Origin of the sequence: Nocardia sp. XZ_19_369 (genome assembly GCF_015355715.1) — a bacterium.
Taxonomy (GTDB): domain Bacteria; phylum Actinomycetota; class Actinomycetes; order Mycobacteriales; family Mycobacteriaceae; genus Nocardia.
This window is the reverse complement of record NZ_JACVED010000005.1, coordinates 459,557-514,711: the sequence shown is the minus strand read 5'-3', so window position 1 is coordinate 514,711 and position 55,155 is coordinate 459,557. Positions and strand designations below refer to the sequence as shown.

Annotated in this window: 58 protein-coding genes, 1 tRNA gene and 1 pseudogene (2 of these 60 only partly in view); 17 read left to right on the top strand and 43 right to left on the bottom strand. The window is 66.9% G+C overall.

Features of this window, described 5'->3' with window-relative positions:
• The 3 genes from IBX18_RS21305 to IBX18_RS21295 all read right to left on the bottom strand — a co-directional run.
• Positions 1-112: the 5' portion of a hypothetical protein gene (locus IBX18_RS21305; RefSeq protein WP_194835308.1), read on the bottom strand. It extends 44 nt beyond the left edge of the window; the window shows 112 of its 156 coding nt (coding positions 1-112); it begins with the start codon at positions 110-112; its stop codon lies beyond the left edge, outside the window.
• A gap of 12 nt (positions 113-124) precedes the next feature.
• Entirely contained in the window at positions 125-1,009 is an 885-nt protein-coding gene (locus IBX18_RS21300; protein WP_147141528.1) for an SPFH domain-containing protein, read from the bottom strand.
• 123 nt (positions 1,010-1,132) lie between these two features.
• Positions 1,133-2,494, bottom strand: a complete 1,362-nt coding sequence (locus tag IBX18_RS21295) for an FAD-binding oxidoreductase (protein ID WP_194835307.1) — start codon at positions 2,492-2,494, stop codon at positions 1,133-1,135.
• A 71-nt stretch (positions 2,495-2,565) separates the two neighbouring features.
• On the opposite strand from IBX18_RS21295, the gene IBX18_RS21290 reads away from it, so the two are divergent.
• The gene (locus tag IBX18_RS21290) at positions 2,566-3,486 is read left to right on the top strand and encodes a LysR family transcriptional regulator (protein WP_194835306.1); all 921 of its coding nucleotides are present in this window, start codon (positions 2,566-2,568) and stop codon (positions 3,484-3,486) included.
• 81 nt (positions 3,487-3,567) lie between these two features.
• Here the strand turns inward: IBX18_RS21290 and IBX18_RS21285 are convergent, their stop codons facing one another.
• The 4 genes from IBX18_RS21285 to IBX18_RS21270 form a co-directional block, all read right to left on the bottom strand.
• Entirely contained in the window at positions 3,568-4,320 is a 753-nt protein-coding gene (locus IBX18_RS21285; protein WP_135235999.1) for an amino acid ABC transporter ATP-binding protein, read from the bottom strand.
• A gap of 115 nt (positions 4,321-4,435) precedes the next feature.
• A complete protein-coding gene (locus tag IBX18_RS21280; protein ID WP_228541454.1) occupies positions 4,436-5,395 on the bottom strand; it encodes an amino acid ABC transporter permease in 960 nt (319 codons plus the stop codon).
• Positions 5,396-5,399: 4 nt separating this feature from the next.
• Complete coding sequence (locus IBX18_RS21275; RefSeq protein ID WP_306796346.1) at positions 5,400-6,305, bottom strand: ABC transporter substrate-binding protein; 906 nt, start codon at positions 6,303-6,305, stop codon at positions 5,400-5,402.
• 140 nt (positions 6,306-6,445) lie between these two features.
• Positions 6,446-7,510 (bottom strand): isocitrate/isopropylmalate dehydrogenase family protein, encoded by a 1,065-nt coding sequence (locus tag IBX18_RS21270; RefSeq protein WP_194835304.1) that lies wholly within the window; start codon positions 7,508-7,510, stop codon positions 6,446-6,448.
• A 210-nt stretch (positions 7,511-7,720) separates the two neighbouring features.
• Here IBX18_RS21270 and trxA point away from each other — a divergent pair, with 210 nt between their 5' ends.
• Positions 7,721-8,095, top strand: coding sequence for a thioredoxin (gene trxA / locus IBX18_RS21265; RefSeq protein WP_135235996.1), 375 nt, complete (start codon positions 7,721-7,723; stop codon positions 8,093-8,095).
• Positions 8,096-8,152: 57 nt separating this feature from the next.
• On the opposite strand, the gene IBX18_RS21260 is transcribed toward trxA, so the two are convergent.
• Both IBX18_RS21260 and IBX18_RS21255 read right to left on the bottom strand, forming a co-directional pair.
• Positions 8,153-8,587 carry a 2-keto-3-deoxygluconate kinase gene (locus IBX18_RS21260; RefSeq protein WP_107655279.1) on the bottom strand — a complete coding sequence of 145 codons (435 nt, stop codon included), beginning with the start codon at positions 8,585-8,587 and terminating at the stop codon, positions 8,153-8,155.
• Positions 8,588-9,087: 500 nt separating this feature from the next.
• Positions 9,088-9,582 (bottom strand): carbonic anhydrase, encoded by a 495-nt coding sequence (locus IBX18_RS21255; protein ID WP_194835303.1) that lies wholly within the window; start codon positions 9,580-9,582, stop codon positions 9,088-9,090.
• A gap of 624 nt (positions 9,583-10,206) precedes the next feature.
• Here IBX18_RS21255 and IBX18_RS21250 point away from each other — a divergent pair.
• Both IBX18_RS21250 and IBX18_RS21245 read left to right on the top strand, forming a co-directional pair.
• Positions 10,207-11,106 carry an alpha/beta fold hydrolase gene (locus tag IBX18_RS21250; RefSeq protein WP_194835302.1) on the top strand — a complete coding sequence of 300 codons (900 nt, stop codon included), beginning with the start codon at positions 10,207-10,209 and terminating at the stop codon, positions 11,104-11,106.
• A gap of 208 nt (positions 11,107-11,314) precedes the next feature.
• On the top strand, positions 11,315-12,052 hold the full coding sequence (locus IBX18_RS21245) for a MerR family transcriptional regulator (protein WP_194835301.1): 738 nt from the start codon (positions 11,315-11,317) through the stop codon (positions 12,050-12,052).
• Between the two features lie 319 nt (positions 12,053-12,371).
• On the opposite strand, the gene IBX18_RS21240 is transcribed toward IBX18_RS21245, so the two are convergent.
• The 3 genes from IBX18_RS21240 to IBX18_RS21230 all read right to left on the bottom strand — a co-directional run bounded on the left by IBX18_RS21240 (position 12,372) and on the right by IBX18_RS21230 (position 13,778).
• Positions 12,372-12,683: a hypothetical protein gene (locus IBX18_RS21240; RefSeq protein WP_194835300.1), complete on the bottom strand. Its 312-nt coding sequence runs from the start codon at positions 12,681-12,683 to the stop codon at positions 12,372-12,374.
• Positions 12,684-12,710: 27 nt separating this feature from the next.
• Positions 12,711-12,920 (bottom strand): hypothetical protein, encoded by a 210-nt coding sequence (locus tag IBX18_RS21235; protein ID WP_194835299.1) that lies wholly within the window; start codon positions 12,918-12,920, stop codon positions 12,711-12,713.
• A 231-nt stretch (positions 12,921-13,151) separates the two neighbouring features.
• Positions 13,152-13,778 carry a TetR/AcrR family transcriptional regulator gene (locus tag IBX18_RS21230; protein ID WP_194835298.1) on the bottom strand — a complete coding sequence of 209 codons (627 nt, stop codon included), beginning with the start codon at positions 13,776-13,778 and terminating at the stop codon, positions 13,152-13,154.
• Between the two features lie 127 nt (positions 13,779-13,905).
• Between IBX18_RS21230 and IBX18_RS21225 the strand changes: the two genes are divergently transcribed.
• Positions 13,906-14,301, top strand: a complete 396-nt coding sequence (locus IBX18_RS21225; RefSeq protein ID WP_194835297.1) for a nuclear transport factor 2 family protein — start codon at positions 13,906-13,908, stop codon at positions 14,299-14,301.
• Positions 14,302-14,916: 615 nt separating this feature from the next.
• On the opposite strand, the gene polA is transcribed toward IBX18_RS21225, so the two are convergent.
• From polA to IBX18_RS21185, 8 genes are all read right to left on the bottom strand, one after another.
• Positions 14,917-17,661: a DNA polymerase I gene (gene polA / locus IBX18_RS21220; protein WP_194835296.1), complete on the bottom strand. Its 2,745-nt coding sequence runs from the start codon at positions 17,659-17,661 to the stop codon at positions 14,917-14,919.
• A gap of 210 nt (positions 17,662-17,871) precedes the next feature.
• A complete protein-coding gene (locus IBX18_RS21215; RefSeq protein ID WP_228541453.1) occupies positions 17,872-19,548 on the bottom strand; it encodes a DUF885 family protein in 1,677 nt (558 codons plus the stop codon).
• 53 nt (positions 19,549-19,601) lie between these two features.
• Positions 19,602-20,297 (bottom strand): ABC transporter ATP-binding protein, encoded by a 696-nt coding sequence (locus IBX18_RS21210; RefSeq protein ID WP_194835490.1) that lies wholly within the window; start codon positions 20,295-20,297, stop codon positions 19,602-19,604.
• Between the two features lie 98 nt (positions 20,298-20,395).
• Positions 20,396-21,388, bottom strand: a complete 993-nt coding sequence (locus tag IBX18_RS21205; protein ID WP_194835294.1) for an ABC transporter ATP-binding protein — start codon at positions 21,386-21,388, stop codon at positions 20,396-20,398.
• Positions 21,385-22,812: a branched-chain amino acid ABC transporter permease gene (locus IBX18_RS21200; protein ID WP_228541452.1), complete on the bottom strand. Its 1,428-nt coding sequence runs from the start codon at positions 22,810-22,812 to the stop codon at positions 21,385-21,387. The genes IBX18_RS21205 and IBX18_RS21200 overlap by 4 nt, the downstream gene beginning before the upstream one ends.
• The gene (locus IBX18_RS21195; RefSeq protein WP_194835293.1) at positions 22,809-23,846 is read right to left on the bottom strand and encodes a branched-chain amino acid ABC transporter permease; all 1,038 of its coding nucleotides are present in this window, start codon (positions 23,844-23,846) and stop codon (positions 22,809-22,811) included. The genes IBX18_RS21200 and IBX18_RS21195 overlap by 4 nt, the downstream gene beginning before the upstream one ends.
• Positions 23,847-23,943: 97 nt before the next feature.
• Positions 23,944-25,143, bottom strand: coding sequence for a branched-chain amino acid ABC transporter substrate-binding protein (locus IBX18_RS21190; RefSeq protein ID WP_147141483.1), 1,200 nt, complete (start codon positions 25,141-25,143; stop codon positions 23,944-23,946).
• A 228-nt stretch (positions 25,144-25,371) separates the two neighbouring features.
• On the bottom strand, positions 25,372-25,989 hold the full coding sequence (locus tag IBX18_RS21185; protein ID WP_150406672.1) for an ANTAR domain-containing response regulator: 618 nt from the start codon (positions 25,987-25,989) through the stop codon (positions 25,372-25,374).
• Positions 25,990-26,213: 224 nt separating this feature from the next.
• Here IBX18_RS21185 and IBX18_RS21180 point away from each other — a divergent pair.
• A tRNA-Leu gene (locus tag IBX18_RS21180) sits at positions 26,214-26,297 on the top strand.
• 216 nt (positions 26,298-26,513) lie between these two features.
• Here IBX18_RS21180 and IBX18_RS43450 read toward each other — a convergent pair.
• Positions 26,514-26,606: pseudogene (locus tag IBX18_RS43450) on the bottom strand (site-specific integrase); the annotation flags it as partial.
• Between the two features lie 85 nt (positions 26,607-26,691).
• Between IBX18_RS43450 and IBX18_RS21175 the strand changes: the two are divergent.
• On the top strand, positions 26,692-27,018 hold the full coding sequence (locus IBX18_RS21175; protein WP_194835292.1) for a thyroglobulin type-1 repeat-containing protein: 327 nt from the start codon (positions 26,692-26,694) through the stop codon (positions 27,016-27,018).
• Positions 27,019-27,051: 33 nt separating this feature from the next.
• Here IBX18_RS21175 and IBX18_RS21170 read toward each other — a convergent pair whose 3' ends face one another.
• The gene (locus IBX18_RS21170; RefSeq protein ID WP_228541450.1) at positions 27,052-28,029 is read right to left on the bottom strand and encodes a PEP-utilizing enzyme; all 978 of its coding nucleotides are present in this window, start codon (positions 28,027-28,029) and stop codon (positions 27,052-27,054) included.
• A 93-nt stretch (positions 28,030-28,122) separates the two neighbouring features.
• Between IBX18_RS21170 and IBX18_RS21165 the strand changes: the two genes are divergently transcribed.
• The 5 genes from IBX18_RS21165 (at position 28,123) to IBX18_RS21145 (ending at position 33,642) form a co-directional block, all read left to right on the top strand.
• Positions 28,123-29,328, top strand: coding sequence for an FAD-dependent oxidoreductase (locus tag IBX18_RS21165; protein WP_194835291.1), 1,206 nt, complete (start codon positions 28,123-28,125; stop codon positions 29,326-29,328).
• Positions 29,329-30,796: 1,468 nt separating this feature from the next.
• On the top strand, positions 30,797-31,594 hold the full coding sequence (locus IBX18_RS21160; protein WP_194835290.1) for an SAM-dependent methyltransferase: 798 nt from the start codon (positions 30,797-30,799) through the stop codon (positions 31,592-31,594).
• A 129-nt stretch (positions 31,595-31,723) separates the two neighbouring features.
• Positions 31,724-32,236: a phenylacetaldoxime dehydratase family protein gene (locus tag IBX18_RS21155; protein WP_194835289.1), complete on the top strand. Its 513-nt coding sequence runs from the start codon at positions 31,724-31,726 to the stop codon at positions 32,234-32,236.
• A 232-nt stretch (positions 32,237-32,468) separates the two neighbouring features.
• On the top strand, positions 32,469-33,086 hold the full coding sequence (locus IBX18_RS21150; RefSeq protein WP_107655259.1) for a low molecular weight phosphatase family protein: 618 nt from the start codon (positions 32,469-32,471) through the stop codon (positions 33,084-33,086).
• Positions 33,087-33,222: 136 nt separating this feature from the next.
• Complete coding sequence (locus IBX18_RS21145) at positions 33,223-33,642, top strand: hypothetical protein (RefSeq protein WP_194835288.1); 420 nt, start codon at positions 33,223-33,225, stop codon at positions 33,640-33,642.
• Positions 33,643-33,723: 81 nt separating this feature from the next.
• Here the strand turns inward: IBX18_RS21145 and IBX18_RS21140 are convergent, their stop codons facing one another.
• From IBX18_RS21140 to IBX18_RS21090, 11 genes are all read right to left on the bottom strand, one after another.
• Positions 33,724-34,551, bottom strand: a complete 828-nt coding sequence (locus IBX18_RS21140; protein ID WP_228541562.1) for an acyl-CoA thioesterase II — start codon at positions 34,549-34,551, stop codon at positions 33,724-33,726.
• A gap of 95 nt (positions 34,552-34,646) precedes the next feature.
• Entirely contained in the window at positions 34,647-36,065 is a 1,419-nt protein-coding gene (gene pyk, locus IBX18_RS21135; RefSeq protein ID WP_194835286.1) for a pyruvate kinase, read from the bottom strand.
• A gap of 212 nt (positions 36,066-36,277) precedes the next feature.
• Positions 36,278-36,946: an amino acid ABC transporter permease gene (locus IBX18_RS21130; protein ID WP_147143462.1), complete on the bottom strand. Its 669-nt coding sequence runs from the start codon at positions 36,944-36,946 to the stop codon at positions 36,278-36,280.
• 12 nt (positions 36,947-36,958) lie between these two features.
• Complete coding sequence (locus tag IBX18_RS21125) at positions 36,959-37,687, bottom strand: transporter substrate-binding domain-containing protein (protein WP_228541560.1); 729 nt, start codon at positions 37,685-37,687, stop codon at positions 36,959-36,961.
• A 203-nt stretch (positions 37,688-37,890) separates the two neighbouring features.
• Positions 37,891-38,418: a TM2 domain-containing protein gene (locus IBX18_RS21120; RefSeq protein WP_194835284.1), complete on the bottom strand. Its 528-nt coding sequence runs from the start codon at positions 38,416-38,418 to the stop codon at positions 37,891-37,893.
• Between the two features lie 236 nt (positions 38,419-38,654).
• Positions 38,655-39,785, bottom strand: a complete 1,131-nt coding sequence (lgt, locus tag IBX18_RS21115; RefSeq protein ID WP_194835283.1) for a prolipoprotein diacylglyceryl transferase — start codon at positions 39,783-39,785, stop codon at positions 38,655-38,657.
• Positions 39,786-39,880: 95 nt separating this feature from the next.
• Positions 39,881-40,681, bottom strand: a complete 801-nt coding sequence (gene trpA, locus IBX18_RS21110; RefSeq protein ID WP_194835282.1) for a tryptophan synthase subunit alpha — start codon at positions 40,679-40,681, stop codon at positions 39,881-39,883.
• Between the two features lie 73 nt (positions 40,682-40,754).
• On the bottom strand, positions 40,755-42,017 hold the full coding sequence (trpB, locus tag IBX18_RS21105; protein WP_107655249.1) for a tryptophan synthase subunit beta: 1,263 nt from the start codon (positions 42,015-42,017) through the stop codon (positions 40,755-40,757).
• Positions 42,014-42,832 (bottom strand): indole-3-glycerol phosphate synthase TrpC, encoded by an 819-nt coding sequence (trpC, locus tag IBX18_RS21100; protein WP_107655248.1) that lies wholly within the window; start codon positions 42,830-42,832, stop codon positions 42,014-42,016. The genes trpB and trpC overlap by 4 nt, the downstream gene beginning before the upstream one ends.
• Positions 42,833-43,015: 183 nt before the next feature.
• Positions 43,016-43,828 (bottom strand): TIGR02234 family membrane protein, encoded by an 813-nt coding sequence (locus tag IBX18_RS21095; RefSeq protein ID WP_194835281.1) that lies wholly within the window; start codon positions 43,826-43,828, stop codon positions 43,016-43,018.
• The gene (locus IBX18_RS21090) at positions 43,825-45,372 is read right to left on the bottom strand and encodes an anthranilate synthase component I (RefSeq protein ID WP_194835280.1); all 1,548 of its coding nucleotides are present in this window, start codon (positions 45,370-45,372) and stop codon (positions 43,825-43,827) included. Before IBX18_RS21090 ends, IBX18_RS21095 begins: the two co-directional genes overlap by 4 nt.
• 238 nt (positions 45,373-45,610) lie before the next feature.
• Here IBX18_RS21090 and IBX18_RS21085 point away from each other — a divergent pair, with 238 nt between their 5' ends.
• From IBX18_RS21085 to IBX18_RS21070, 4 genes are all read left to right on the top strand, one after another.
• Positions 45,611-45,904, top strand: a complete 294-nt coding sequence (locus IBX18_RS21085; RefSeq protein ID WP_107655244.1) for a hypothetical protein — start codon at positions 45,611-45,613, stop codon at positions 45,902-45,904.
• A 118-nt stretch (positions 45,905-46,022) separates the two neighbouring features.
• Positions 46,023-46,484 (top strand): peroxiredoxin, encoded by a 462-nt coding sequence (locus tag IBX18_RS21080; RefSeq protein WP_194835279.1) that lies wholly within the window; start codon positions 46,023-46,025, stop codon positions 46,482-46,484.
• An 82-nt stretch (positions 46,485-46,566) separates the two neighbouring features.
• Positions 46,567-47,139 carry a permease gene (locus IBX18_RS21075; protein WP_194835278.1) on the top strand — a complete coding sequence of 191 codons (573 nt, stop codon included), beginning with the start codon at positions 46,567-46,569 and terminating at the stop codon, positions 47,137-47,139.
• Positions 47,140-47,340: 201 nt separating this feature from the next.
• Positions 47,341-47,778 carry a MarR family transcriptional regulator gene (locus tag IBX18_RS21070; RefSeq protein ID WP_228541557.1) on the top strand — a complete coding sequence of 146 codons (438 nt, stop codon included), beginning with the start codon at positions 47,341-47,343 and terminating at the stop codon, positions 47,776-47,778.
• On the opposite strand, the gene hisI is transcribed toward IBX18_RS21070, so the two are convergent.
• The 8 genes from hisI to IBX18_RS21030 all read right to left on the bottom strand — a co-directional run bounded on the left by hisI (position 47,779) and on the right by IBX18_RS21030 (position 53,567).
• Entirely contained in the window at positions 47,779-48,126 is a 348-nt protein-coding gene (gene hisI, locus IBX18_RS21065; RefSeq protein ID WP_147139064.1) for a phosphoribosyl-AMP cyclohydrolase, read from the bottom strand.
• A gap of 7 nt (positions 48,127-48,133) precedes the next feature.
• Complete coding sequence (locus IBX18_RS21060; protein ID WP_306796345.1) at positions 48,134-48,559, bottom strand: MarR family transcriptional regulator; 426 nt, start codon at positions 48,557-48,559, stop codon at positions 48,134-48,136.
• Between the two features lie 235 nt (positions 48,560-48,794).
• On the bottom strand, positions 48,795-49,739 hold the full coding sequence (locus tag IBX18_RS21055) for a TIGR03564 family F420-dependent LLM class oxidoreductase (protein WP_194835486.1): 945 nt from the start codon (positions 49,737-49,739) through the stop codon (positions 48,795-48,797).
• A 171-nt stretch (positions 49,740-49,910) separates the two neighbouring features.
• Positions 49,911-50,684 (bottom strand): imidazole glycerol phosphate synthase subunit HisF, encoded by a 774-nt coding sequence (hisF, locus tag IBX18_RS21050; protein ID WP_194835276.1) that lies wholly within the window; start codon positions 50,682-50,684, stop codon positions 49,911-49,913.
• 4 nt (positions 50,685-50,688) lie between these two features.
• Positions 50,689-51,504, bottom strand: a complete 816-nt coding sequence (locus IBX18_RS21045) for an inositol monophosphatase (RefSeq protein WP_194835275.1) — start codon at positions 51,502-51,504, stop codon at positions 50,689-50,691.
• The gene (priA, locus tag IBX18_RS21040; protein WP_107655235.1) at positions 51,501-52,232 is read right to left on the bottom strand and encodes a bifunctional 1-(5-phosphoribosyl)-5-((5-phosphoribosylamino)methylideneamino)imidazole-4-carboxamide isomerase/phosphoribosylanthranilate isomerase PriA; all 732 of its coding nucleotides are present in this window, start codon (positions 52,230-52,232) and stop codon (positions 51,501-51,503) included. Before priA ends, IBX18_RS21045 begins: the two co-directional genes overlap by 4 nt.
• Before the next feature lie 211 nt (positions 52,233-52,443).
• Positions 52,444-52,884, bottom strand: coding sequence for a MarR family winged helix-turn-helix transcriptional regulator (locus tag IBX18_RS21035; RefSeq protein WP_194835274.1), 441 nt, complete (start codon positions 52,882-52,884; stop codon positions 52,444-52,446).
• Positions 52,885-53,039: 155 nt separating this feature from the next.
• On the bottom strand, positions 53,040-53,567 hold the full coding sequence (locus IBX18_RS21030) for a hypothetical protein (RefSeq protein WP_194835273.1): 528 nt from the start codon (positions 53,565-53,567) through the stop codon (positions 53,040-53,042).
• A gap of 213 nt (positions 53,568-53,780) precedes the next feature.
• On the opposite strand from IBX18_RS21030, the gene IBX18_RS21025 reads away from it, so the two are divergent.
• On the top strand, positions 53,781-54,242 hold the full coding sequence (locus tag IBX18_RS21025; protein WP_194835272.1) for a hypothetical protein: 462 nt from the start codon (positions 53,781-53,783) through the stop codon (positions 54,240-54,242).
• Positions 54,243-54,244: 2 nt separating this feature from the next.
• Here IBX18_RS21025 and hisH read toward each other — a convergent pair whose 3' ends face one another.
• Positions 54,245-54,874 (bottom strand): imidazole glycerol phosphate synthase subunit HisH, encoded by a 630-nt coding sequence (gene hisH, locus IBX18_RS21020; RefSeq protein ID WP_194835271.1) that lies wholly within the window; start codon positions 54,872-54,874, stop codon positions 54,245-54,247.
• Positions 54,871-55,155, bottom strand: the 3' portion of a protein-coding gene (hisB, locus tag IBX18_RS21015; protein ID WP_107660219.1) for an imidazoleglycerol-phosphate dehydratase HisB. It continues 333 nt past the right edge of the window; 285 of the gene's 618 nt are visible here — the last part of the coding sequence; its start codon lies off the right edge, out of view — the gene reads right to left on this strand; it ends in the stop codon at positions 54,871-54,873. The genes hisH and hisB overlap by 4 nt, the downstream gene beginning before the upstream one ends.

Below are 55,155 nucleotides of genomic sequence, written 5' to 3'. Positions count from 1 at the left end.
GGGCGAATTCGATTTGGGCATTGATGCTGCGCAGGTCGTCGGCCGCCCACTTCGCGATCGCCTCGTGGACGGCCGGATCGAGCCGTAGCAGCAGCTTCTTGCGCTCAGCCATGGGCTTCGGCGCTCAGTTGTAGAGCGAGCCGGCGTTCACGACGGGCTGGGTGGCTCTGTCACCGCAGAGGACGACCAGCAGGTTCGAGACCATGGCGGCGCGGCGCTCCTCGTCCAGTTCCACCACACCCTGCTCGGTGAGCCGGTCGAGCGCGAGGCTGACCATTCCTACGGCCCCCTCGACGATCTGGGTGCGGGCGGCGACCACCTGGGAGGCCTGCTGACGAACCAGCATGGCCTGGGCGATCTCCGGGGCGTAGGCGAGGTGGGTGATGCGGGCTTCGAGTACCTCGATGCCGGCCAGCATGGTGCGGTCGCGCAGCTCCACGGTGAGCTCCTCGGCCACCTCGCTGCCGTCGCGCAGGCTGGTGCGGGTGTCGTCGTGCGAGTCGTAGGGGTGCGTGGTGGCCAGGTGCCGGACCGCGGCCTCGGACTGGGTCTGCACGTACTCCTCGTAGTCGTCCACGGCGAACGCGGCCTTGAAGCTGTCGACCACCTTGTAGACCACCACGGCCGCGATCTCGACCGGGTTGCCGTCGGCGTCGTTGACCTTCAGCTTCTGCGTCTCGAAGTTACGCACGCGCAACGAGATTCGCTTGCGGTCGGTCAGCGGCAGCACCGAATAGAAGCCCGGGTCGCTCACCGAACCGATGTAGCGGCCGAAGAATTGAACCACCTGCGCTTCGTTCGGGTTCACGATGATCAGGCCGGTCGCCGACAGCAGCAGCACGAGCACCAGGAAACTGGCGACGATCGCGCCGATGAGCGCGGGCAGGTTGCCGTTCTGCGCCGCCGCGACGTAGCCGAGCGCCGCCGCGCCGCCGAACAACAGGGTGAGCACCAGCCACGCCACCAGCACCAAGAAGCCGTTGACGTGTAGTGCGGGCCGAAGCTTCATGACATCCTCCAGGTATCAAAGTGATATCACGAAGATAGCAGACGATGGCGGTTGTTGGCACTACTGATTTCCGGGAGCCGAGCCCTGGGAATTCGAGGCAGAGATTCCCAGGGCGGCGGTGGATCAGCTCGCGGCGGGGCGGATGTTGCGGTTGAAGCGGAACATGTTGCGCGGGTCGTACTTTGCCTTCAGCTGCGCGAGGTGTGCGTAGGTGTCGGGGGCGTATCCGGCGCGGGTTTGGGCCTCGTCGGCCTCGGCGCCCGCACCGTAGAGGAAGTTGAGACTGTGGCCGATGGTCCACGGGGCCAGTGCGGTGCGGATCTTGTCCTTGGCCGCAGTCGTATCGTCGGGGGCGGTGATGATCCGGACGACGTAGGCAGCGTCGCGGTGGTCGACGACAGTGCCGTTCCCGCTCGGGCTGCTCAGCGCCCCGCCGAGGTGGCGGACGTCGACCACCGCGTCGGTGCCGGAGTCCGGCCCTGCGGCAGCGAGCAAGGCGGACAACGTCTCTGGGGTGAATTCGCCGAGCAGTGCGTTGGTGGCGGCGTAGGCGTGCGGGTGATCGGGGTCGCTGTGGATGGTGTGCGATTCGGTGTAGGGCATCGTGCGCAGGTCGTCCTTCAGGCGGTCGCCCACCGCGCGCAGCGGGGCCACCAGCCGTTCGCCTTCCGCGGCAGAACCGTTGAAGGCGACCCGGAACGAGGCCACGTAACGGCCGCGCAGCGGAGCGGGAACCTGCGGGATGTCGGGGAAGGTCAGGGTGGCGACGGTGGAGGTCAGCTCGTCGGGAACTGTTGCGGTCCACTGCCGCCAGACTCCGAGGGCCTGCTCGACCAGCGGGGTGTCGAACACGAGCTGACCGCCGTACACCTCGGTGACGGGCAGCAGCGCCAGCTCGAGCGCGGTGACCACGCCGAAGTTGCCGCCGCTGCCGAGGACCGCGCCGAACAGTTCGTCGCCGGGGACGAGCTTGCGCACGCGTCCGTCGGCGGTGACCAGCTCGATGGCGCGCACCTGCTCGGCGGCATAGCCGAATTCCCTTGCCAACAGGCCGATTCCGCCGCCGAGCAGATAGCCGACGACACCGACGGAAGGCGAGGAGCCGTTCAGCGGCGCGAGGCCGTGCGCCGCAGCCGCCTCGACCAGCGCACCGGCGCGCACGCCGGCGCCGACGCGGGCCGTCTTTGCCTCGGGGTCGATGTCGAGGCCGGTCATCCGGCGAGTGCTGATCAGCACTCCCCCGTCGGCCGCGACCGACAGGCCGTGCCCGGTCGCCTGCGCCGCGACCGGAAGATCCTGCCGCGCGGCATATTCCACCGCGGCGCGGACGTCTTCGGCGTGCACGGCACCGACGACCAGCGCGGGCCGGTGCGTGTACGCGGTCTGAAAGCCGGCGATCTCCTCGTCGTAGCCGGGGTCACCCGGGCGGAAGACCGGGCCGGTGAAGGTGTCGCTGTCGATGGTGTGCGCTTTGGCGTTTCCCATGCCTTCGACGATGCTCGCCTCGGAGCCAGAAGTACAACAGATAGTCCTTCTCGAAGCTAGAATCGACAGTTATGGAACTGCGTCAGCTCCGCTACTTCGTCACCGTGGTGGAGGAAGCCAATTTCACCCGCGCCGCCGCGCGCCTGCACCTGGCACAACCGGGGCTGAGCGCGCAGATCCGACAGCTCGAACGCGAGCTCGGCCAGCAACTACTCGACCGTGGCGGCCGTACGGTGACGCCGACCGAGATCGGCACCGCGGTGCTGAAGCACGCCCGCGCCGCGCTCGCCGCCACCGAACGCATCACCGAGACCGTGGACGAGTTCACCGGCCTGCTGCGCGGTCACGTCCGCGTCGGCCTGATCTCCGGTGCCGCCACCGAGGAGCTCGACGTCGCCGCCGTACTCGCGGACTTCCACGACGACCACCCCGAGGTCGGCATCAGCCTCACCGAGGACACCTCGGAACGCATGCTGGCCGCGCTGAGCCGCGGCGACCTGGACGTCGCGCTCGTCGGGTTGACCGGCGCGGCAATGGATTCCGGCATCGGCCTGGACGTGGTGCTGGAAACCGCCGTCGTCGCCGCGGTAGCCGCCGACGACCGAACCCACGGCGCCGACATCCCGCTCACCGACCTCCGCGATCACCCGCTGATCTGCCTGCCACCGGGCACCGGCATCCGCGGTGTCCTCGAACGCTCCTGCGCGGCAGTGGGGTTCGAGCCGAACATCGCCTTCGAAGCCGCCGCTCCCCCACTGCTGCTCCAGTTGGCCGCCCGCGGACTCGGCATCGCCGTGGTACCGCAGTTGACCGCCGCGGAAGCAAAAGCCTTCGGCGTACGCACGATCCGCATCATCGAACCCGAGCTACACGGCCGGCTGGCCCTGGCCTGGCGCACCGACCGGCCCGCCGCCCCCGCGGCAAAGGTCCTCATCGGCCAGCTACGCATCGCCCTGCGGCCATCGGAAGTGGTTGCGCCAGAACCAAAGTAAGCCGCACACCGTTTGCGTAACCCGCACACCCGGTACAGGCGGTGTGCGGCTCAGGCAAAGGGTGTGCGGCTCAGCGAGTGATCAGAGGAGACGGGACAGGAAGGCTTGGGTGCGTTCGTGTTTGGGGTTGGCCAGCAGCTCGCGGGGGGCGCCTGCTTCGACGATCACACCGGCGTCCATGAAGACCAGTTTGTCGGCTACCTCACGGGCGAAGCCCATTTCGTGGGTGACCACGACCATGGTCATGCCGGACTGGGCCAGTTCCCGCATCACCTGGAGTACCTCGCCGACGAGCTCCGGGTCCAAGGCCGAGGTGGGCTCGTCGAACAGCATCAGCTTGGGGTCCATGGCGAGGGCGCGGGCGATGGCCACGCGCTGCTGCTGGCCGCCGGACAGCTGGGCGGGGTAGGCATTCGCCTTCTCCGCCAAGCCGACTCGGTCGAGCAGCTCCTGCGCCTTGGCCATCGCATCGGCCTTGCGGACCTTCTTGACCTGGATCGGCGCCTCGATCACGTTCTCCAGCACGGTGCGGTGCGGGAACAGATTGAAATGCTGGAACACCATGCCGATTTCGCGGCGCTGCCGGGCCGCCTCGCGCGGATGCAGCTCGTAGAGCTTGCCGTTCTTCTCCTGGTAGCCGACGAGTTCACCGTCTACGTAGAGCCGACCGGCGTTGACCTGCTCGAGGTGGTTGATGCAGCGCAGGAAGGTGGACTTGCCCGAACCGGACGGCCCGATCACGCACAGCACCTCGCCGCGCCCGATCTCCAGCGAGACACCCTTGAGCACCTGCAGCGCACCGAAATTCTTGCAGACCCGGTCCGCGACAATCATCGGTTGAGCGTCTTTGACAACACTCATGACTCCGCCTCGCTGGCGCTCGGCTGCGTCATGTGCGTTGGCACGCTGCGTCTTGGGTTCGCTCGCTGACGCTCCCTCACATCCGCACTCATTTCGCCTTCACAATCGTCTGGGCGTCGGCCAGGTCCTGCAGCTGCTTACCGGTCAGCTGCCTGGACAGGCCGCGCGAGTAGTAGCGCTCCAGGTAGAACTGCCCGACCATCAGCACGCTGGTGATCGCGAGGTACCAGGTGGCGGTGACCAGCAGCAGCGGAATCGGCTGGAAGTTCACGCCGTAGATCTCGCGGGCCCGGCCGTAGAGGTCGGTGCTCAATGGCAAGGCGGTGACCAGCGAGGTGGTCTTCAGCATGCCGATGAGCTCGTTGCCGGTGGGCGGGATGATCACCCGCATCGCCTGAGGCAGCACCGTCCTGCGCATGGTCAGGCTCCAGGACATGCCGAGCGCGGTCGAAGCCTCGCGCTGCCCTTCACCGACGGAATTGATGCCGGCGCGCACGATTTCGGCCATGTAGGCCGCTTCGTTGAGCCCGAGGCCGATCACCGCGAAGGTGAACGCGGCCTGCATGTTCTGCACGTTCAGCTCGAACAGGTGCGGGCCCCACGGGACGCCGAGCACGATCTGCTTGTACAGCGACGGGAACAGGCCCCAGAACACCAACTGTACGAAAACCGGTGTGCCACGGAAGATCCAGAGATACACCCAGGCCGCCGAGCGCAGCACCGGGTTCGGCGACAGCCGCATCACCGCGAGCAGCGTGCCGAGTGAGACGGCGATCGCCATGGCGAGCACGGTCAGTTCGAGGGTGACCACCGCGCCGGCGAGAATCCGGCTGTCGAACAGGTACTTACGGTAGGTACCCCACTGGTATGCGTCATTGGTCGCGGCACCGTAGACGAACAGTCCGACGAGCACCAGGATGACCGCGGCGGCGATCCACCGACCGGGCCTACGCAGCGGAACCGCTTTGATCGGTTCCGGTTCGTTGGAATCCTCTGCCACACCGGGCCCGGGGTCACCGGGCTCCGGCTTGGTTTCCTTCGAGGTCATTCGATCAGCTCGCGGCGCCGTTGATGACCGACTTGGTGATGGCGCCTTCCTCGACGCCCCAGTTCTTGGCGATCTCCAGGTACTTGCCGTTGTCGACCAGGCTCTGCACGGCCTGCTGCAGCACGGCGGCCAGCGGCGAACCCTTGGCCACGGCCCAGCCGTAGAGCGCCGCACCGTAGGCCGCCGCGCTGGTCTTCTCGATCTTGCCTTCGCTCTTCTGGATCGCGTACACCGTCACCGGCAGGTCCGCGGCCATGGCGTCGACCTGGCCGAGCATCAGCGCGTTGGTCGCGGCGCTCTGCTCCTCGAAGGACTTGATGTCGATCGCGGGCTTGCCTTCGTCCTGGCACTTCTTGCTCTTGGCCGGCAGATCGTCGGTGTCCTGGATGGTGGTCGCCTGCACGGCGACCCGCTTGCCGCAGGCGTTGTCCGGGTCGACCGGCTTGCCCTTCTGCTGCGCCCACTGGGTGCGCACGTTGAAGTAGGTCGTGAAGTCGACCTGCTGCTCGCGCTCCTTGGTGTCGGTGATCGAGGACATACCGACGTCGTAGGTGCCTGCCTGGATGGTGGGGATGATCTTCTCGAAGGCGGACTCGAGGTACTCGGCCTTCACACCCAGGGTGGCGGCGACGGCATCCATCAGGTCGACGTCGTAACCGACGATCTTGCCGCTGGGATCCTTGTACTCATTGGGCTGGTACGGAATGTTCACGCCGACAACGAGCTTGCCGGACTGCTTGATCTTGTCGGGGAGCTGCGCCGCGATCGAGTCGTTCTTCTCGACCTTCACCTTCTCCACGGCGGGTCCGGAGTCTTCGGTGTTACTACAGCCCGTCAGGACAAGTGCGCCTCCGGCGAGTACGCACACCGCCTGCAGGGCGCGCCTGCCAAGAACCGATCGAACAGACACAGCAGCCCTCCACATTTCGGATTCAAGAAACCCGGGTGTCACCACCCGTTGGCAATCTAAGCGACCGAGACGCTTCGTGCTGGACAGTAACGGAACTTTCATCCGTTCCTTGTTGAACACTCCGAGCTACCACACTCTGACTACCGGCGGTGGACCCTAGCACAAACTTGTTCGGTGAACTCGCTGGTCGATGCCAGTCCGCCCAGGTCCGCCGTGGCGATGCCCGCCTCGAACGCTGCGGCGACACCCCGTTCGATGCGTTCGGCGGCGTGCTGGAGGTCGCCGCGCCGGTCCCGAGTCCCCAACCAGCGCAACAGCATTGCCGCCGACAGTTGCAGGGCGGCGGGGTTGGCGCGGTTGCGCCCCGCGATGGTCGGCGCCGCGCCGTGCACCGCCTGCGCCATCGCGTGCGTCGCCGAGCAGTTGAGCGAAGCCGCCAGCCCGAGCGAACCGCTCAGCTCCCCTGCCAGGTCGGAGAGGATGTCGCCGAACAGGTTCTCGGTGACCAGCACGTCGTAATCGGCGGCCGCGCGGACGAGATGGGCGGCCGTCGCGTCGACGTGTTCGTCGGTGACCTCGACCCCGGGATAGGCGTGGGCAATTTCATAGCACACGTCGCGGAACAGACCCATCGTCATCGGCAGCACATTGGCCTTGTGCACAATGGTCAGTCGCTTGCGGCGCGTCGTGGCGAGCCGCAGCGCCTCGTGCGCAATCCGCGCACAGGCCTGCCTGGTCACCACCCCGACCATCATCGCGACGTCCTCGGTCGGCCGGAACTCCCCCGACCCGGCGAACATATTGCGATCGGCGTAGAAACCTTCGCTGTTCTCCCGGACGATCACCAGATCGATCGTCGGCGCCGCCGCCCGCACACCGGCGAACGCGCGAGCCGGACGGATGTTGGCGTACAGCCCGAAGCGCTTGCGAATGGCGCCGCCCGGCGCGACCGTGGTGCGGTGCTCGGCCGGGTAGGAGGCGTTGTCGTGCGGGCCGAGGATCCAGGCGTCCACGTCGTCCAGTGCCTGCAAGGTCTGCTCCGGCAACGGGTCGCCGTGTTCTTCGATGGCCCGGTGCCCCATCAACAGCGGCACCCATTCGATCGGCGCGGCACCCGCCGCCGACACCGACTCGTCGACGACCTGCCGGGTGGCCCGCACCACTTCCGGTCCGATGCCGTCGCCGTCGATCAGTCCCAGTCGCACCACATCATCTTCGCGCCGCGCTGCGCCAACGGGCGCACCGACCCACCGACCGCTACCGTCCGGAGACCATCTGGTCAGGCGGGATTTCCCGGCGGCAAGCCTGGGTATACGGCCAGGGGACGGCGATCGGTGCCGCACGCGTCGATCGGCCGTGGATGATTTAGGCAATGGCCGGCGTTGTAGTCGGCATACCGAATACGAGAGGACGTCATGGCCACCCAGACGCTGACCCAGCAGAATTTTGACGAGGTAGTCACCGGAAACGACGTGGTACTCGTCGATTTCTGGGCTGAGTGGTGCGGCCCGTGCAAGAGCTTCGCGCCCACCTTCGAGGCCTCTTCGGAGAAGCACGCCGATGTCGTGTACGGCAAGGTCGACACCGAGTCCGAGCAGGGGCTCGCGGCCGCCGCCAACATCCGCTCCATCCCGACCATCATGGCCTTCCGGGAGGGTGTGCTGGTGTTCGCACAGCCCGGCGCGCTGCCCGCCGCCGCGCTGGAAGACCTGGTCACCCAGGTGAAGGAGCTGGACATGGACGAGGTGCGCAAGCAGCTCGCCGAGCAGCAGGCCGGCGCCGAGCAGTAGCTCGCTGAATCAGAAGGGCCGTTCGTCGCGCGCGCGACGATCGGCCCTTCTGCTGTGTCAGCTACCGAGCAGATTGACGCCGGCAATCATCGCGCGAACCGTAGATTCCGCGCTGTCGTCGGCCAGTGCGGCACCCCAGCCGCGCCGGCCGTTACACTCGCACTGCACGAAGGTCGCGGTGCCTTCGCCGGTGCGGCGCTGGTGGAACTGCAGAATTTCGACGTGGTAGCCCTCCTCGTAGAGGGCCGAGGTCATCGCCGCGACGAGGCTGCCGGAGGCGACCACCGTTCGCAGGTGGTCGGTGAACTCCAGCGTAACGGCGAAATCGGCGCTTCGGCTACCGGCGGGCGACCAGTCACCGAGCCGAATCGGCCCGGTGTGCTCGCAGTAGCGATCGTGGAACTGCGCCGGGGTGAGGTCGGCACTTTCGTGGCGCAGACCCTTGGGGGCGGCGGCATGGAACGCGTGGGTATCGAGAGTGAGGATTGTCATTGAAAGTAGGTCTTCCCGAGGAATGTCGTGGCTCAGTTGACAGAGGGGACCAGCACTAACAAGTCATTCAGCCCGCAGCGAGGGGGCCGGTCCGAATCAGACCCCGCTACGGCGGGTTACTACGAGGAGAAGTCGCCGCTGCGCCACCATCGCGGTAAGCGGAATTAGCGCGGCGCTGTCGCGGTCTGCGACGTTGAGCGCTGCGCTGTGGCGGTCGGCGGGATTCGGCACGCGCTTGAGGATAGGGACATCCCAGCGCAATAGCAACCATATTTGATGCCCGATTTGTCTACCGGCCGGTAGCCTTTGCCCAGCTCAGGGCCGCAGAGCGGCAATGCGGGCCGATCACGGCCGTTATGCGCGGCACATGTTCAGCTCGGCGTCATCTCCGTGACATCTGCACAAGCGTGTCGGGAGGGCGTGTCGCGTTGGTGAAACGACGCGATCCGGGCCCGAGGACCCGGATCCCGTGGCGTGGACCTCGCACTGAGTGCGGTGGATCAGTCGGCGACGACCTCGTTCAACTTGCCGGTGGCCACGTCGAAGATGAAGCCACGGATCGAATCCTTGTGCGGCACGAACGGACTCGCGACGATGCGGGCAATCGATTGGCGCACATCGGTCTCCAGATCGGTGAACGCCTCCGCCGCCCACTCCGGCTTGATGCCGACCTCCTGCTGGATCGACGACTTGAAGTCGTCGTCGGTGAAAGTGAGCATGCCGCAGTCGGTGTGGTGGATCAGGATGATCTCGCGGGTACCGAGCAGGCGCTGGCTGATCGCCAGCGAGCGGATCTCGTCGGCGGTGATCACGCCGCCCGCGTTCCGGATGACATGCGACTCCCCCTCCTGAATGCCAAGCGCCCCATAGACATTCAGCCTGGCGTCCATGCACGCGACCACCGCGACCTGCTTGGCGGGCGGCAGCGGCAGCGGTCCGGCGAAGCTGCTCGCGTAGGCAGTGTTGTTCTGCAGGTACTCATCGGTGACGGTCATGGGCGGTCCCCTGCGTTAGGTATGCGTGGCTGCTTATATGTGGCGTGGCCCACGATAAATACGCGCGGGCTCCAGCGGACCGGTCCTGCTCACCGTGATTCGTTTACTGGCGTGCCGACAGCGACACATGCTCACCTCACATTGCCGGGGGCGACCAGATGATTCACTGGCGCACAGCTGGACACGCGGCGTAGCCAGCCTACGGTCAGGTGGGCCGCAGCCGAACGTGCTGCGCAGCCTTCCCACGAGGTCCGGTGGCAGCTGCACGGGGCGGTGCAGCCAGCCCACGAGGCCAAGTGGGCAGCTGGCCGGTGACACAGCATTCCCGTGCGAGTTAGACGGCCCGCTGCTCTCGCGACCCGGCGTTACCGACAGGGATGCCCTGGCGACCGGAGCGCGCAAGAGTCGCGGGATCGCCGCACGCTGTCGGGGCGACCGCACACATTTCGACGTTCCGCACACTTTCTGATGTTCCGCAGAGGCAATCGCATGCGATTCCCGGTGCGGGACATCAAGAAGTGTGCGGCGATGGCGGGCGGCCGCCGAGTCGAAACGTCCCGCCGAGGAGGTTTGGCGGCGATGCGGCTTGACCCTGACGCTGCGTCAGGGTCGGAGGCTTTACGCATGATCAACAACACCACCTCCGCGGCTCGGCTCGCTCCCCCGATCGGCGGATTCCAGGAGATCGGAGGCCGCCGGATCTTCCTGCACCGGTCGGGTAGTGGCGGGCCCGCCGTCGTGTTCTTGCCGGGCGCCAGTGCCGTCGGTCTGGACTATTTGGGTGTCCAGCAACAGGTTTCACAGTTCACCACCGCGGTGCTGTACGACCGTGGCGGCACGGGCTACAGCGATCCGATCCCGTTGCCGCGCACCCTTACCGCCGTCGCTACGGAGCTGCACGAGTTGCTGCACGCCCAGCAGATCCCCGCCCCGTACGTGCTCGCGCCGCACTCACTCGGCGCCCTCTACGCGCACCGGTTCGCCCAGCTGTACCCGCAGGAAGTCGCCGGGCTGGCCTGGTTGGACGGTCTGCACCGCGACTGGGACGACTTCATGCCACCGGCGGCGTCCTTCGCCGAGTTCGAGCGGCAGGCACCCGGTCCTGAGCAGCTCGAACAGCTGCGGCCGACCCTGCGCGCGATGAACACCCAGTTGTTCGCGGACTACCCGGAGCCGGTGCGGCAGTCGCTGATCGAGGCCAAGGACAGTGCTGAATGGCGCGCGGTCGGCATCGGCGAGCGCGGCACGCTGGCCGCGCTCGCGGCCGAATTGCAGGCCGGGCCAAACATTCCGGACGTTCCGGTGGTCGCACTCAGCGTGCTGGGTGAGGACCCCACACAGGACGCGGCGACGTTGCGCGCGATGCAGGACGGGCGGGCGCGCATGGACGCGGCACTGGTGGGTTCGGTCTCGCACGGCGAGCAACGGATCCTCTCCGACACCATGCATCACCGGCTGTGCTTCGACCGCCCCGATGCAGTGGTCCAGGCGATTCGCGACGTGATCGCGCGGGCACACAACTGAGTGCACCCCCGACGCCGTAGCCGCGAGGCAATCCACGACGCGATCGACCCAAGCACACAGCCGAGTAGACCCACCTGACGCAGTAGCCGCGAGGCAATCCACGACGCGGTCGCCTGGACACGCGGCTGAGTGCACCCACTCCGGCGGGCCCGTCGGCGTACCGCCCTAGACTCGACGCGATTATCTTCGCGAAGATCCGAGGAGGACGGTGCTCACGATCGGCCGGTTGGCGGCGACCGCCGGCGTGACCGTGCGCACCGTCCGGCACTACCACCAGGTGGGGCTGCTACCCGAGCCCGAGCGCGATGCGTCGGGTTATCGCCGCTACAGCGCGCAGGCGGCGGTCGATCTCATCCGAATCCGGACGCTCGCCGATGCCGGTGTGCCGCTGGCCCGGATCGACGTATTGCTACATGCCGATCCGACCGAGTTCGCCGCCGCCATCACCGACATCGACGGCGCATTGCGACGCAAGATCGACGAGCTCAGCGAATACCGCCGCCGGATCGCTGAATTGGCGGGTGGCGAGAGCCTTGTCCTGCCCGCCGAGGTGGTCGCCATCCTGGACCGGATGCGCGATCTCGGGGTGAGCGAGCAACGGGTGCGCCTCGAGCGCGACGCGTGGATCCTGATGCAGGCACTCGAGCCACACGTCATGCCGCAGCGAATACGCGACAAGAACGCCGGTTTGGCCGACCCCGAAATGCTGCGCCTGTATCTCGCCTGCGATCAATCGGTCGAGTGGGATCCACAAGACCCACGTCTCGACCAACTCATCGATGACCTGGACGCCTGGGAGATCCGGCACGAACGCGACGGCAGTGCGTCCGGATACCTGAAGCTGGTCACTTCGCAGATCTCCGAGGCGTCACCGGCCTGGCAGCGCGTCCTCGAGGTGCTCGCGCACCGCGCCAAGCACCGCCGCACCGTTACATCCGGCAGCTGACCTCGATCCGCGGCACGCCAGCGATGCCAAGTGCCACAGCAACATTGCTTGCTGCACAAAGCGTCGAGATGCACCCGATTGCGCGCCGAGGCTCGCTGTTTCGAGCCGGACCGCCAGGCCGCCGCGTCGAGCCGGACCATCAAGCCGCCGCGTCGCGCCGAGCCGCCAAGCCGCCGCGTAGGGCCGGACCGCCAACCCGCCACGTCGAGCCGGGCCATCAAGCCGCCGCGTCGCGCCGAGCCGCCAAGCCGCCGCGTAGGGCCGCGCCGCAGCGCTGCGGCGCGGCCCTACGCGAGTTCGGTGGACTTGTTGGCGAATCTCAGCAAGCTACGGCTTGCCAGGTTCCATCGAGAAAGTTGGAAAACAAAGCAACTGTCTCCCCCGGAACAATCCACTTGCATGGCGTTTCTTGTCCGAGGGTGTACAGCTGAACCTTCACATGGATATTCGACGAGCAGTCGTTGCGCACGAAATAGGCCCATTGCGAGCCGGAATTGGATGGTCCCTGCACGGATACACCGCAGCGTCCGGGATCCGCTTGCGCAGTCGTCGTCGGCGACGCCAGGACGTAAATTCCGGCGATTGCCGTTGCCGCCGCGACCGACGCGGCGATGTTCTTCATGTTTGTCATATCAGTTCCTTTGGGATCGAACAGGTTTCAGCAGCTGAGCGGTTGCCATGTGCTGTCGCCCACTGGATCCCAGAAGGTCGCGGTGTCGTGTGCGCCGACCCACTGACAGGTCTGACCGTTCCCGGCCTGCGCGTCGCGGCCGAGGGTGTACTGGTAGACCCGGAAATTGGCACCCACCGAGCAGTCGTTGCGCATGAGATAGATGACGCTCGGTGCGGCGGCTTTGCCGGTATCCACACCGCTGGAGACGGTAACTCCGCACCGCCCTGGATCAGCGGTCACGGTGGCCGTCGGAAACCCCACGGTAATGGCCGAAGCCGCAATTACCGTGGCGGCCAGCGCCAGACGTCGAACTTGGATATGCATAATTCCCCTCCCATAGGCCGCGCTATGCAGTGGAAATCCCCAGATTCCGTCGCGGCAAATGGACTGTAACACAAGGCTTTTTATCCGTCACCCGCTACGGAACTACTTGGCAGGCCGCTGCTCCGGATCGATGGCGAGCCCCGAAATGAGCTGCTCGATCACCGAGCGGACAGCCTCAGTGTCCGCGATGATGTCTTCGCTGTGCGCGAGGTATTGCGCGGCTTCGTCCAACGCGCCGACGATGACCAGCGCCAGCGGCCGCACGGGTTGCGGTCTGACCCGCCCCGCGGCGATGGCCCCGGCCAACGCGTTCTCCACCCGACCGATCGTGTGCCGTAGTTCGATCTCCCGCCATCGGCGCCAGCCGAGCACCGCAGGGCCGTCCAGCAGCGCGATCCGTTGCACTTCCGGAGCGGTCGAGGCCTGCAACCACGCCAAGCAGCCCACGATCAGGTCGGCGAGCGGATCATCGGAATGCGACGCGGCGACCGCCGTGCCGATCACCTGGACCAGGCTGCGTTCGAGGTCTTCGAATACCGCCTCGAACAGCTCCCGCTTCTCACTGAACTGGTGGTAGAGCGCGCCACGACTCACCCCGGCCGCCTCGGCCACCGCGACCGTACTCACCGCGCCATATCCGTGCTGCCCGAACAGTTCTCGCGCGGCCCGGACCACCGCACCGCGGGTCGAGGCCGAACGTTCGGCTTGGGTTCGACGATCAGCGTTCATAGCGACGTCGAAGTCTATGGCAGTGCCGCACCCGGCTTCGATCCGAGCCAACGCACCCCTTGACCGGCGGTGCCGCCATCCGGGAACATACAGTCAGTCTGTTTGTATCTTGGAGAGATTCAGCATTATGTCTGCGAGCACCACCGAACTGTTCGAGCGCTATCACGCCTGCTGGGCCGACCGCGACCCCGACCGCATCGTCGAATTGCACACTCCCGACTCGATATTCCACCTGCACTCCGGGAGCGAGCCCGCGCGAGGCCGCGCCGAAATCCGCGCCGCCGCCGCGCAAACCTTCGCCCTGGTCCCCGATCTCACCTTCCACCTGGTCAACCTGCGGGTCGGCGACGACTTCTGGGTGGTTCAGTGGCGGCTGACCGGCACCTCGGTCACCGGCAACGCCGTCGATGTCGACATCGCGGACCTGGTCCTGGTCGAGAACGGCGCGGTGCGCGAAAAGCACACCTACGTAGACGGAGTGGCGATGCAAGCTGCACTGGCCGCACCCGCCGACATCGCCTGAGCCAGCGAATTATCCTCGGCCGCAAGGTGGTCAGCCGATCACGGCCGCACCGGTTCGAGCGGCCGAGGACGCACGACGCCGGCGATCCGGTCCGCCGACCGAACCGGATCCTCGGCGTCCCACCGGCGGCCTCCCCTCACACCGAACATCCGCCACCATGTCCCCTCGAAACGGCCCGTCAACGCCGAACGGGACGCCACGGCGGCATTCACCGAGTGAAGCCTCCGCCATATCCCGCTCGTGTACAGCGCCGTCAGCCGACGGGACATAGCGGCGGCAACCGCCGCGTTGACCCGCCGCGTCCCACAAGCCAGGGCCGTCCGCGCACCCAACGGGACATCGCAGCCGAAACGCCGCGCAGATTCGCCACCACGCCCCGCTGACGAGTGCGATCAATGCCCGACGGGACATGGCGGCGGCAACCGCCGCGTTGACCCGCCATGTCCCACCGGCCAGGGCCGTCAGCACCCAACGGGACATCGCAGCCGAAACGCCCGCGCAGATTTGCCACCACGTCCCGTTCACGAGTGCGATCAATGCCCGACGGGACATGGCGGCGGCAACCAGCGTGGCATCGGCGTCGACAGTGCTCGGTGCGCGCGGCAGCCACCACCGTCAGTGCGCGGCGTTGTCCCAACTACGACCGGTACCGACCGAGACGTCGAGGGGCACCGAGAGGTGGATCGCGGCGGCCATTTGTTCCTTGGCCAGCGCCTCCAGGGTTTCCCGTTCACCCTCGGCGACCTCGAACAGCAATTCGTCGTGGATCTGCAGCAGCATCCTGGAGCGCAGGCCTGCGGCCTCGATCGCCTTGTGCACGTTGATCATCGCGACCTTGATGATGTCGGCGGCGGTGCCCTGGATGGGGGCGTTGAGCGCCATCCGCTCGGCGGCTTCGCGGCGCTGCCGGTTGCTGGAGTCCAGGTCGGGCAGGTAGCGGCGGCGGCCGAACAGGGTCGAGGTGTAGCCGACCTTGCGGGCCTGCTCGACCACCTCGTACAGGTAGTCGCGGATGCCACCGAAGCGGTCGAAGTAGACGTCCATCTGCTCCTTGGCCTCGGTGGTGCTGATCTTCAGCTGGGCGGCCAGGCCGTAGGAGCTCAGGCCGTAGGCCAGGCCGTAGGACATCGCCTTGATCCGGCGGCGCAGCTCCGGGGTCACCTCGGCGATCGGGATGTCGAAGGCCTTGGACGCCACGAAGGTGTGCAGGTCTTCACCCGAGTTGAAGGCCTCGATCAGACCTTCGTCGGCGGACAGGTGCGCCATGATGCGCATCTCGATCTGGCTGTAGTCGGCGGTCATCAGCGACTGGTAGCCCGCGCCGACGACGAAGGTGTCGCGGATCTGCCTGCCGGTGTCGGTGCGGATCGGGATGTTCTGCAGGTTCGGCTCGGTGGAGGAGAGCCGGCCGGTGGCGGCGATGGTCTGGTTGAACGTGGTGTGGATGCGTCCGTCGTCGGCAACGCATTTCAGCAAACCGTCCACTGTCACCTTCAGTCGCGTCGCGTCGCGATGCTCGAGCAGGTGCTGCAGGAACGGGTGCTCGGTCTTCTCGAACAGCGACTCCAGCGCGTCGGCGTCGGTGGTGTAACCCGTCTTGGTGCGCTTGGTCTTCGGCATGTCGAGCTCGTCGAACAGCACCACCTGCAGCTGCTTGGGTGAGCCGAGGTTGATCTGCTTGCCGATCACCTCGTAGGCCGCGTTGGCCGCCTCGGTCACCTTGTCGGCGAACTGGCGTTGCAGCGTCTCCAGCTGGTCGGTGTCGACCGCGATGCCGGCGTCTTCGAGGTTGGCCAGCACGCTGAGCAGCGGCAGTTCCATGTCCTCGAGCAGCGGGACGGATTCGATCTGCTGCAGTTCGGTGTCGAGCGCGTCGGCGAGGTCGGCGACGGCCCTGGCGCGCAGCATCTCGGTCTGGGCGAGTTCGGCGTCGACGGTGTCCTCGTCGTCGAGCAGCGAAAGCTGGGGGGTCTCATCGGTTTCGGCGCGCAGTTCGCGGCGCAGGTAGCGCAGCGAGAGGTCGTCGAGGTTGAAGCTGCGCTGGCCGGGGCGGACCAGGTAGGCGGCCAGCGCGGTGTCGCAGGTGAGCCCGCCGAGCGTCCAGCCTCGGCCGGTCAGTGCGTGCATGGCGGCCTTCGCCTCGTGCAGCGCCTTCGGCACGGCCGGGTCGGCGAGCCAGGCGCCCAGTGCGGCTTCGTCTTCCGGGGTCAGGATCGAGACGTCGATGTAGCCGCTCTCGCCGTCGCCCGCCGCGATGGCCAGCGCGCGCACGTCACCGTTGCCGGGGGTGCCGGAGCCGACGATCGAGACGCCCTGCCGGACACCGGCTTTCGCGTGCTCGGTGAGCCAGTCGGCGACCGCGCCCACCTCCAGCGCGCCGCCGCTGATCTCGAAGCCCGCCTCGGCCTCCGGCTCCTTCGGGGCCAGCGTCTCGAACAACCGGTCCCGCAGCACGCGGAACTCCAGGTCGTCGAAGAGCTGATGGATCTTGTTGCGGTCCCACGGCTGCTGCGCCAGCTGGTCCGGGGTGTACGGCAGCGGCATGTCGCGCACCATCTCGGTGAGCTGGCGGTTCAGGATGACGCTGCTCAGGTTGGCGCGCAGCGCGTCACCGACCTTGCCCTTCACCTCGTCCACCTTGTCCACCAGCGAGTTCAGGTCGCCGTACTCGCGGATCCACTTGGCCGCGGTCTTCTCACCGACGCCGGGGATGCCGGGCAGGTTGTCGCTCGGGTCGCCGCGCAGCGCCGCGTAGTCCGGGTACTGGGTGGGGGTGAGGCCGTACTTGGCGAACACCTCGTCGGGGGTGAACCGGGTCAGGTCGGAGACGCCCTTGCGCGGGTAGAGCACCGTCACGTTCTCGTTGACCAGCTGGATGGCATCGCGGTCACCCGAGACGATCAGCACTCGGAAGCCCTCGTCCACGGCCCGGGTGGTGAGCGTGGCGATGATGTCGTCGGCCTCGAAGCCCTCGATCGCCATCACCGGGATGCCCATCGCGCCGAGCACGTCCTTGGTGAGTTCGACCTGCCCGCGGAACTCGTCCGGGGTCTGCGACCGGTTCGCCTTGTACTCCGGGTACGCCTCGGTGCGGAACGTCTTGCGGTTCACGTCGAACGCCGTCGCGATGTGCGTCGGCTTCTCGTCGCGCAGCAGGTTGATCAGCATCGCGGTGAATCCGTACACCGCATTGGTGGTCTGCCCCGTCACCGTCTTGAAGTTCTCCGCCGGTAGCGCGAAGAACGCGCGATAGGCGATCGAATGCCCGTCCAGCAACAGCAGAGTCGGCCGGTCTCCCGGTGCGGATTCGCTGGAGCCGGACGCGGTGACAGGACGCTGAGCAGTCGTGGGTGAACTCACGCCCCAGAGTCTAGGGACCAGCACCGACAAGGTGATACGCCGACACCCACCCACCCCCAAACCCCGCCCGTTCGTTGCCCGAACGTGGGACGGCAAGCCGCGCCGATCCTGCTCGCGCCCGGCCCGTTCGCGGCGACCTTCTCCTTCACCCCCGAAGGCCTCCGACGCCGCCCACCGGAGTACGAATTCTGAGGCGGGCGGCGCAGGGGGTTACAGGGTGGCGACGAGTTCTCGGAGGACGGGGAGGCTGAGGGAGCCGGAGCCGAGGACTACGTCGTGGAAGGCCTTGATGTCGAAGGCGCTGCCGAGGCGTTCGGTGGCGGCCAGGCGCTGGCGGCGGATTTCCAGTTGGCCGATCTTGTAGCCGACGGCTTGGCCGGGCATGCCGATGTAGCGGTCGACCTCGGTGGTGATCTCGGCGATGCCGGCGGGTGCGTTGGCCACCATGAAGTCGATGGCCTGCTGCCTGCTCCAGCCTTTCGCGTGCAGGCCGGTGTCGAGGACGAGGCGGCAGGAGCGCATGGAATCGCCGGACAGCATGCCGAGGCGGCCCAGATCGTCCTCGTACAAACCCATTTCGTCGGCGAGCCGCTCGGTGTAGAGCGCCCAGCCCTCGACGAACGCGGTGTTCGCGTACGACTGGCGCTGGAACCGCGGCAGGTGGTCGAGTTCGTTGGCGATGGTGAGTTGCAGGTGGTGGCCGGGGATGGCCTCGTGGAACGCCACCGCGGCCGTCTCGAAGCGACCGCGGCCGGTGGGGTGATAGGTGTTGACGAAGTAGGTGCCGGGCCGGGAACCGTCCGCGGCGGGCGGAAAGTAGTACGCCGCAGGGGCGTCGGCGGCGAGGAACTCCGGCATCGGCACGATCTCGCAGGATTCCTTGGGCAGCCTGCCGAACCAGTTGCCCACCTGGGCGTTCGCGGAGGTCAGCGCGTGCCGCGCGTCGAACATGATCTGTTCGCCGTCGACGTAACACAGCGCGGGATCGTCGCGCAGCCTGGCGAAGATCTCGCCGAGGTCGGCGGTGCCGAACAGCCGCTCGCCGATCGTCGCGTATTCCTCACGCAGCGCCGCGAGCTCGGTCAGTCCGAGCTCGTGGATTTCGTCGGCACCGAGCTCGGGCAGGGTGGTGTGGTAACGCAGCTGGCGCTGGTAGATGTCCGCGCCGTCGGCGCCGAGCCAGCACAGGCCCGGCTTGTCGTCCGGCCGGCTCGCGGGCAGCAGCTCGTTGAACAGCACCTCCCGGTAGCGCTGGAACGCCGGCCGGATGACATCGCGTGCCACCTCGGTCAATTCGGCGCGCCAGTTCGCCTCGCCAGCCCAGTTCGGCGGACCGGCGAAGGTGACGAACGGATCCTCGGCCAGCTCCGAGGCCAGATATCCGTCGAGCTGGTTCAGCGACCGCTCCAGGGTGATCCGGGGCGGCGTGCGGCCCGCGGCCAACCCGTCCCGGAACCGATCGACGGCCTGCGCGAGCATGGTGTCGAACTGCCGGAAGCGCTGCACCAGCGCGAGCGCGTTGGCCGGCTCCGGCGCGTTGGTCTGCGGCGCCATCGTCAGCAGGTAGGCGTGCACGCCCTCCATCTGATCGGAGGCCATTTCCAGCGGACGGCACTCCAGCCGCTGGATCGCGCCCGCCAACTCGGTGCGCAGCAGGCTGCGGGTGGTGCGATCGGTGGCGTCGAGCCGCTCGGCGTCGAACGCGTCGACCTGGCGCAACAGGTCGCGCCAGGTCGACAGCAATTGTTGTTCGGCCGCGGCGGACAGATCCTCGACCCGATCGTCGAAGCGCCGATCGCCGAGCAGTGTCGCGTCGCTGGGTTTGGCCTCCAGGAAGGTGTCCCAGTACCGCTCGGCCAGACCTGTCAGCTCATCGTGACCATTCATGGTCACGATCATGCCTCGAGGACGGCCTTGCGGCCCTGGGGATTACACCGGAACTACCCGACGCCCAGGTAGGCCGACTTCACCGACGGGTCGGTGAGCAGGTCGCGACCGGAGCCGGTCTTGGTGACCTCGCCGGTCTCCATGATGTACGCGCGGTCGCTGCGCGAGAGCGCCTGCTGAGCGTTCTGCTCGACCAGCAGCACGGTGGTGCCCTGCTGGTTGATCTCGGAGATGATCCGGAAGATCTGCTGAATGATCATGGGCGCCAAGCCCATCGACGGTTCATCCAGCAACAGCAGTCGCGGCCGCGCCATCAGCGCCCGGCCGATGGCGAGCATCTGCTGCTCACCGCCGGAGAGCGTGCCGCCGACCTGCTTGCGCCGTTCCGACATCCGCGGGAACAGCTCGAACACCCATTCCAGCGTCTGGTTGTACTCCGCCTTCTGCTTGAACGGCCTTCCGTAGCAACCCATGTCGAGGTTTTCCTGCACCGTCATGCCGGGGAAAACACCCCGGCCCTCCGGTGCCTGGATCAGGCCCTCACCCACCCGCTCGTGCGCCTTCATGTGGGTGATGTCGCGACCCTCGAACATGATCTTGCCGCGGGTCAGCGGCAGCAGGCCGGACAGCGCCCGCATGGTGGTGGTCTTGCCCGCCCCGTTCGCGCCGAGCAGGGTTACCAGCTCGCCCGCCGCCACCCGCAGCGAAATCCCGTGCAGCGCCTGGATTCTGCCGTAGTTGACGACCATGTCGGTGACCTCGAGCAGGGCCTCGGACGCGGCCGAAGCTCCCTTGGTCACGTCGACGGTCTGCTGATCCGGTTCTCTGTGCGATGTCATCGCTGCTCCTACCCGTCCGTCCCGTGCGCGCTCGTCCCCGACTCGGTGCCGTCGTCGGGCACACCGAGATAGGCGGCGATCACCGCGGGGTCCTCCCGGATTTCGGCGGGCAGCCCGTCCGCGATCTTGCGGCCGAACTCCAGCACCACGATCCGGTCGGTCACGCCCATCACCAGGCGCATGTCGTGCTCGATCAGCAGCACGGTGAACCCGTCGTCGCGGATCTTGCGGATCAGATCCATCAGCGCCGACTTCTCGCTCGGATTGAACCCGGCCGCGGGCTCGTCCAGGCAGAGCAACTTCGGCTCGGTCGCCAGCGCCCTGGCGATCTCCAACCGGCGCTGATCGCCGTAGGACAGGTTGCGTGCCTTCTCCACCGCCATCGGTGCGATACCGACGAATTCGAGCAGCGCCATGCCCCGCTCGATCGCGTCGCGTTCCTCGCGGCGATGCCGCGCGGTGCGGAAGATGGCGCCGGGCACCGAGGTCTTGTGCCTGGCGTCGGTGCCGACCACCACGTTCTCCAACGCGGTCATCTCGTTGAAGAGCCGGATGTTCTGGAAGGTACGCGCGATGCCGAGCCGGGTGATGGCGTTGCGCTTGGTCTTCGTCAGCGGTGCGCCGTCGAAATACACGGTGCCCGAGGACGGGCGGTACACCCCGGTGATGGCGTTGAAGCAGGTGGTCTTGCCCGCGCCGTTGGGCCCGATGAGCCCGAGGATCTCGCCGCGGCGGATCTCGAAACTCACCGCGTCCAACGCGGTCAGACCACCGAACTTCACGGTCAGCTCGTCGGTGCGCAGCAGCGGCGCACCGACTTCGGTCGAGATCTCGCGATGCGAGGCCACGACCTCCGCGACCGTCTCGGCGTCGGCCAGGTCCGGAATCACCGCGGTCACGTCGACCACACCGGCACTGGGCTCCGCCTCGGGTTCGGCGACATAGCCCGCGGCCATGTCCTCGTTGTCGAACAGTGCGCCACCGGCGCCCGGCCCGGTCATCGGGTCGCTCCGATCGCGTCGTCGCCGGACGGTCTGCGCACGGCTTGGTACACCTGCCGCCCGTAGGCGAGCAATTTCTGCCGGACCGGGAACAGGCCCTGCGGTTTGAAGATCATGACCACCATCAGCGTGATGCCGAAGAACAGATACTTGTAGTCGCCGAGGGACTGGGCGCCCGGCTTCTGGAAGACCAGCACGTTGTTCAGCACGACGAGCATCACAACCAGGGCAACCAGTCCGCCGGCCAGATAGCCGAGCCGGATCGGCCGTTCCTGATCACGAGCCCACCTGCGCCACCCCACGATCAGCCCGACCACCAGCGCGATGGTGAAGATCAACGCGAGCCAGCCGACCGCCGTCTGCCCGACCGCCTGCACCGAAAGCAACCGGTTCGGCAGATACACGATGACGAACGCGCCGACGATCACGCCGAGCTTGTTGCCCTGCCCGCCGATCACGACCGCGCACAGGAACAGCATCGAGTTGATGATGTTGAACCCGGTGGGGTTGATGAACTGCACCTGACCCGCGTACAGCGCGCCCGAGAGCCCGCCGACCGCGGCGCCGATCATGAACGCCCACAGCTTGAACTTGAACGTCGGCACGCCCATGATCTCGGCCGCGTCCTCGTCCTCCCGGATCGACACCCACGCGCGGCCGACTCGGCTGCGCTCCAGGTTGCCGACGATCAGCAGGGTGACAATCACCAGCACCATGCCGACCCAGAACCACCAGGCGCCCGCGTTGGCTTTGTCGAGCAAGTTGGCGGAGTCGGAGTTTCCGACATTGCCGGAGGAGAACACGCCGTTCGGCTTCGTCTCCGACTCGCCGACGCGCGGATAGGCGATGCCGGACAGGCCGAGGCTGCCGTTGGTCACGTCACCGAGGTTGTCGGCGAGCAGCCGGACGATCTCACCGAAGCCGAGCGTCACGATCGCCAGGTAGTCGCCGCGCAAGCGCAGCGTCGGCGTGCCGAGGATGAGGCCGGACATCGCGGTGACCGCCACCGCCAGCGGCAAGCAGGCCAGCCACGCCCAGTCGTCGTTCAACCAGCCGCCGCCGGTCTGATTCCACGGACTGTTGGGACTGGTGAGCAGGCCGACGGTGTACGCACCGACGGCATAGAACCCGACATACCCGAGGTCGAGCAGACCCGCCTGTCCGACAACGACATTCAGGCCGACAGCGAGCAGGGCGTACATGGCGAACTGCGCCATCACACCGCCGAAGCTGGTGCCCGGAGTGTCGATGAACGGCGGCGGGAACAACGGCAGCAAGGCCAGCGCGATGATGGCGGGCACACCGACCGCCCACTGGGCCGGCCGGGACAGACCGCCCCACCAGGAACGCAGGGCGTCACCGACGCCGCGCATCGGACGCTCCGGCGCCGGTGGCGGAGCGGCAGTCTTGGTCGAAACGTTCATGCTCGTGCCTTCCCGAGACTCTCACCCAAAATGCCGGTCGGTCGAATCATCAGCACCAGCACGAGCACCACGAACGCGACCACGTCGCGCCATTCGGTGCCGAACAGGATCTGGCCGTAGTTCTCCGCCAGTCCGAGCAGCAGGCCGCCGAGCAGCGCGCCGCGCAGGTTTCCGATACCGCCGAGCACCGCGGCACTGAACGCCTTGATGCCGAGGATGAATCCGCCCGAGTAGATGATCCCGTTCGGGATCTTGAGCGCGTACAGCAACGCGGCCGCACCGGCGAGCACGCCGCCGATGAGGAAGGTGAGCATGATGATCCGCTCCCGCGAGACACCCATCAGCGTCGCGGTATCGGGATCCTGCGCCACGGCCCGGATGCCGCGGCCGAACTTGGTCTGATTGATGACCAGCTCGGTGGCGATGGCCAGGATGATCGCGGCGACGATGATCACCAGCGTCACGTTGCTGATGTCCGCGCCGCCGAAGCTGAACTGCGTGGTCGGCTCCACCAGCATGATCGGCTTCTGGGCATTGGTGCCACCCACGGACGGCCAGATCTTCGGCAGCACGAAGTGCACGATTTCCTGGATCACGAACGAGGCGCCGATGGCGGTGATGAGGAAGATCAGGGGTTTGGCGCCACGCCTGCGCAGCGGCCGATAGGCGACGCGTTCCAATCCGACTGCCGCGGCCCCGGAGACCGCCATGCCGAAGATCATCGCCAGCGCCAAATAGGTGATGGTGAGGATGATGCCCTGGGAGTAGACATCACCGCTCGGCGAGAAACCGAGCAACATGAGCCCGATGTACTGACCGAACAGGCCGAGCATGAATATTTCCGAATGGGCAAAATTGATAAGCCGCAAAACGCCGTAGACCAGGGTGTAGCCGACAGCGACCAGTGCGTAGATCGCACCGTAGGACAATCCGTCGACGGTCAGTCGCCAGAAATCTTGGATCACGCCTTCATAGTTGAAGTCGATTGATCCGCCGGCGAGTTGTACAGCGCCGGCTAATGCAGTGGGTGTCATTCGTAATTCGCCCTCATTCATTCGCCCTCACGAAACAGCAGCACGTATCGGGATTCGCGCGAACCCCGGTACGTGCTGCGCGACTCGTGTGTATGGGTTACTTGACCGTGTAGATCCAGATCAGTGCGTTGCTGAGCTCGCCGTTGGCGCTCCACTTGTACTGACGGGCCAGCCCGGCACCGTCGTAGCTACGCACGTACTCCAGCAGGTCAGGACGAGTTACCTTGCCCGCGTCGATGCCCTTGGCCAGGATCGTGGCCAGGTCGTAGGCCTCGACCGAGTAGACACCCGAAGGCTGCTTGTTGAAAGCCTGGTAATCCTTCTCGAACTTCTCCGGAGCCGGACCACACGGGCAGGTCAGCGTCGCGCCCTTGGCCGCGCTGCCCGCCTGGGACAGGAACTGCGGGTCGTTGGTGCCGTCCGGGGCGACGAAGACGCCCTTGAAGCCACCCGACTTCAGCTGCTGCGCCAGCGGCGCACCCTCGGCGTAGTAACCGGCGAAGAAGACGGCGTCCGCGTTCGCACCCGCGATCTTGGTGACCGTGGCGGAGAAGTCCTTGTCACCGGTCTTGATGCTGGACGAGCAGCTGGCGTCGGCCGCCGCACCGAGACCGTCGGTGATGCTCTTCGCCAGGCCGGTGCCGTAGTCGCTGTTGTCCTGGATGACGCAGACCTTCTTGTAGCCCGCGGTGCCGGTCAGGTACTTCGCCACCGACGGGCCCTGCACGTCGTCATGGGCCAGGCCGCGGAAGAAGCTGGTCCAGCCGTTCTGGGTCAGCGTGGCATTGGTGGCCGAGGAGGTCAGCGAGGCCAGGCCGGCGTCACTGAGGATCTTGCCGGTCGCCTTGGTCTCACCGGAGAACGTCGGGCCGAGCAGGGCGACGATCGACTTGTCGTTCACGATCTGCGGGATGACCTGGGTGGCCTTCTGCGGATCGCCCTCGGTGTCGAACGATTTCAACGTGATCTGGCAGCCGGGGTTGGCCTTGTTGTGCTGATCGAGCGCCAGCTTCGCGCCCATGTCGATGTTGATCCCGAGCGCGGCATTCGGGCCCGTCAACGCGCCGGCAAAGGCGATGCTGGTCGGAGCGCAGGTCGCCTTGCCGTCACCGGCGGGGTCGGCGGCCTTGGACGCGTCAGTCTTCGCAACTTCCTTGCCATTGATGTCTACCTGCACCACCGGCTGGATGGACAGCCCGGCTGCGCCGCTGGTACCGGACGAATCCGTACCGTTGCTGCTGGTCGATTTGTCACTACAACCGGTCAGCACCAGCGCGGCGGCAGCGCCGATAGCCAAAACACCTCGCGTCGTACGACTGTGCCATGTCGAACTAAGCACGTTTCACCTCTAAGTCCTGTGCTCCCCCGGGATCACCGAGGAGGCCGACCACGTCAGCCCGGTCAGAACTTAGCGTTCATACGTTAGTTCCGCATCACATTCGGATCATGAACGCGACATCGTGTCGAATTTTTGTTCACGATCGCGTTTCGCACGCGTAAAATTCACACCCGTCGACGGCCGAGGTCACTTGGGAGCGAGGTTCTCCAGCACGACCTCCGCGACAGCCTTCATCGTAGTCCGGCGATCCATTGCGGTCCGCTGAATCCACTTGAACGCCTGCGGCTCGGAAAGACCTTGGGTCTGCATCAGCACGCCCTTGGCCCGCTCCACCAGCTTGCGCGTCTCCAGCCGGTCGGACAGGTTCGCCACCTCGCCCTCCAGCGCGGTGATCTCGTGGAAGCGACTCGCCGCCAGCTCGATCGCCGGCACCAGATCCGACTTGGTGAACGGCTTCACCAAATAGGCCATCGCACCCGCGTCGCGCGCCCGCTCGACCAGGTCACGCTGACTGAACGCGGTCAGAATCACCACCGGCGCAACACGTTTCGACGCGATCTCGGCCGCCGCATCGATGCCGTCCCGGCGCGGCATCTTCACATCCATGATCACCAGATCCGGTCGATGCTCCACCGCGAGATCCACCGCCTGCTGACCGTCGCCGGCCTCACCGACCACCAGATAACCCTCTTCGGTCAGCATCTCCACCAGATCCATGCGGATGAGCGCCTCGTCCTCGGCGACGACAACCCGCTTCGCCCCCGCGTCGCGCTTCGTGCTTGCGCCCCCTGCTGCTGTGCTCATAGGTAGACCCCTCTGGTTCAGATGCCTGCTCCGACACGCCGAGAGGTGGACGTTGGTCCAACTAGCCGACCATCGACCTCACCACCGAGCTATCGAGTGATGTAAAGAGTACCTTTCACTTCGGCATAGAACTCATATACCCAGGGCAAACCGCCCGGCCGCGGGTCGCCGACCAACCAGTTAGGTCCCAGCCCACCCCACCCGCTATCATTTCCTCCCGGTGCGCCGGGTTGGCGGAACTGGCAGACGCGACGGTCTCAAAAACCGTTGTCCGAAAGGACGTGTGGGTTCGAGTCCCACACTCGGCACTCGACACTGGGGCATCCTTGCCCGCGGAACGCGCGGGCGGGGGTGTCTCGTCGTCACACTGGGGGCGCAGCCCCCAGACCCCGCTCGGCGGGGCGTTGCCCCCCGAACCCCCTTCCAGTGGGGGCGTGGATTGCGGTAGTCGCGATCGAATGTGTACCTCTTTGCGCACCTTTGCACGCGCGTTCGTGCGGACGATTTCCTCGGCGCTCTCTTGCCCCGAGCATCCGCTGTACGACCTTGATGTTCACCCCTGCACTGATCGCGAGAGACGCTGCCGTATGGCGAAGTGCTTGTGGCACAACACCCTTCAATCCCGCCTCGCTACCATCGCTGGAGGAACATATGCTCGTTCTGCGATCTGCACTCGTTACCGCTGTATGTGCCGTCTGGCTCGTGTCCGGAACCGGCCCGGCAGTGGCGCGGCCGATTGCCGAAGAAGGCACTCAGACGGACTGCCAGAAAGATGCGGTCGAAGAACGTGCTGAGGATAGTGGCCGCAGCCGCATCATTCCGCGATGTGACAAAAACGGGGACTACGAGGCGCTGCAGTGCGACGAGAGTTCGCGATTCTGCCAAGTGTGGGATCCGAAGACCGGCGTCCCCCTCACCCAGCCGAGCAGCAAGTTGAAGCGTGCCGACTGCATATTGGCTAGGCACTACGCGGAAGAGCGCGGCAAGAAGCCGCCCATGTGTGCCCAAGATGGTGGCTTCGCAAACTGACTGGGCAGTCCCGGACACGCTTGACTAAGGACACTAGGAGCTGGACGCTCTATCGATGCCCAGCGTGGCGATCAGATCTTCGTGCAGTTCGAACCAAACTCGATGGGCTGATTGGGGTTTGGTGCCGGTAATCATTTCGGGGTCGTCGGCGGCCGAGGTGAGGGCTGTGGCGAAGCGGGTGTCGTAATCGGAGAACCGGGTGAGTCGTTCGGTCAGCCGGGTGGTCAGCGGGGTCAATTCCTTTGCGAGGCTTGCTAGTTCGGCCACGATTCGCCGGTCGTGCGATGCGTCCTCGTGGTCGTTTTCCTGCATGCTGCCGTCGGGCAGGATGGTCAGTTGCCAGTCCGTGCATGCCTGTACCAGCCGTGCGTTGAGGGGGCGGTGGGGTGCGCAAACGGCATTGACGTGCCCGCGGGTTCCGTCGACCGAGACCATCCGATGATTCGCCAGTGTGTCCATCGCACCTTCGGCGGCCACCACGGCTGGAATCCCGTACTCGCGGGCGACAATTGCCGCGTGGCACAGCATTCCCCCGGTCTCGGTGACCACCGCGGCAGCGATGCCGAACAGCACTGTCCACGACGGATCGGTCGTGCGACAGACGATGACATCGCCCGCCCGAACCGCGGCGAAATCGTCCACACTGCGCACCAGCCGGGCCGGGCCGGCGGCAACACCATTGCTGCACGGGACGCCGGTGACCAGTGGCGCTTCCGGCATCATGTCTGCCCCCGTCTGCCATGCAGCCCGTTGTGCGGTGGCCGCTGAACGCTCGGCGAAGCGCTGCTGCGCGGCCTGCTTGGAGACACCTAGGCGGGTGCCGATTTCCGCCCAGGGTAGGCGTGCTTGCCGCGCGCGAGCCACGAAACGTTCGAGCAGCCGTTCGGCCACCCACAACCAGTGCGCAGCGTGAGTCACCGCTGCCGCCAACTGATCCAGCCTGTTCTCGGGGTAAGCCCGCTCGATCGCGGCGATCACCTCGCCTAGCGGCACCGTCTCTGCATGCGTCAACCTTAAGTTGACGATCGGCTCATCGTCAACTAGTAGTTGACGGCGTGGCGATAGCTCATCGAGTGCTTTCGCCGACCGACCCAGGAGCCGCACATGGAAGCTAACGAGAACACCCCGCACCATCGCGCCGGAACACCGCGCAGGCGGGCGACCGTCGTCGGCGCCGGAATCGCCGGCTTGGCCGCCGCGTTGCGGCTGCACCAGCAAGGCTGGGACGTCGTCGTGATCGAACGCGCACCGGCTCGTCGCAGTAGCGGATACCTGGTCAACTTGCACGGCCCCGGATACGCCGCCGCCGAACGGCTGGGCCTGATACCGGCGCTGACTTCGCGCGATATCGGATTCTTCACCTCGGTCCTCGTCCATGCGGACGGCCGGGAGAAGTTCAGGATTCCGGCCGCTGTCACCGAGGCCGCTGTGGGGAACCGGGCACTGAGCGTGTTCCGCGGCGATCTGGAGTCGGCACTGTACGACACGGTAGCCGAGCTCGCCGACATCCGTTTCGGCAGCACCGTGCAGGCCATCGCGCAGACCTCCGAGGAAGTCGTGGTCACCCTCAGCGACGGCACCCGTCTTCGGACCGAACTCCTCGTCGGGGCCGACGGCGTGCATTCCCGAGTCCGCGAGCTCGCATTCGGCGCCGAACACGAATACTTCGTGGACCTGGGCCATGTGGTGGGCGCATTCCCGCTGGGAACAGTTCCCGAGCACGTCCCCGAAGGCGCAGGCGCCACCTTTATCGGACCCGGACGCACAGCCGCGGTGATGAACCTGGGACCGCGACGGTCCTCAGCGTTCTTCACCTACCGCTGCCCCGACCCAGGGGCCGAATTGGCTCTCGGCGCCGCAGCCGCGCTCGATCGAGCGTTCGGGGATCTCGGCGGGGGTGTCGCCGACGCTCTGCGCCAACTCTCGGCCGACCCCGCCACCGCCTACTTCGACTCGGTCGGCCAAATCGTGATGGACCGCTGGAGTCAGGGCCGAGTCGTTCTGCTCGGCGACGCGGCCTGGTGCGTAACGGTATTCGCAGGCTACGGTGCCGCCCTCGCCCTCGACGGCGCAGACCGGCTCGGCACCGCGATAGCAGCACACGACGACATTCCCACCGCACTCCACACCTGGGAGACGTCGTTGCGCCCGGAAGTGCACAAACGACAGGCCCTGGCCCGCAGAGGAATCAGCCGATTCGCCCCGCCGACCCGCATTCATGTCTGGGCCGGCGAAATGATGCTGCGAGCCATCCAGCTCCCCGGCATCCGCGGCCTGGTCCGGCGCTCCATCCAACGCGCCAACAATTAGACGGTTGCCCACCACGCTGGTCGTGGTCGGTTCGGCGCATCCGCCAGGTGCGGCCCCGCCGGACAGCACATCTCGGCCAGATGAGTCGAACGGCGGGTGGCCGGATCGGTTTCGCATTCGATTCGCTGGGAAGTCGCGTGCCGGTGTAGACAACCAGTACAATCGAGTCGTCACGTGAGTGATGCTGGGCGGTGGGACGCCGGTCGTGCGACGCCCCACCTGTGGGTTTACTTAGCCCGCAACCAGCGGACCAAGACGAGTGCTCCGGCGATTACGGCTCCTGCTGTCAACATGAGGCCGTAATCGACCGGAGCCTCTCGCTTTTTCCGGCGATGTTTCGCCATCCCCACCACCTCCTCCCTGGGCGCGATGTCTGGACCATGTCCATCGCCCCTCGGAAAGAGGTGTCCCCACTCTATGTCAGGTGGCGACCAGAATTGTTGTCACACAGGCGATTCCACACCGAATCAGCGCGCGTTCGCACCCTTTGTGGGTGCAGACTGGAACCACACAACCTTTAGCAGCGCGAGTGGCTCGGTTGCAGTGGGGAATGGCCGGATCGGATTCGCATTTGATTCGCTGGGAAGTCGCGTGCCGCCGGGGGCAACCAGTACAATCGGGTGGTCACGTAAGTGATGCTGGGCGGTGGGACGCCGCTGGTACGACGCCCCACCTGGTGGGTTTACCTAGCCCGCACTCGGCGGACCAGTACGAGCGCTCCGGCGATCACGGCAGCTCCTGTCAAGATGATGCCGTAATCGACCGGAGCCTCTCGTTTTTTCCGGCGATGTTTCGCCATTCCCCACCACCTCCTCCCTGGGCGCGATGTCTGGACCGTGTCCATCGCCCCTCGGGAAGAGGTGTCACCACTCTATGGCACGTGACGACCAGAATTGTTGTCACACAGGCGATTCCGCGCCAAATCAGCATGCTTTCACACCCTTCGAGGGTGCAGACTGGAACCTCACATCCCAACTACGAGACGCAGCCCTATAAGTGAGCGGGTGACGAGGGGTGTGGACACCACCTCTGGTGGGGAAACATTCGGGTCCGATTGCCCGACAAGGGTTTACCCGAATGGTGCTGAGCGGGTGGCGGGACGCACTCGGCGCTCTCCAGCAGGCGGTCGCCGCCCGTCATCCTTCTGAGGAGTCGGCCGCTTGGGTCGGCGTCGCCAGTAGCACGAGTGAGCAGGTGGGTTGCGATGGGGCGTAGCCCTGCTGTGCTGGGGGTTTGCACGCCCGATGCAATACGTGCACGGTCTTCACCGAAGGGGTGTAGTGGTGGATATCGAACTGTCCGCGTGCGCACACACCCCGCGAGTCCCGGGAGAAAAGGAGCGGGTAGCTGGCGGATCTCCACCACGGTTGAAGCTTGAAACTTATACTGACGCACAGCAGATCGGATGCAACTCGTACCAACATGATCGGCGGTGCTGCCGGTCATTTCGCTGAGGAGTCGAAACATCATGTCCGATGACCACATCCCCACGATCCGGACCGATATCCCGCATTCCGCACGAATCTGGAACTACTGGATGGGCGGCAAGGACAACTACGAAATCGATCAGATCGTCGGAGATGCCAGCCTCGAGGTGGACCCGGACATCCGCACGATGGCGGTGCAGTCGCGGCAGTTCCTGATCCGCGCGGTGAGCCACCTCGCCCGCGAGGAAGGTATTCGCCAGTTCCTCGACATCGGCACCGGCTTGCCGACCATGCAGAACACTCATGAGGTCGCTCAGTCGATCGCGCCGGAGTCGAAAGTCGTGTACGTGGACAACGATCCACTGGTCCTCGCGCACGCCCGCGCGCTGCTCAACAGCACCACCAACGAGGGCGTCACCACTTACATCGACTCGGATTACCACTACCCGGAGCAGATCGTCGCGGACGCGCGCAACGTGCTGAACTTCGACGAACCGATCGGCGTCATGTTCATGGGCGTGCTCGGCCACGCCAAGAGCTACGACGAAATGCTGCGCATCGTGCGCACCGTGATGGGCGAGGTGCGGCCGGGCAGCTACCTGGTGCTGTGGGACGGCACCGACGACAGCCAGGCCTACGTCACGCTGTGCGAGAACTACACGAACAGTGGCGGCGTGCCCTATGTCCCCCGCCCCCAGGCGCAGATCCGCGCCGCATTCGACGGCCTGGAGCTGATCGAGCCCGGTTTCGTCTCGATCACCCAGTGGCGGCCCCCGGCGACCGAAGTGGGCGAGGCACAGCCCATTTCCGCGTACGGCGGAGTCGCACGCAAGCCCTGATACTCGCGAACAGCAGCGCCCCCGGTGCGTGGACCGGGGGCGCCCGCACCACATCGAACCGTTCGGGCGTCCGCCTCGTATTCACCCGTAGAGTGGGGCACAACGACGCCCAAGTCAGCGGAGGTTGCGATGCGGGTGAACAGAACGACTGTCGATCTGAGCGAATACCCGGATCTGGTGGTCATCTACCTCGGGATGCGAGTGCACAAGCCGCGCGGCATCCTGCGCCTGCTCGGCCTGGGGCCGAAACTCTATCGCTCGCACCAGGATCGGCCGGACGGGCTGCTCTCGCACGAGGACGTGATCTGGTCGCTGTTCCCGCCGCACTGGGGCGCCCGGCAGTACTGGCGCGACCTGGACAGCCTGGAACGCTGGACCAGATCGGCCCCGCACCGGGACTGGTGGCAGAAGTTTCTGCAGGACTCCGGCGGCACCGGGTTCTGGCACGAGGCCTACTTCATGCGGGGCGGCATCGACGCGATGTACGGCGACATGCGCACCCCGACCGGCATGGCACGGTTCGCACCGGTGGTCGCCTCGCGCGGGCGGATGTTCTCCACCAGGGGCCGGGTGCGGGACGAGCCGGCAAAGGTCGCGCCGGTGGTGGACGAAAAGAGTTACTACAGCGGCGAACCCGAGTAGTTCGTATCACAAGCTAATCACAACGCTGTGTTTCGATGATCCCATCATGGGGTAAGTGCACAGGGACACACCTGAACATGATCAACAGCAAATGCGACGCACACCTCATCCTCGGAACTTGTGCGCCGTTCCTCGTGTACGGCAACTGACCTGCAGATGAATATTGCTCCAGAGCGCACTTTTCGGAGGTTTTCGCACATCGACGGCGTTATCGAACGTTTACCGTATTCCTATGCACGTCCTGTTCGTCTGCAACGGCAATGTTTGCCGTTCTGTGATTGCCGAGCGCCTCACCCGCGCTATCGCGGTCGAACACGCCCTGCCGAACCTCACCGCGGAGAGCGCGGGCACCCGGGCGCTGGTGGGCTTCCCGGTCGAACCACTTGCCGCGCAAGCCATCGAAGGCCTCGGCGGCGACGCGAGCAACTTCAAGGCCAGGCGGCTCAAGGACGAGATGGTCGACAACGCCGACCTGGTGCTCACCATGACCCAGCAGATCCGCGACACGGTGAGCGAGATGGGGTTCGGGGTGGCCTGCCGCACCTTCACCCTGTTGGAAGCGCACCGGATCGCCCACGTCACCGGCGCCCGCTCCATCGCCGAACTGCACGAGTCCCGCAACGACCTGTCGATCGTCGGCCGGGAGAACATCACCGACCCGATCGGGCTGTCCGAGCAGGCGTACTGCGACGTGGGCGACCGGATCGCCGAGGCGCTGGTCCCGCTGCTGCTCGCCTTGGCGCCGCACGAGCAGACCAGACCCGTCGCGGACGAGCAGCGCGGGCTGATCATCGAGCCGGACGCCAACCCACCGCTGGCGACTTTTCTGGCCGCGCACCGCGTCAGGTAGTCTTCCGGCTCAGCGAATATCACCCCTCCGACACAGCAATGCAGGGCTGCTATGTCCATTTCCGCGCCGGAAGTATTACACTCCCGCGGACAACAACTTTCCGCCGTTGCTGGTTCGACACACGACAGGAATAGACATGCCGAAACGCATTTCGGATGTTTCGCTCCATGTGTATGTGACACCGGAAACCCTCGAACGAATCGTCGAGACCGTGCGCGAGGTGGTGGATGACCACCTGCAGGACCGCGACATGTTCGCGTGGCGCTTCACGCTGCCGGTGGACACCGACGAGCCGGCCCACGTGACCCTCGAAACCCAGTGGCGGATGGAGCATCCCGGCGACGAGCCGGGCGACCGCGGCACCTACGAGATCGCGCTCAGCCTGGTCGGCGCACCCACCGTGCTCACCGACGCCGACGTGGCTCGCCTGGAACAGCAACTGCTGCACGGGATCTACGGTGTCGCCCGCACCGAGCCGGGTCAGAACATCCCGTTCTCCATCCGCGCCATGCAGCGGGCCGATCTGGACCTCGACGTCGAGCGCGAACGGATCTGACGCGAGGACCCCCGAAACGACTGCGCCGCACCAGCTTCCCGGCAGGGAAGCGGATGCGGCGAAAGTCAGCGAATAGTGAACCTACCGCGCGGCGTTGGCCCCGCGCGCCGGGAAGTGCCGAATCAGCCCCTCCTGCACCGTGGTAGCCAGCAACTCCCCGCTGCGCGAGAAGAAGCGGCCGGTGGCCAGACCACGCGAGCCCGAGGCAACCGGGGATTCGGTGGCGTAGAGCGCCCACTCGTCGAACCGGAACGGCCGGTGGAACCAGATCGAATGGTTCACCGTCGCCGCCACGATCCGGTCCAGTCCCCAGGACAGTCCGTGCGTGGTGATGATCGAATCCAGCACCGTGGTGTCGGACGAATAGCCAAGCGTCGCAACATGAAGCAGCGGATCGTCGGGCAGCCGCCCGTCCGTGCGCATCCACACCCGGTTGTGGTTGAGCCGCTCCCCCGTGCCCTTCAGGATCCAGGCCGGGTCGTTGGTGTAGCGCATGTCGATCGGGTGCGGCGCCTTGATGAACATCTCCAGCTTGTCTTCCAAGCCGACGAAGCTCTCCTCGATGCGCGGCAGCGTGTCCGGGTCGGGCACGTCGGGCAGCGGATGCCCGTGCTCGAGGCCCTTGTTCCAGTCCTGGAACGCCGCGAGCATCACGAACAGCTCCTGGTCGTCCTGGAGGGCGGTGACGGTGCGGTTGGCGAACGCGCGGCCGTCGCGGTGCCGGTCCACCCGGTACTCGATCGGCTTCTTCGTGTCGCCGCCGCGCACGAAATGCGCGTTGATCGCGTGCACCGGACGGTCACCGACCGTGCGGCCCGCCGCGATGATCGCCTGCGCGACGAGCTGGCCGCCGAACGTGCGGCTCCACACCTTCTCCGGATGCTGACCGACGAACACGTCCTCGTCCATCTGCTCCAAATCGAGCAGACCGAGCAAAACGTCGAGATCAGACTTCCCGGCCGCCGACGAATCGACGACCGACCCTCCAAGGGAACTATTCACTATTAATGATCCTCCTCACCGATGCGATGCACGTGGATCAGGTTGGTAGAACCGACCGTACCCGGCGGGGAGCCGGCCACGATTACCACGAGGTCACCCTTTTGGTATCGCTCCATGGACAGCAGTGCTACATCGACCTGGTGGATCATAGCGTCGGTGGTGTCCACCATCGGCACGATGAAGGTCTCGGTACCCCAGGTCAGCGCGAGCTGACTGCGCACCTCCGGCAGCGGGGTGAACGCCAGCAGCGGCAGCGGGGTGTGCAGCCGGGCCAAGCGACGCACCGTGTCACCGGACTGGGTGAACGCGACCAGGGCCTTGGCGTTGAGCCGCTCGCCGATGTCGCGGGCGGCGTAGGAGATGACACCGCGCTTGGTGCGCGGCACGTGGGTCAGCGGGGGCACCCTGGTCGACTCGGTCTCCACCGCATGCACGATGCGCGCCATGGTGCGCACCGTCTCGATCGGCCAGGCGCCGACCGAGGTCTCGCCGGAGAGCATCACCGCGTCGGCGCCGTCGAGCACCGCGTTGGCGACATCGGAGGCCTCGGCCCTGGTCGGGCGCGAGTTCTCGATCATCGACTCCAGCATCTGGGTCGCCACGATCACCGGCTTGGCGTTCTCGCGTGCCATCTGGATGGCCCGCTTCTGCACCAGCGGCACCTGCTCCAGCGGGAGCTCCACGCCGAGGTCACCGCGGGCCACCATGACCGCGTCGAACGCGAGCACGATGGCTTCCAGGTTGTCGATCGCCTCGGGCTTCTCCAGCTTGGCGATCACCGGTACCCGGCGCCCGACCCGGTCCATGATGTCGTGCACCAGCTCGACATCGGCCGGGGACCGCACGAAGGACAGCGCGATGAAGTCCACGCCGAGCTTCAGCGCGAATTCCAGGTCCTCGATGTCCTTTTCGGACAGCGCGGGCACCGAGACATCCATGCCCGGCAGCGAAACGCCCTTGTTGTTGGAGACCGGTCCACCCTCGGTCACCCGGCAGACGACGTCGTTGCCGTCCACCCGGATAACGGTGAGCCCGACCTTGCCGTCGTCGACGAGCAGCCGGTCGCCCGCCTTCGCGTCCTGCGCGAGTTCCCGGTATGTGGTCGAAACACGGTCGTGGGTGCCGTCGACCTCGTCGACGGTGATCCTGACCTCTTCACCCGTCGCCCAGACGGTCTTGCCCTCGATGAATCGGCCGAGTCGAATCTTCGGTCCCTGCAGGTCGGCCAGGATGCCGACCGCTCTGCCGAGGTGGTCGGAGGCCGCCCGCACCTTCTTGTAGTTCTCAGCGTGATCCGCGTGTTCGCCGTGACTGAAGTTCAGTCGAGCCACGTCCATGCCGCTCTCGACGAGTTCGCGGATACGGTCCTCGGTGGCAGTAGCCGGGCCGAGCGTGCACACAATCTTCGTCCGTCGCATCACGGGTAGAGCCTAGTCCCGACCGGTACCCGGGGCCCGCTGTGCCCCAGGTGAAAGCTGGGTAAAAAAATGAACGTTTACTTGGTGAAACCTCCAAGCGTTACGCATTGCGCAACATGCCTGGCCAGCGTCGTGGAGTCCTATGAGCGCCGCAGAAATGTTACTCGCTGGTAGTTAGCTGCCGCGTCCGATCGGGTCTCGGATGACCCGATCGATCAGGTCGCCACGTGCCGGGCCAGGCGCGTCTCCAACCGGGTCTGGCCGAAGCCGAGGAACAGGCAGATGACCCAGTAGTAGATGGCCGCGACGCCGTACAGCGCGAAGAAGTCGAAGGTCGGCGCCGCCGCGATCTGCGCGACGCGCAACAGCTCGGTCACCAGAATGGTCGAGGCCAGCGAGGTGTCCTTCACCAGCGAGATCAACGTGTTGGACAGCGGCGGGACCGCGATCCGCGAGGCCTGCGGCAGGATGATCAGCCCCATCATCTGCGGATACCGCAGGCCGAGCGCCTGCGAGGCCTCCCACTGCCCCTTCGCCACGCTGAGGATGGACGCCCGCACGATCTCGGCCGCGTACCCGCCGACATTGAGGCTGAACGCGATCACCGCCGCCGGGAACGGATCGATCACGATGCCGAACTGCGGCATCGCGTAGAACACGATGAACAGCTGCACCAGCAGCGGCGTGCCCCGAATGATCGAGATGTAGAACCGGGCGGCCGCCGACAGCGGCCAGATCGGTGACATCCGGGCCAGCGCCACGAACACCGCGATCACCAGGCCGATGACAAAGCTGATCGCGGTGAGCGGAAGGGTCTTCTCGACGGTGGCCTGCAGCATCGGCCACAGGTTGTGCCAGATCAGTTCCCGAGTAGCGGCATCCATGGAGAGCGTCGGCTACTTGCTGACGTCGGTGCCGAAGTACTTGTCCGAGATCTTGGCCAGCGTGCCGTCGGCCCGCAGCTCGTTGAGCGCCCGGTCGACATCGGCGATCACCGCGTCGCCCTTGCGGGCGGCGAACGCCTGCTTGCTGGTCTCGCCGGTCTTGCCGGAGACCTTCACGCCGGTGTCGCCGGTCTTCTTGGTGTACTCGGCGACCGCGAGGGTGTCGTTGACGGTGGCGTCGACGCGGCCGTTCTTCAGCAGCTGGATGGCCTGCACGAAGCCTTCGACGGCCTCGACCTTCGCGCCCGCGCCGGTGGCGACCTTGCCCCAGTTGCTGGTGGCGGACTGGGCGCAGGTCTTGCCCTGCAGGTCGGCGAGGGTGGTGATGGCGTTGTTGTCCGCGCGGGTGACGATCACGCCGTCGGAGGTGGTGTAGGGGCTCGACAGCGCGTACTTGTTCGTGCGCTCGTCGTTGATCGTCACCTGGTTGGCGACCAGGTCGAAGCGCTTGGACTCGAGGCCGGCGAAGATCGCGTCCCACGGCGTCAGCACGAACTCGACCTTCTTGCCGAGCTTGTCGCCGACCGCCTGGATCACCTCGATGTCGTAACCGGTGATCTTGCCGTCGGTGCCCTGGAAGCTGAACGGGGAGTAGGTGCCTTCGGTGCCGACCTTCAACACGTTCGCATCGCTGCTGCTACTGCAGGCGGTGAGCCCGGTGGCGGCGACGATGGCGAGCATGGCGGCGGCGAACAGCTTGCGACGCACGGGTTCCCTCTCTTCGGTGTATGGACATCCCACACACAACACGCAAATCCGGCTCATGTTACGCCGGGACTTCTGCGAAGGACCCTATCTCGATCATGGTGCGCGAAAGGGTTGTACTCGCCAGGAACGACGAACGGGCACCGCCGGTCGGCGATGCCCGTCGTCGAGGTCGTGGCTCATTCGCGCAGCGGGCGACCCTCGCTGTCGGGCACCTTGCCGGTCAGCATCAGGATGCCGTCGATGATCGTCCAGATGGCGCCGATACCGCAGGTCAGCCAGAAGACCGCGATCTGCGCGATGGCGATGCCGGTGTAGCCGGTGTAGAAACGGCCGACGCCGAACGCGCCGAGGAAGATCTGCAGCAGGCCCGCAACGAGCTTCTGCTTGTCCGAGAACGGGACGCCGAACTGGTCACGGCCGTAAGGAGCTTCCGGGTCGTTCGGGTTGTAGCCCTGCGGACCGTACTGGGGCGGGTAACCGCCCGGCTGCTGGCCGTAGGGGTTGGGCTGACCGTACTGCGGCTGGCCGTACTGGTCGGCCGGCGGCTGGCCGAACTGCGGCTGCGCGTAGGGGTCGGACTGCTGGGCGTCGAACTGCGGGAGCGCCGCGGTGTCCTGCGGCTTGTTGAGATCCGGCCCCGTCCCGGGCGGACCGTACTGCGGTCCACCGAATCCTGGATTGTTCTGCTGGTAAGGGTCGGTCACTAATGTCCTCCTCATTCGTGCGGGCACCCTCTGCCCGGCATTGATCGATCTGCCGAGCGGGAAAATGCTCGCGACGATCACGAGACATTGTGGTCGGACCGGTGTGATTTGTCGCCCCGTAGCCCTCGGCACTCCCCCGGGTTATCCGTTGCGGACGCTGCGCTGTTATCGACGGCGGGAAATTCGGAGCAACCGAATGCGGTGCCGCCGCGTGATCGGCGGCGGCACCGTCGTATTCAGGACTTGTCGGGATCCGCGACTTTTTTCGACGCGGTAGTGGTCTCGTCCGAGTCCGTGCTCGCGTCCGCGTCGGTGCTGGTTGCCGTATCGGCAGTGTCTTTCTCCACGGTGTCGGCTGTATCGCTCGACTCCGTCTCGATTTTGTCCGTCGCGGTCGCGCCCTCGGTCTCCGCCGAATCCTTTTCCAGCACAACCGTGTCCGATCCCGCGGACGACGCGCCTGCCGCTCGCAACGCACCGATCTGCCATGGCCACGGCCGGCGTTCCGTCGATGGTTGCAATTGTTCGGGGGCCTCGCGGCCCTTGGTCGCGAACACGAAATAGGCGATGGCCGCGAGGAATACGATCGCGGAGGTGAACGAGTTGATGCGGATTCCGGCGAGCTTGGTGGCCTCGTCGTCGCGCATCAGCTCGACGAAGAAGCGGCCGAAGCTGTAACCGGCGACGTACAGCGCGAACAGGCGTCCGTGCCCGATCCGGTAGCGCTTGTCCAGCTGCACGAGCAGCACCACGATCAGCACGTTCCAGATCAGCTCGTACAGGAACGTGGGGTGCACGACCTTGTCGACGACACCGTTGGAGACGCCGTTCATCGCGTCCGGCTTCAGGTTGTCGTCGTAGCGGAAGTAGATCTCCAGGCCCCACGGCAGGTCGGTGGTGCGACCGTACAGCTCCTGGTTGAAGTAGTTGCCGAGGCGGCCGATCGCCTGCGCGAGCAGGATCGGCGGCGCGATCGCATCACCCAACGCGGGCAACGGGATTCGGTACACCCGGCAGCCGATCCAGGCACCGACGCCGCCGAGCAGCACCGCGCCCCAGATGCCGAGGCCACCGTTCCAGATCTCCAGCGCGGCCTTGGGGTCACCGTCGGGGCCGAAGTACTTCTGCCAGTCGGTGGCGACGTGGTACAGCCGACCGCCGACCAGACCGAACGGCACCGCGAACATCGCGACGTCCAGGATCGCGCCCTGTTGGCCGCCGCGGTCGCGCCAGCGCCGCTCGCCCCACCAGATGGCGACGACGATGCCGAGGATGATGCACAGCGCGTAGGCCCGCAACGGGAATGGACCGATGTGCCACACGCCCTGCGGGGGGCTGGGTATGTACGCCAGGACTTGTAAGGTCACGGGGCCACCGTAGCGGAGAACCGCGGCGACGCTGGAACCACCGCACCGTGGCGGTCACCGTACAGCGTAGGAATCACCACCAGCGGTGGCTGCTCTTACGAGGCGACGGTCGCCGAACGCACGCCCTCGGCCAGTTCGGCGGTGAGCGCACGGACCGCGTCCAGGCTCTCGCCCGCAGCGGTGACCAGTGCCGAGCCCACGATGACTCCGTCTGCGTAGGAAGCGATTTCGGCCGCCTGCGCTCCCGAACGGACGCCGAGGCCGACGCCGATCGGGATGTCGGAATGCGCCCGGATCCGCGCGCACAGTGCGGGCGCGGCCGAGGACACCACATCGCGGGCGCCGGTGACGCCCATGGTCGAGGCCGCGTACACGAAGCCGCGCGACGCTTCCAAAGTCTTGACCAGACGCTCCTCGGTGGAGGACGGCGCGACCAGGAAGATGCGATCGAGGTTGTGCGTGGACGACGCGACGAACCAGTCGTCGGCCTCCTCCGGAATGAGGTTCGGGGTAATGATTCCGGCGCCACCAGCCGCGGCGAGATCGCGCGCGAAGTTGTCGACGCCGTACTTCAGCACCGGGTTCCAGTAGCTCATCACCACGGCCTGACCGCCCGCCGAGGTGATCGCCTCGACCACGGAGAACACGTCGCGCACCCGCACACCGCAGCGCAACGCCTGGCCGGCGGCGGCCTGGATGGTCGGGCCGTCCATCACCGGATCGGAGTAGGCGACGCCGACTTCGACGATGTCGCAACCGGATTCGACCATGGCGCGACAGACCTCGATGGAACCGGCCAGATCGGGATAGCCTGCGGGCAGGTAGCCGATGAGCGCGGCACGACCTTCACCACGCGTTGCGGCAAAAGTATTCGCGAGACGGGACTGCTGACTCACGACTGCACCTCGCTGGCGCTCGGCTCCGTCGACGTCACGGACGCTGCGCCCATGGTTCGCTCGCTGCGCTCGCTCACTTTTGTTCGTCCTTCTCATCGATCAACCCGAACCAGCGCGCCGCCGTATCCATGTCCTTGTCACCGCGACCGGACAGGTTCACCAGGATGATCGAGCCGGGGCCGAGTTCCTTGCCCAGTTGCAGCGCGCCCGCGACGGCGTGTGCGGACTCGATCGCCGGGATGATGCCCTCGCTGCGGCTGAGCAGCAGCAGCGCGTCCATCGCCTCGGTGTCGGTGATGGGGCGGTATTCGGCGCGGCCGATGTCCTTGAGCAGAGCGTGCTCGGGGCCGACGCCCGGGTAGTCCAGACCCGCCGAGATGGAGTGCGAGTCGATGGTCTGGCCGTCCTCGTCCTGCAGCAGGTACGAGTAGGCGCCCTGGAACGCGCCGGGCGTGCCGCCGGTGAAAGTGGCCGCGTGCCTGCCGGTTTCGACGCCGTCACCGGCCGCCTCGTAGCCGACCAGCCGGACGTCGGGGTCGTCGAGGAAGGCGTGGAAGATGCCGATGGCGTTGGAGCCGCCGCCGACGCAGGCCACGACCGCGTCGGGCAGTTGCCCGGTGGACTCCTGCACCTGCACCCTGGCCTCCAGGCCGATGACCCGCTGGAAGTCGCGCACCAGCATGGGGAACGGGTGCGGGCCCGCGGCGGTGCCGAAGCAGTAGTAGGTGTCGTCGGCGTTGCTGACCCAGTCGCGCAGCGCCTCGTTGATCGCGTCCTTGAGCGTCTGCGAACCGGTGGTCACCGAGATGACCTCGGCGCCGAGCAGCCGCATCCGCGCCACGTTCAATGCCTGCCGGGCGGTGTCGACGGCGCCCATGTAGACGACGCAGTCCAGGCCGAGCAGCGCGCAGGCGGTCGCGGTGGCGACGCCGTGCTGGCCGGCGCCGGTCTCCGCGATGACCCGGGTCTTGCCCATCCGCTTGGCGAGCAGCGCCTGGCCGAGCACATTGTTGATCTTGTGAGAACCGGTGTGGTTCAGGTCTTCCCGCTTGAGCAGAATGCGCGCGCCGCCCGCGTGCTCGGCGAGCCTGGTGCACTCGAACACCGGCGACGGGCGACCGGTGTAGTCGCGCTGTAACCGGTCCAGCTCGTTGAGGAAGTCCGGATCGAGCCGCGACTTCTCGTACATCGCGGTGACGTCCTCGATGACCGCCATCAGCGCCTCGGGGACGTGCCTGCCGCCGTAGACGCCGAAGTGGCCGCCGGTATCGGGCTCGTGCGCGCTGCGGTGTGCGACGCCGTCGCTGGCCTTGGGTAGCTCTGTCACCCCGGTCACCGGCCCCGCCGCGCCGGCTTCGGGCAGGACGGGTGGGTACCCGCGGTCACCAGCTCGGACACGGCCGCGCGGGGATCACCGCTGGTCACCAAGCCTTCGCCGACGAGAACGGCGTCCGCGCCCGCGCCCGCGTAGGCGAGCAGGTCGGCGGTGCCGCGGATGCCGGATTCGGCGATCCGGATGACCTCGGTGGGCAGACCGGGTGCGATCCGGGCGAACACGTCCCGGTCGACCTCGAGCGTCTTGAGATTGCGGGCGTTCACGCCGATCACCGAGGCGCCTGCCTCGAGCGCGCGATCCGCCTCTTCCTCGGTGTGCACCTCGACCAGCGCGGTCATGCCGAGCGATTCGGTGCGGTCGATGAGCGAGGACAGCACGTCCTGCTCGAGCGCCGCGACGATCAGCAGGATCACGTCGGCGCCGTGCGCGCGGGCCTCGTGGATCTGGTACGGCCCGACGACGAAGTCCTTGCGCAGGATCGGGATGTTCACGGTGGCGCGCACCGCGTCCAGGTCTTCCAGCGACCCGTGGAAGCGCCGGCCCTCGGTGAGCACGCTGATGATCCGCGCGCCGCCGTCCTCGTACGCCTTGGCCAGGCTGGCCGGGTCGGGGATGTCGGCGAGTTCACCCTTGGAGGGACTGGCCCGCTTCACCTCGGCGATAACGCCGATGCCGTCTTCGAGCAGGGCCGCGCGTGCGTCGAGCGGGCTTGCCGCCGCCGCGGCGGCCGCCTTGATCGCCTGGAAATCGAGGAGGGCTTCCCGAGCGGCCACATCCGCGCGGACCCCGTCGAGAATCGAGTCGAGTACCGTCATCTGGCTCGAATCCTTTCTGGGGAGACGGACTTGCTGCCTGAGAATCCCCCCAGGCGCTGTCTCACCGATGCTGACAAAGAATAAATGGACGTACCGGCCGCGTTTGCGCCGGGTCTTGTTGTGGACCAGGCAACCAGTCCGCGCACAAGGTGTGAACCGCCACAGTCGACGCGCGCGAATCGCTCAGCGGACATGTCCGCCTGCCTCGCCCGGGTCCGGATCGTCGGCGCGCCCACCGGAGTTCGCGGTGTCGTCGGTCGGGTCGGTGCCCGCGTCCAACGCGTCCCACAGCACGCGTTCGGACAGCTGGTTCTGTTCGGTGCCTGCCGCGGCGTCGGTGCGCTGCTTGCTCACCTGTTCGGTGGCGTCGGCGCGGCGGAAGGCCGGGTTGTCGTACTTGCCGGACAGGCGGGCGGTGTCCTGCGGCATCCGGGTGAGCAAGCCGCCCGCCGCGAACGCCGCCAGCGCGCCGAGCAGGGCCAGCACGGCCGGGAGCAGCGACGTGGTCGCCTCCCCCACCTGTGCTCTGGCCGGTAGCTCGGCCAGCTTGGCGGCGCGTTCGGCGATCTTGCCGGAGTTGCTGAGCAGGGCGAAGGCAGGCACGGCGGCCACCGCGGCGACCAAGGCGATGAGCACGCCGAGGGTGCGGCGCAGCCAGCCACGCGTGGCCAGTACGGCGGCGATGGAGGCGAGCAGCACCAGGGCCAGCGGGGTGAGCGCGCCGAACCAGACGCCGCCGTTGAGGCGGTCGGTGCGTGGTTCGGTGAGGCCGTCGGAGGAGGTGACGGTCACCCAGGTCATGCGCGAGGAGCCCCAGAGCGCGACGGCCGCGAAGGCGAGCAGGACGAGGGGGCCGATCGGGGACTTACGCCGCGTTTCGGGAGTGGCCGCTGTCTCGGCACCGGCGGTCTGCGGGGTGACGAGGTCGGGGTCGGGTACAGACGCCGCTTTGCCGCCGACCGAGTCGGTGTCGCCGCCGGATTCGGCTGCCGTCATGCGTCCTCGCCGTTCGTCGCGCCGTACGCGCGGACCGTTTTCGCCGCGGCGATCGCCTTGAGCACCGCCATCGCCTTGTTGCGCGCCTCGACGTCCTCGTACTCGGCGACCGAGTCGGCGACGATGCCCGCGCCCGCCTGGACGTAGGCGGTGCCGTCCTTCAGCAACGCGGTGCGGATGGCGATGGCGGTGTCCGCGTCACCCGCGAAGTCGAGGTAGCCGACGACGCCGCCGTAGACGCCGCGGCGGGTGGGTTCGAGTTCCTCGATGAGCTCCATCGCGCGCACCTTCGGCGCACCGGACAGCGTGCCCGCCGGGAAACAGGCGTTCACCGCGTCGAGCGCGATCTTGCCCGCGGCGAGCCGGCCCGACACCGTCGAAACCAGGTGCATCACATGGCTGTAGCGCTCGATGTGCCGGTACTCGGTGACCCGCACGGTGCCCGGCTGGCAGACCCGCCCGAGGTCGTTGCGGCCGAGGTCGACGAGCATCAGGTGCTCGGCGTTCTCCTTCTCGTCGGCCAGCAGGCCCTTCTCCAGCAGCAGGTCGTCCTCTTCGGTGGCGCCGCGCCAGCGGGTGCCCGCGATCGGATGGGTGGTCGCCACCCCCTCCTTCACGGTGACCAGCGATTCCGGGCTGGAGCCGACGATGGAGAACGCGGTGCCGCCGTCGCCGTCGGGCACGTGCAGCAGATACATGTACGGGCTCGGGTTCGACGCGCGCAACATCCGGTACAGATCCAGTGGCGCGCCGTCGTAGTCCATTTCGAAGCGCTGCGAGAGCACCACCTGGAACGCCTCGCCCGCCTCGATCTCCTTGACCAGGCGGCGCACGCCCGCGCCGAACTCCTCGGTGGTGCGGCGGCGCCGGAACTCCGGCTCGGGTCGATCGAAGACCGACACGGTGGACGGTGCGGGGGCGCCGAGCGCCTCGGTCATCCGGTCCAGCCGGGCCACCGCGTCGTCGTACGCCTCGTCGACCCGCTCGGCGGTGCCGTTCCAGTTGACGGCGTTGGCGATCAGCGTGATCGCGCCTTCGTGGTGGTCGAAGGCGGCGAGGTCGGTGGCGAGCAGCAGCACCATTTCCGGCAGTTGCAGATCGTCGAGCGCCAGATTCGGCAGCCGTTCGATCCGGCGGACCGCGTCGTAGCCGAGGTAGCCGACCATGCCGCCGGTCAGCGGGGGCAGGCCCGGCAGTCGCTCGGTTTTCAGCAGTTCGAGGGTTTCGCGCAGCGCGACCAGCGGATCGCCGCCCGAGGGCGCGTCCACCGGGATGTTGCCCAACCAGGCCGCGTCGCCGTCGACCACGGTCAGGGCCGACGGGCTGCCCGCGCCGATGAACGACCAGCGCGACCACGATCGCCCGTTCTCCGCCGACTCGAACAGGAACGTTCCCGCCCGATCGTCGGCCAGTTTGCGGTAGGCGGAGAGCGGAGTTTCGGAGTCCGCCAACACCTTTCGGGTCACCGGTACCACTCGATGTTCCGCGGCCAGCTGGTGAAACTGTTCGCGGGTCGTGGTGGTGGGAGTCGACGCGCCTTGCATGGTCACATCATCCCAGGCCACACCGACAGGCCCTGCGGCGCACCCCGGGCGGCCGCACCGATACCGGTTTCGACCTCCACGAACGCGCCGGCCCTGGGCGGCCCAAATCACATGGACCACTCCAGTAACAAACTCGACCGCCCGGTTCTCATGCCCCCGATCGGCGTGTGACGGGCGTCTCTACACTCGCTCCGTTCCATCTCGCACGCGGTATCCCATGATCGAGAGGAGACAACTGATGTACCCCTCGCAACCGGAGGGCAGGCACGCCGCCCCGGGCGGTGCGCCGAGCCAGCCCCCACGGATGGTCGGTCTGCAGTCGAAGACAGGCCCCCAGGGTGCCCCGAATGCACTAGCCACCTTCGTCACCTACGCGAAGGCGCTCGAATCCCTGGACAAGAACCATTTTCCGGACGAGTACGCCACGCACGCCGACCGCATCAAGGAACTGAGGCCGTTCCTGCGCGCGCACGGCATTCTCGACGTCATGCAGATCAAGAACCCCGAAGTGGCGGCCCTGCTCGGCGTGTAGGGCGCAGCCGCGTAGTCCGTCAGCAGGTCAGCTCTGGCCACAGCGAAGGCGGGAGTGCGCAATTGAGCCGCAACGGTGCGGTACCGGGTGCGACATGTGCCCGGTACTGTCCCTTTCTATGCAGACAGGACAGCTCGCTCCCCAGTTCGAGCTCCCCGATCAATCAGGCACGCCCCGTTCGCTCGACGCGTTGCTCGCCGACGGTCCGCTGGTCCTGTTCTTCTACCCCGCCGCGAACACCCCGGTGTGCACGGCCGAGGCCTGCCACTTCCGGGACGTGGCCGCCGATTTCGCCGCCCTCGGCGCCTCGTGCGCGGGCATCAGCGCCGACGGCGTCGACACCCAGGCCGGTTTCGCCGACAAGCAGCGCCTCGGCTACCCCCTGCTCTCCGACGCCGACGGCACGGTGGCCGCGCAGTTCGGCGTGAAGCGCGGGCTGCTCGGCAAGCTGGCACCGGTGAAGCGCCAGACCTTCGTCATCGATCAGGACCGCACCGTCCGCAAGATCATCACCGGCGAGCTGCGCGCCAACGTGCACGCCGACGAGGCGCTGAAGTTCCTGCGCGAGCGCGCGAGCTAGTTTCCGGCCACCGGGACGTCCGCAGGCCGAAACGCCGAGGCGAACAGCCCGTTTCCGCACACATCCGGCTTACGCTGGCCCCATGACTGCGACCGACGGACAGCTGCAGCAGAAATCGACCGGGCCGGCCTGGAAGACATGGGCCGTCGGCGGGCTTGCGGTTCTCGCCCTTTTGTTCATCGCCTACTTCATCCTGTCCGCCTTCATCCCACGCTGGTGGGCGCAGCGGATCGCGGAGATGGTCAACGGCAGCTTCAGCAAGGGCATCGGCTGGGGGCTGGTCTTCGGCTGCGTGTGCACGGTCGTCCCGCTGTTCCTGCTGCTGTTCGCGGTGCGGGTGTGGCGGCGCAGGGGCGGCCGGTTCATGGCAGGCGTGGCGGTCGTCCTCGCGGTACTCGTCGCGATTCCCAATCTGATGACATTGACCATCGTGCTCGGCGGCAGCAACGCCGCGCATGCCGGACAGCGCATCCTCGATGTCGACGCACCCGCCTTCCGCGGTGCCACGATGGCCGGCGCGCTCGCCGCAGCCGCGGTCTTCCTCGCGGCGCTGTTCCTGGTCGTCACCCGCTGGTGGCGGCGCAGGCATCCGAAGCGACAGACCGCGCCAGCTACCGCCGCGGACAGCACCATGACTCGGCCCGACGGTTTGTGAGTGAGCTCACGCTCCTTAGCAACTTCATGACGGGCGAGCGAAGTCGTGGCAAACTCAGAGTCACGGGTGACTGTGAACATGCTTTTCAATAATCGGTAGGCTTACTAACAAAACCACGTCACTTGGCTTGAAAGAAGGCACACAGTGACGAAGTGGCTCGACCCGGTTGAACAACGAGCATGGCGCGCGATTGTTGCGCTGATGACCCGCCTACCAGGCGCTTTGGATACCCAGCTGCAGCGCGAGTCCGGGGTCACCCATTTCGAGTATTGGGTTTTGACCCTGTTGTCCGAGGAACCCGGCCATCGGCTGCAGATGAGTGACCTCGCCCACAAGGCAAATGCATCGCTATCACGGCTTTCGCATGTCGTATCGAAGCTGGAGCGGATGGGCTGGGCGGAGCGCTCCGCTACCGCCGGGCGCCGTGGCGTGCAGGCGGTTCTGACAGACGACGGCTACCACAAGGTCATCGAGGCGGCGCCCGGATATCTGGATGCGGTGCGCCACCTGGTGTTCGACGGGCTGGAGCCGGAACAGACGGCCCAGCTGGCGGAATTGAGCGAGCTGCTCGCCGATCACCTCACCGATGCGTTGAGTCGCTCCCCCGGATCCGGCCAGGAAGATCGGTCCGCGGAGTAGTCAGGCCGGGTCGGCCAGCAGCACGTCGGAGTCGAAGCAGGTGTGCGTTCCGGTGTGGCAGGCCGCGCCCTCCTGGTCGACGACCAAGAGGATGGTGTCGCCATCACAGTCGAGCCGAACCTCGTGCACGTATTGGGTGTGACCGGAGGTCTCCCCCTTGACCCAGTACTGCTGGCGCGAGCGCGAGTAGTAGGTCGCCTTGCGCGTTTCCAAGGTGCGGGCCAGCGCCTCGTCGTCCATCCACGCAACCATCAGCACGTCACCGGTGCCGCGTTCCTGCGCGACGGCGGCGACCAGGCCCGCGTCGTTGCGCTTCAGGCGGGCGGCGATGGTGGGGTCGAGAGTCATGGGACCGTTATAACAGTCGGACATCGGCGTTACGCAGGGCGGCCACGGTGTCGCTGTCGGATTCGTCGAGCGCGGCGGTCAGCGTGCTGCGGTAGGTGTCCCCGGCGGACCGGAGCCGTTCGCGCCCTTTGTCGGTGATCACCGTGTAGACGCCGCGCCGATCGTCGGGGCACAGATCCCGATAGGCCAGCCCGGCGGCGTCGAGCCTGCCGACCAGCCTGGTCACCGAACTCTGGTTCAGGCCGAGCCGCGCGGACAGGTCCTGCATCCGCAGTTCGCCGTCGGGTGCCTCGGCCAGGAAGCCGAGGGCCCGGAATTCCGAGAGCCCGAGGCCGTGCCCACGCTGTACGGCCGCCGCCAACCGGCCCTCCACCTGAGCGTGCAGGGCGATCAACCGGTTCCACATCTGCTCGTCGTGCGCACTGTTCGACACCACTTATGTGTACATGCATGCTCCTGCATGCGCAAAGAGGGGTGCCTGCCTCGCCCGTGCGTGCCGGCGCATTTACGCATGCTTGGTCGAATGGGTCGTGCCGCTGCAACATCGACCGCGCCGCCGCGCACACATCGTCCGGCCGCGCACCCACCGTTAGGCCATGCACGAAATCATCTGCCCGCACCCGAGATCGTCGGCAATCTGTGCGCGGGGCGATTCGCACGCCGCGAAATCACCGCTCAGCGGCGCGATTCAGTTCGCCGAGTAGTTGCCAGGTGCGCTGCTGATCGGCAGGCGTGGTGAGGTCGGTTTGGGCGAAGACCACGTCGGTGGCGCCCGCTTCGAAGTACTCGGCGACGCGTGCGGCGACAGTTTGTTCGTCGCCGATGACGACGAGCTCCGCAGCGCGCGAAACCCCGGACAGCTCGATGATTCGACGGTAGGAGGGGATGTCGTTGTAGAAGGCGGACTGCACCTCGGCTTCCGCCCGTGCGCCGTCGATGTCGTCGGTGACGACACCGGGGACCATGGCGACGATGCGCGGAGCGGGCCGACCGGCCCGCTCGGCGGCCTTGATGAGGGGTGCCACGATATGGTCCGCCAGCGCTTTCGGCCCGACCAGGAACGGTAGTGCGCCGTCGGCGAGTTCGCCGGTGACGCGCAGCGCCTGCGGACCCATCGCGGCAACCAGGACCGGTACCGTCGGCTTCGCGCCCGCCACCGCGGTGGGCAGCGGCGCGACCGCAGTGAGCGTCTCACCGTGGAAATCCACTGTGCCGCTGTCGAGTACGTCGTGCAGCGCGGTCAGGAAGTCACGCAGCCGGGCGATCGGCCGGTCATACGTGACACCGAAAGCAGGCTCGGTGAAGGCCTGCGTGCCGAGGGCAAGGCCGAGGGTGAATCTGCCGTGCGTCGCGGCCTGCGCGGTCTGCGCCTGGCTGCCGATCAGCAGCGGATGCCGGGCCGAGATCGGGATCGCCGAAGTCCCGACCGCCAGCCCCGGCACCTCCCGCCCGACCACCGCGGACAGCACGACGCTGTCGTGACTGAACGTCTGCCCGAACCACAGCGAACTCAACCCGGCCGCGGCGGCTTGCCGGCCTGCGGCCACCGCAGCGTCCACCACATTGTCGGTCGCGTCGAGACTGAAGGGCGACAGCGAGATTCCGATGCTCATCACCGGTGCAACGCCGGTCGCCACGAAACTGATTCCGACACGGTGGATTCCGCGCGGCAGGCTCGGCGCCTCGGCGGGAGGTCCCGGGCGCCGCGGCCCCGCGATGCAGCCACCGGGACCGACCCAGCGGGGTATCGACAGAGATCGCGGTGGCGTGAGCCGTGCCGGTAACTAGCGGACGACGATGTCCGCCGCGCGCATCGAATCCTTGACCTGGCCGATGGTCAGCTCACCGAAGTGGAAGACGCTGGCCGCGAGCACCGCGTCGGCGCCCGCTTGGACGGCGGGTGCGAAGTGCTCGACGGCACCGGCTCCCCCGCTGGCGATGACGGGGACCGAGACCGCGGCGCGGACGGCGCGGATCATGGCGAGGTCGAAGCCCGCCTTGGTGCCGTCGGCGTCCATCGAGTTGAGCAGGATCTCGCCGACGCCCAATTCGGCTCCGCGCGTTGCCCATTCGACGGCGTCGAGGCCGGTGCCGCGTTTGCCGCCGTGGGTGGTGACCTCCCAGCCGGACGGGGTAACGGGTTGCCCGGCCGGAACCGTGCGAGCGTCCACGGACAGCACGATGCACTGCGAGCCGAACCGCTCCGACATCTCGCGCAGCACCTCGGGTCGCGCGATGGCGGCGGTGTTCACCGACACCTTGTCGGCGCCCGCGCGCAGCAGCCGGTCGACGTCCTCGACGGTGCGCACGCCGCCGCCGACGGTGAGCGGGATGAAGATCTGCTCGGCCGTGCGGGTGACCACGTCGATCATGGTGCCGCGATCGCCGGTGGAGGCGGTGACGTCCAGGAAGGTCAGCTCGTCGGCGCCCTGCGCGTCATAGGTCGCGGCCAGCTCGACGGGATCGCCTGCGTCCCGCAGGTTTTCGAAGTTCACGCCCTTGACCACCCGGCCGGCGTCGACGTCCAGACACGGAATCACGCGTACCGCCAACGTCATCGGCTTACCCTTCCTCCGCGGTCGCCGGATCGGCGACCGTGCAGATCATTTCGAGGAGTTCCTCGTGCACGCCCGGCGCGGCGGCCAGCACCGAACCCGAGGTGATGGTCCACGGCTCGCCCGCCAGGTCGGTGACCACACCGCCCGCGGCGCGGATCAGCGCGACGCCCGCGGCGTTGTCCCAGGGGTGGTGGCCGAACACGATGGCCCCGCCGAGCACCCCGGACGCGGTGAACGCCAGGTCGATGCCGGTGGAGCCGTGCATCCGCACGCGGGAGGAGAGCCTGCTGAGCGGGCCGAGCAGATCGAAGCGGAACTGGCCGGGGATCCGGCCCTGCGCGTCCACGTTGAACGCGCCGAAGCCGATCATCGCGTCGGCCAGTTTTCCGTGTGGCAACGGCGGCAGCGGTTGGCCGTTCAGCAGCACCGGGCCGCCGGCGATGGCGGCGTAACGCTGTCCGAGCAGCGGCAGCCAGGTCAGGCCGAGCACCGGCTCGCCCTCATCCACCAGTGCGAGCAGCATGCCCGAAAGCGGGTGTCCGGACGAGTAATTGAACGTTCCGTCGATCGGATCGAGCACCCACGCGGTGCCCGACACGAGCTGCGGGCCGCCGAATTCCTCACCGTGCACCTCGATTCCGGTGCGCTGCTCCAACTGGGCGGAGATGGTGCGCTCCAGCTCCAGGTCGAGTTCGGTGGCGAAGTCGTTGCGGCCCTTGGTCACCGCGCTCGGCGCGCCGACCCCCTCGATGAAGCGCGAGGTGACCGAGTCCAGGATCTCGCGCGCGACCGCGAGCAGTGCCGAGAGGTCCTGGCTCATCTCACCGCGGCCAGCGCCTCGGGCAGCGTGAACCGGCCCGCGTAGAGCGCCTTGCCGACGATCGAACCCTCGACGCCGTCGGGCACCAGTTCGGCGATCGCGATCAGGTCCTCGATGGTGGAGACGCCGCCGGAGGCGATCACCGGCGCGTCGGTCGCGGCGCAGACTTCCCGGAGCAGGTCCAGGTTGGGGCCGGTCAGCGTGCCGTCCTTGGTGACGTCGGTGACCACGTAGCGGGAGCAGCCGTCGCGCTCCAGGCGCTCGAGCACCTCCCACAGGTCCCCGCCGTCGCTGACCCAGCCGCGGCCGCGCAGCCGGTAGTCCCCGTCGATGATGCGCACGTCCAGGCCGACCGCGACGCGCTCGCCGTGCTTGGCGATGGCCTTGGCGCACCACACCGGATCCTCCAGCGCGGCGGTGCCCAGGTTCACCCTGGCGCAGCCGGTGGCCAGTGCGGCCTCCAACGTGTCGTCGTCGCGGATGCCGCCGGACAGCTCCACTTTGACGTCGAGTTCGCCGACGACCCCGGCCAGCAGTTCGCGGTTCGAGCCGCGGCCGAACGCCGCATCCAGGTCGACCAGGTGGACCCATTCCGCGCCCGCGCGCTGCCATTCCAGGGCGGCTTCGCGGGGGGAGCCGTAGTTGGTTTCGCTACCGGCCTCACCCTGTACGAGGCGCACAGCTTCGCCATTGGCAACATCGACGGCGGGGAGCAGTACAAGGCTCACGACTTCGCCTCGCTGGCGCTCGGCTCCGTCGTCGCCTTTGGCGCTGCGCCGATGGTTCGGTCGCTGCGCTCCCTCACGACTGCGCCTCGCTCGGCTCCGTCGTCGTCCTCGACGCTGTGTTGATGGTTCGGTCGCTGCGCACACTCACGGGCATGAGCCTAGTGGTTAGCTGTGCGCGCCCGGTCTCCGGCCTGCGCGGATAGGAGCTGGGTCACCGATCGAGGATGCGGGTGAGCAACCGGACGAACTCGGCACGCTCCGTGGAGTCCAGACCGGCCAGTAGTTCGTCCTGCGCACCGGCCAGGCGCTCGTCCAGTTCGGCGAGATGGGCCGTGCCCGCCTCGGTGATGGTGACGATTTTGCGCCTGCGGTCGCCGGTGTCCGGGCTGCGCTCGACGAAGCCGCGGTCGGCTAGCTCGTTGACGGTGGCGACGATGTCGCTGCGGTCGATCCGGGTGCGCCTACCCAGATCGGCCTGGCTGATAGCACCGAATTCGCCGAGCGCGGCGAGCAGCGCGTAGTGATAGCGCCGCGAGCCGGTGGCGTGCAGTGCCCGCTCGGTCGCCCGGTTGGCGACAAGGGCGACCTGATTGACCAGCCGAGTCGGCAAGGCCCGCAATTTGGCGGGAGCGTCCTCGCGCGAGATCTCCATGCCAGCAATCTAACGCTTGTTGGTCACACCCACAATATGTTGCTCCTGGTCGGTCAGCGGCTCGACGCGCGGTTGGCGGCTGCGCTCAGCCCTCTGTTGTCCACCGCGGCCGGCGGCAATTCCGAGCCGAATCATTTGGGCAACTGCCATCGGGGTCAGGACAGTGCCCGCACAGGTTCAGTGCTGCGTGCCAGTACCCGGCGGCGATAGCAGACCAGCGCGGCGGCCACCGCGAACAGTGCGGTCAACGCCGCCGCGGCGATTCGGAAACCTTGTCCGATCAGGAATTCTGTTGCGGCGCGCTCGATTTCGGCGAGGGTGTGCTTGTCGCGGTCGTCGAAGAGGATCGATGCCCGTGGCCATTGGTACAGGATCGACAGCAGGAATTGTCCGCTGATCAGAGAGGCCAGTGACAGGCCTACCCAGCGCAGCCCGATCCGATAGCGCACCGCCGCCGCACCTGCGATCAACGCGCATAGCGTGAGCACACCGCCGAGTGGGCGCATCACGTCCCCGACCGCGACCACGCTCATGAACTGTTCGGTGAGCTCCAGCGACTCGGGGATGTCCCGGAAAATGTTGGGATACAACAGCATTGTTTCTGCTGACGTGGTGCCGAACGCGAAACACGCGACCACCGCATACCCCGATAGCACGACCAGTGGGACTGTGACACTGCGCATAACGTCCTCCTCGGATCGACCGTAGATCCGAGCCGCCGCAGGCGAATCCGGCGCGAACCCCCATATCCGCCGCGTCGAGGTCAGGGTCTACCCGGAGGGCCGACGACCACGGCCTCGGCAGCGAGCCACCCCGTTCGCCGGAAACCACCGGTAGTGTCTCGCCTCGGCGATCGCTCCGGTCACTTACTTCCGCACTCTCCCTAGGGATCTCATATGTCGCGCTCGACTCTCGCTGCCGTGCTCATGATTTCGGCAGCCACCTGCACCGCGGTGCTCGCCACCGCGCCGACCGCCGCGGCCGCGCCGCCCGAGGAGGCACGGCTGGCCGGCTGCGACTTCGGCACCGTCGCGGGCACCTACGACTACGCGAGCTTCGATGAGCACGCGAACAAGATGCTCGAGCTGACGACCGGGACGTTCCGGACGGAGTTCGAGCAGGCCCGGCCGACCATCCAGGCCGACGCCGCCGCGAATCACGCCCGCGCCGAGGTCAATTCGGTGGACTGCCGGATCGTGTCCGGCGACGCGGCCACGGCGGACGTCACCGTCGATGTGGTGCGGACGACGACGAGCGACGCCACCGATGGCCTGCCCAAGACCAACAAGATGTCCCTGCTGATCACCGTCGAGAATGTGAACGGTCGCTGGCTGGTCAACCGGGCCGAAACCAAGTAGGGCTACAGCGCCTGCACCCAATTGCGCAGCAGCTGAGCGCCGGCGTCGCCGGACTTCTCCGGGTGGAACTGGGTCGCCGAGAGCGCCCCGTTCTCCACCGCGGCGAGGAACGGCACGCCGTGCTCGGCCCAGGTCAGCCTGGGGGCATCGAAGTGATCGCCGGGCGGCAATTCCCACTTCTGCGCGGCGTAGGTGTGCACGAAGTAGAACCGGGTGTCTGCGTCCATCCCCGCGAACAGCACGCTGTCCTGCGGGGCCGACACGGTGTTCCAGCCCATGTGCGGCAGCACCGGAGCGGACAGGCGCTCCACGGTGCCGGGCCATTCCGCGCAACCGTCGGTCTCCACGCCGAATTCGACGCCACGCTCGAAGAGGATCTGCATGCCGACGCAGATGCCGAGCACGGGACGGCCACCGGCCAGGCGCTGGCCGATCATCCGCTCGCCCCGCACCGCTCGCAGTCCCGCCATGCAGGCGGCGTAGGCGCCGACGCCGGGGACGACGAGGCCGTCGGCGGCCAGCGCGACCTCGGGATCGGCGGTCACCTCGACCTTCGCGCCCGCACGGACCAGCGCCCGCTCGGCGGAGTGCAGATTGCCGGAGCCGTAGTCGAGCAGGGCAACAGACTTCACAGCGTCCCCTTCGTCGAGGGAATGCCCTGCACCCGCGGATCGAGTTCGACCGCGGCACGCAAAGCCCTTGCCACCGCCTTGAATTCGGCCTCGGTGACGTGGTGCTGGTCGCGTCCGTACAGCACGCGCACGTGCAGCGCGATGCGCGCGTTCAACGCGATCGACTCGAAGACGTGACGGTTCAACACGGTGGAATACGGTGCGCCAGGCCCGGACCCGGGGATCACGGCGTGCAGCAGGTGCTCCGGCTCGCCGGTGTGCACACAGTACGGACGCCCGGA

Excerpts from the sequence above, each read along its gene's own strand:
- IBX18_RS21300 (WP_147141528.1), bottom strand. The coding sequence starts at position 1,009 with ATGAAGCTTCGGCCCGCACTACACGTCAACGGCTTCTTGGTGCTGGTG.
- IBX18_RS21295 (WP_194835307.1), bottom strand. The coding sequence starts at position 2,494 with ATGGGAAACGCCAAAGCGCACACCATCGACAGCGACACCTTCACCGGC.
- IBX18_RS21290 (WP_194835306.1), top strand. The coding sequence starts at position 2,566 with ATGGAACTGCGTCAGCTCCGCTACTTCGTCACCGTGGTGGAGGAAGCC.
- IBX18_RS21285 (WP_135235999.1), bottom strand. The coding sequence starts at position 4,320 with ATGATTGTCGCGGACCGGGTCTGCAAGAATTTCGGTGCGCTGCAGGTG.
- IBX18_RS21280 (WP_228541454.1), bottom strand. The coding sequence starts at position 5,395 with ATGACCTCGAAGGAAACCAAGCCGGAGCCCGGTGACCCCGGGCCCGGT.
- trxA (WP_135235996.1), top strand. The coding sequence starts at position 7,721 with ATGGCCACCCAGACGCTGACCCAGCAGAATTTTGACGAGGTAGTCACC.
- IBX18_RS21260 (WP_107655279.1), bottom strand. The coding sequence starts at position 8,587 with ATGACAATCCTCACTCTCGATACCCACGCGTTCCATGCCGCCGCCCCC.
- IBX18_RS21255 (WP_194835303.1), bottom strand. The coding sequence starts at position 9,582 with ATGACCGTCACCGATGAGTACCTGCAGAACAACACTGCCTACGCGAGC.
- IBX18_RS21250 (WP_194835302.1), top strand. The coding sequence starts at position 10,207 with ATGATCAACAACACCACCTCCGCGGCTCGGCTCGCTCCCCCGATCGGC.
- IBX18_RS21240 (WP_194835300.1), bottom strand. The coding sequence starts at position 12,683 with ATGACAAACATGAAGAACATCGCCGCGTCGGTCGCGGCGGCAACGGCA.
- IBX18_RS21230 (WP_194835298.1), bottom strand. The coding sequence starts at position 13,778 with ATGAACGCTGATCGTCGAACCCAAGCCGAACGTTCGGCCTCGACCCGC.
- IBX18_RS21225 (WP_194835297.1), top strand. The coding sequence starts at position 13,906 with ATGTCTGCGAGCACCACCGAACTGTTCGAGCGCTATCACGCCTGCTGG.
- IBX18_RS21215 (WP_228541453.1), bottom strand. The coding sequence starts at position 19,548 with ATGAATGGTCACGATGAGCTGACAGGTCTGGCCGAGCGGTACTGGGAC.
- IBX18_RS21210 (WP_194835490.1), bottom strand. The coding sequence starts at position 20,297 with ATGGTCGTCAACTACGGCAGAATCCAGGCGCTGCACGGGATTTCGCTG.
- IBX18_RS21205 (WP_194835294.1), bottom strand. The coding sequence starts at position 21,388 with ATGACCGGGCCGGGCGCCGGTGGCGCACTGTTCGACAACGAGGACATG.
- IBX18_RS21200 (WP_228541452.1), bottom strand. The coding sequence starts at position 22,812 with ATGAACGTTTCGACCAAGACTGCCGCTCCGCCACCGGCGCCGGAGCGT.
- IBX18_RS21195 (WP_194835293.1), bottom strand. The coding sequence starts at position 23,846 with ATGACACCCACTGCATTAGCCGGCGCTGTACAACTCGCCGGCGGATCA.
- IBX18_RS21185 (WP_150406672.1), bottom strand. The coding sequence starts at position 25,989 with ATGAGCACAGCAGCAGGGGGCGCAAGCACGAAGCGCGACGCGGGGGCG.
- IBX18_RS21165 (WP_194835291.1), top strand. The coding sequence starts at position 28,123 with ATGGAAGCTAACGAGAACACCCCGCACCATCGCGCCGGAACACCGCGC.
- IBX18_RS21160 (WP_194835290.1), top strand. The coding sequence starts at position 30,797 with ATGTCCGATGACCACATCCCCACGATCCGGACCGATATCCCGCATTCC.
- IBX18_RS21155 (WP_194835289.1), top strand. The coding sequence starts at position 31,724 with ATGCGGGTGAACAGAACGACTGTCGATCTGAGCGAATACCCGGATCTG.
- IBX18_RS21150 (WP_107655259.1), top strand. The coding sequence starts at position 32,469 with ATGCACGTCCTGTTCGTCTGCAACGGCAATGTTTGCCGTTCTGTGATT.
- IBX18_RS21145 (WP_194835288.1), top strand. The coding sequence starts at position 33,223 with ATGCCGAAACGCATTTCGGATGTTTCGCTCCATGTGTATGTGACACCG.
- IBX18_RS21140 (WP_228541562.1), bottom strand. The coding sequence starts at position 34,551 with ATGGACGAGGACGTGTTCGTCGGTCAGCATCCGGAGAAGGTGTGGAGC.
- IBX18_RS21130 (WP_147143462.1), bottom strand. The coding sequence starts at position 36,946 with ATGGATGCCGCTACTCGGGAACTGATCTGGCACAACCTGTGGCCGATG.
- IBX18_RS21125 (WP_228541560.1), bottom strand. The coding sequence starts at position 37,687 with ATGCTCGCCATCGTCGCCGCCACCGGGCTCACCGCCTGCAGTAGCAGC.
- trpC (WP_107655248.1), bottom strand. The coding sequence starts at position 42,832 with ATGACGGTACTCGACTCGATTCTCGACGGGGTCCGCGCGGATGTGGCC.
- IBX18_RS21095 (WP_194835281.1), bottom strand. The coding sequence starts at position 43,828 with ATGACGGCAGCCGAATCCGGCGGCGACACCGACTCGGTCGGCGGCAAA.
- IBX18_RS21090 (WP_194835280.1), bottom strand. The coding sequence starts at position 45,372 with ATGCAAGGCGCGTCGACTCCCACCACCACGACCCGCGAACAGTTTCAC.
- IBX18_RS21085 (WP_107655244.1), top strand. The coding sequence starts at position 45,611 with ATGTACCCCTCGCAACCGGAGGGCAGGCACGCCGCCCCGGGCGGTGCG.
- IBX18_RS21080 (WP_194835279.1), top strand. The coding sequence starts at position 46,023 with ATGCAGACAGGACAGCTCGCTCCCCAGTTCGAGCTCCCCGATCAATCA.
- IBX18_RS21075 (WP_194835278.1), top strand. The coding sequence starts at position 46,567 with ATGACTGCGACCGACGGACAGCTGCAGCAGAAATCGACCGGGCCGGCC.
- IBX18_RS21070 (WP_228541557.1), top strand. The coding sequence starts at position 47,341 with ATGACCCGCCTACCAGGCGCTTTGGATACCCAGCTGCAGCGCGAGTCC.
- hisI (WP_147139064.1), bottom strand. The coding sequence starts at position 48,126 with ATGACTCTCGACCCCACCATCGCCGCCCGCCTGAAGCGCAACGACGCG.
- IBX18_RS21055 (WP_194835486.1), bottom strand. The coding sequence starts at position 49,739 with ATGAGCATCGGAATCTCGCTGTCGCCCTTCAGTCTCGACGCGACCGAC.
- hisF (WP_194835276.1), bottom strand. The coding sequence starts at position 50,684 with ATGACGTTGGCGGTACGCGTGATTCCGTGTCTGGACGTCGACGCCGGC.
- IBX18_RS21045 (WP_194835275.1), bottom strand. The coding sequence starts at position 51,504 with ATGAGCCAGGACCTCTCGGCACTGCTCGCGGTCGCGCGCGAGATCCTG.
- IBX18_RS21035 (WP_194835274.1), bottom strand. The coding sequence starts at position 52,884 with ATGGAGATCTCGCGCGAGGACGCTCCCGCCAAATTGCGGGCCTTGCCG.
- IBX18_RS21030 (WP_194835273.1), bottom strand. The coding sequence starts at position 53,567 with ATGCGCAGTGTCACAGTCCCACTGGTCGTGCTATCGGGGTATGCGGTG.
- IBX18_RS21025 (WP_194835272.1), top strand. The coding sequence starts at position 53,781 with ATGTCGCGCTCGACTCTCGCTGCCGTGCTCATGATTTCGGCAGCCACC.